This window comes from Gemmatimonadaceae bacterium (assembly GCA_036496605.1).
Taxonomy (GTDB): domain Bacteria; phylum Gemmatimonadota; class Gemmatimonadetes; order Gemmatimonadales; family Gemmatimonadaceae; genus AG2.
Window position 1 is genome coordinate 115,343 of record DASXKV010000067.1, and the last position, 57,671, is coordinate 173,013.

Consider the following 57,671-nt stretch of genomic DNA (forward strand, 5'->3'; position numbering starts at 1 on the left):
CTCGCCTCATACGGCGCGGCTTTAGAGAAAGAGAGACAGCCCGCGCGCCGATAGCGCGGCGGAGACGTCTGATGGTGCCGTCGAGTCGCACGCAGTTCCAGATGGTCGTGGCAGTTGCAGTACTCGCGTGGTTGCCATTGGTGCCACGCACGAGCGAAGCGCAGCGGCGCGGGGGTGGTGGTGGACGCAGTGTCGGTGGTGGTGCGGGCTCCGTAGGACGCACGGGCGCTCGTACGAGTAGCGGAGGGGGGAACCGCCTATCCGGCGGAAATGGAGGGGCTGCTCGTACGAGCGTCAACCGAGACTTCGGCAACACCAGCGTCGATCGCGCGAACGTCAATCGCAACGTCAACTCCGCCAACGTCAACAACGTCAATGTCAACCGCAACTGGGACATGGACGTGGACGTTGACAACGGATGGAATGGTCGTCCCGTCGCGAGGGGAGCGGCATTCGCTGCGGGTGCCGCGTTGACGTCAGCCGCAATTGGGTCGGTGGTGTACAGTCTCCCAGCGTCGTGCTCCGTCGTTGCCGTCAACGGCATCTCGTACCAGCATTGCGGTTCGGCATGGTACGAGCCGCAGTTTGCCGGGACGTCGGTCAACTACGTTGTCGTCGAGGCACCGCAATAGCGCCGGCCAGCACCTCGCCTATGGCGTCGGTGTCCGTTTTCCCTTCACGAAGTGCACAATGAAGGCGATGACCGCGAGGGCGACGATAATATGGATGGCGCCCGCCGTGATCTTGAAAATGAGAAGGCAGAGAACCCAAATCACGAAGAGAACCAGCGCTATCGTGAGGAACATGAATGCCTCCGAGCCGGGTAGGGGGAGCTGCCGTGCAGAAAGTGCTGCAAGCAGGGGCTCGGGGCTAGGGCTGAGGAGGTCCAGGGGACAGGGGCAAGGTTAGAACCCTTTCCGGAGAAACGGCGTGAGCTTATGCATCGTTATCAGGCCTCCCTGGTGGTGTTGGATATCGATTCGAGGTACTCGGCGAGCTTGTCATAGCTCTCCGCCGCGCCGTGCTCCATTCCGGAGGAGATGACGGCGTCGCGCACCTGCTTCGATTCGTATTGCACGACAATCGTGACCGTCGTCTTCCCGCGATCCTCGACAAAGGTCGTCGTCACGAGCGATTCACCTGGGTAGTCGTCGAATGACTCGGCGTGGACGACCCGCTCGGGACGGACGACCTCTCGCACGGCGCCGCGCATACCCATTCGCTCGCCGTTGGGGCCGCCGAGCACGAACTGATACGACCCACCAGGCCGGAAGTCGCTCTGGCATTCCAGGAGTAACCAACCGCGTGGACCGAACCACCGTTTCAGGAATTCACATTTTGTAAACGCATCGAAGACCATCCTGCGCGGTGCGTCGAAGACCCGGACCATCATGACCTCGCGGTCGGTCGGCGTCGTGACGCGGAGTGTGCCGGTGTTGAGCATGGAAGGGCAGCTAGAGGTTATCAAGCGGTTGCCGAAGAGCCCGACGCGAAAACAGCACATAGCGAAAAGAGTGCGCTCGAGAGTGGAGGCGTCGATCAACGTCCGGCGATGTCGGGCTTCGCAGGAAGCTCGTTAGGTACAGAGAAGGCGGGCAACGTGGGCAACGTCGAACGCACCGTGGCGATCGATCGGGCGAATTTCCGCGCTCGGCAGTTGCCCGTCGTTACCGCGCTGCCTTTGGAGAACGCGACCGCGGACGCCACCGAGCTTGGCGCCTTCGTCCGCGGCCGCGTGGCCCAGCTTCAAACCTGCTATGAGCGAACCGGCGCGACGGATCTGGCGGGCGTGCTCGCGCTACGCCTTACGATCGGAGCTTCCGGGGCGGTCCGCGGCGCCGAAATCGTTAGGCGAACCTGGTCGGGCCCAGGCGCGGCTGACGCCGAAGCATGCCTGATCCGATTGGCGCGCGGCTGGCGCGTGCCATCCGGACAAGAGGGAGCGACGGTCACGCTGCCGATCAGCTTCACGCGCGGCGGCTAAGTCGCGCCGTCCATCAATCGCAACTTTCAGCCGTCGCGCCCCCTGCAGTTGCGCCTTTCCCCTCTTCTCTTGACTTCTAGAGAACTCGGTCCAATACTCTTCTCGACTTCAAGAGAAGAGGCACATGGCGGCGCGCCATCCCTCGGAATCCGATCCGCTCCGTGGTAGTCTCGACCTTCTGATCCTCAAGGCACTCTCCCTCGCACCCATGCACGGGTGGGGAGTCGGTCTCCGCATTCAGCAGATCTCTCGGGGCCGGCTCGAGGTCAATCAAGGTTCCCTCTATCCCGCGCTGCAGCGCCTCGAGCACCGCGGCGATATCGAGAGCGATTGGCAGTCCACCGAGAACAATCGGCGCGCTCGCTACTACACGATCACGCGCCAGGGTCGCAAAGCACTCGGTGAGGAAGTCGACAAGTGGAAGCGCTTCGCCGATACGATCGCCGTCATTCTGGAGAGCTGATATGAGCTTGCTCAAGGGATTGGTCGCGCGCACGCGCTCGGTCTTCGCGGCACACGCTTCGGAAGCGCGAATGGAGGAGGAATTCTGCTTCCATCTCAATATGGAGACCGAGCGGCTCGTCTCCGCTGGCATGGCCCCTGACGAGGCGCGACGGAGGGCGCTCGTCGCCTTCGGCGGCCTCGATCAGCATCGCGAAGCAATGCGGGATGGACGGGGCGCGCGCCTGTTGGCGGATTTCACGAGCGATATTCGGTACGCGCTGCGCGCCATACGCCGCAGTCCGGGTTTCGCCATCGCCGTCGCCATGACGCTCGGCGTCGGCATCGGCGTCAACGGCATCGTCTTCGGCTACGTCAACACGATGCTCTTCCGTCCGATGCCAGTGAATAACGCGAAGGAGCTCGTGGGCGTCTTCACGCTCGATACACGCTCAGGAAGCCCGGGCCTGCTCGCGTACCAGGATTACCTGGATTTTCGCGATCGCAGCGGCGCCTTCGCCGGCTTGGCTGGGGAAACCGGCGTACCGCTCAATCTCGTCGCGGCTGCAATCGGCTCCGCGGCCACGGCCGACATGATCTGGGGAGACATGGTGACGGAGAATTTCTTCTCCGTGCTCGGGATGCGCCCCGCCATCGGCCGATTCTTCACTGCGGCCGACGCGCCTCGAGGAGGCAATCCCTTCGCCGTGCTGAGCTACGATTGCTGGCGGCAGCGCTTTCATGGCGACTCGTCCATTGTGGGCCGAGTGGTGCGCATCAACGGCTCGGAGTTCACGATCACTGGCGTTGCACCCTCCGGATTCAAGGGCCTCCGAACGTTCGGTTTCTGGCCCGAGATGTTCGTCCCGGTCGGCATGCATAATGTGGTGATGCCGGGGTCGAAGCAGCTGCTCGAGGGACGCGGGGCGGGATGGATCTACGTCGTCGGCCGGATGCATCCGCGCTGGACGATGCAGCGCACGGAGCGGGCAGCGAGCGTTTTCGCCGCGCAGCTCGCGAGCACATATCCGGGTAGCAACGAGAACTTCGGCGTGACACTGCTCCCGGGCGGAAGCGGCTTCGACCATCCCGGATTCGTCAAGCCGCGTGTCCTCGTCCTCGCGTCGGCAATGGGCCTCTTCGCGTCCATTGTCACTCTGCTCATCATCTGCGCGAACCTCGCCAACATGCAGCTCGCGCGCGCCGCCGCACGGACGCACGAGATCGCGATTCGGCTCTCGTTAGGATGCTCCCGAACGCGCCTGGCCCGTCAACTCCTCGCCGAGGCGCTCGTCCTTGCAATCCCCGGGACTGTCCTGGCAATGATGCTCGTTAGGCTCTCGCCGTGGCTGGAGCAATTCCTGGTGCCGCACCTGCAGTTCCGCGTCGGCCTCGGGCCCACCTCCGACTATCGGGTGGCACTCTTCACGGCAGCCGTTGCGCTACTCGCCGTTTTGCTCTTCGCTCTGATGCCGGCGTTGCGCGTGACGCGACCCAGTCTCGCGCCCACGCCGGCGAGCGTGATCGGCGCGCGCGGTCGCGGTGCACGACCCCGCAGCGGGATACGTGGCATGCTCGTCGTGACGCAGCTCGCGATGTCAGTTGTGTTGCTCGTCGGCGGCACGCTGTTCGTGCGCAGCTTGTTCGTGGCGCGCGCCATTGATCTGGGGTTTGATGCATCCAACCGGCTCTTGCTGTCCGTGAATATTGGTCTACAGAGCTACGACGGTGCGCGCGGTCGTCGATTCTACGATGACGTCCTGACGCGAACCCGGGCGCTGCCGGACGTCGTGTCGGCGGCATGGGCCTTCCCGGTCCCGTTCGACACGTACGGCCGCGGCGTTGGTCTCTACGTGGCCAGCGCGCGCACCAACTCAAAAAATGGCACATTCTCGTCCAACAGCAGCGTCGTGAGCGACGACTTCGTCAAGGCGTTAGGCTTGCGCCTCGAGGCGGGTCGGGAGCTCGCTGCCGGCGACACGAGCGGCGTGCCACGCGTGATGATCGTGAGCCGATCACTCGCGACGCGGCTCTGGCCGGGCCGAGATCCGATCGGCCAACGCGCCCGACAAGGAAGTGCTTCTGGTCCGGAAGTGATGGTCGTTGGCGTCGTGAGCGACGCGAGCTTCCTGTCGTTAGGTGACCAAACTCCCGATCGCGCGTACCTGCCCATTCGCCAGAACTATCGTGAGTGGCAAACTCTGGTGATTCACACTCGTGGCGAGCCGATGACCGCGTTGCCTCGCATCCGCGCCATCGTCGCCAGCATCGATCCATCGCTGCCACCGTTCGGCGTCATGACGATGAAGCAGAGCGTCGAGAGCGGTTTCTCGACTTCGCGCATGGCGGCGAGCGTCGCCGGATTCTTCGCGGCACTGGCGCTGCTCATCGCAGCCGTCGGGCTCTACGCGGTCGTCGCCGGCAGCGTAACCGAGCGCACGCGTGAGATCGGCGTCCGCCTCGCCCTCGGCTCGACTCCATCGGGAGTTCTGCGATTCATCATGAGCGGCGGCGCTCGTCTGGGTGCCTGGGGCCTCGCCATCGGACTGATCTTCAGTATCGCAGTCGCGAAGCTCATGGGCGGTCTCTTGTATGGACTCTCACCCAGCGATCCAGTGACCTTTATCGTGGCGCCCGCGGTGCTCGCGATCGTCGTCCTCATCGCGACCTACCTTCCGGCACGCCGAGCCGTGAAGCTCGATCCAATCGCGGCATTGCGCAGCGAGTGACGCGAACCGGCTACGCGTTGAACGCGCGTCGGAGGCCATCCGAGGCGTTAGGCGCGCTCGGACGCCAGGCGCTCACGCCCTTGAGCTTCGCGTTCGAGATTCGCAGCGACCGCGCGAGCGTGTCACCTAACGAGCCGCCGAGTTTGGCGACCCATGGGGGGAGCAGTTTTGGTGGGCGCACGGACAGAATGCTGGCGATCGTGGCGCCGATGGCCGCATGCGTCATCGGTTGATCGTCGACGACGTTGAATATCCCGCTCGGAAGATCGACTGCCGCGACCACGGCGGCGGCCGCGTCGTCGTGCATCAGCATCGGGAAGTATGCCTCACGACGCCCGAGCAACGGCAGCCAACCCATCCGGACGAGACCACCGAGCTGCCGGGTAAAGGCATCGTTCGGCCCATAGAAGTAGGCGAACCGGAGCACGATGCCGGCGCGCCCTCCCTCCGCAAACCATGTCGCGGAGGCCTCGGCATCGAGCGCCGAGCGACAGTAGCGACCGGGGCGGGGAAGTACTGCTTCGGTCACCCATCGATCGCCGTTGTCAGGATAGATCGGCGCGAAGGACTCCTGTATCAATCGCTGAACGCCGGCCGCTGCCGCGGCCTGCGCAACGATGCGTGAGCCTTCCCGCCGGATGCGCGCCATTTCGCCCCATGCACCGGGGAGGAAGGCCAGACTGTTCGGTGGTACATGCGTTGCCAGATTGATGACCACGTCATGGCCTTTGGCCGCTTGCCTAACTGCAGTCGCGTCGAACAGATCGAGCGGCAGCGCCTTGACTCCATGCGTGGCGACCGACTGTAATCCGGCCGCCGATCGACCAGCTGCCGTGACCTGATGACCTCGTGCGCGGAGCGCCGGAACGACGCGGCGTCCGATTACCCCCGTTGCTCCGGTCACCAGAATCCGCACGATCTCGTGCCCTCCGGCCAAGGTGAATGGTTCCAAAATTAAACCCTTCGATCCATGCTCTCGGGGCGACCAATCGGCTTCAGCCGCGGCGTGGAACTCCTCGGCACGAGAAACGCTTTATCTCGGTAGTGTGGCTGCTCCGATGATGAAACGTAGACTCCTCGCTTTCGCCGCATTGACAAGCGCCGCGTCCGTCGGCGGAATGCGGCTCGCGCGCGCCAGCGCTGAGCCGTCCACGGCAGGCCTACCCCGGCGCATCTCGCCGGACACGACGCCGATCATCAACGGCTCGCCAGGTCCGACGCGAGTAATCATGCGCAACGTCGACTTCCATCAAGCCGAAGACGTCCTCTTGCACATTCGCATGCTGAATGGCGAGATGCGCAGCGTGAAGCACGGCGTCGTCGATTTCGATGACAAGATGAGCTATGTCCTCACCGTGGACACCGGCCACGTCACGCTCGGGCCCGGCGATCTCACGCATCTGATGAATCAGTATGTGTTTGCTTATCCCGGGGCACCGCTCAGGAATCTGACGGTCAGTGTACGCGGTACTTCGCTGGGGCTCACCGGCACGCTGCACAAAGGCGTCGACATACCATTCGACATAACGAGTAACGTGTCGATGACCCCAGACCAGAAGATGCGCCTCCATCCGACAAAGATCAAAATCTTCGGCGTCAATGGCGAGGCATTGATGCGTGCCCTCGGCATCAATCTTCAGAAGATGCTCGATCTGTCGAAGGCGAAGGGTGTCTACGTGCAAGGAAACGATCTGTTTCTCAGCCCACTCGTTGTGCTGCCGCCGCCGCAAATCCAGGGGCGGATCGTTGCCGTGAGAGTCGGGCCGGAAGGACTCGAGCAAGTGTTCGCGCCCGCGCCGGGAGCGACCCGCAGCGCCGAGGTCCCCCTTCCCGATTCGATGGCACACAACTACATGCTCTACCGCGGCGGGACGCTGCATTTCGGCAAGCTGTTCATGACCGATGCCGAACTGCTCGTCGTCGATCTGAACGAGCAGACGCCATTCGACTTCGACAACGATCGCTACCAGCGCCAGCTCGTGGCGGGGCATTCGCGCACGCTGCCCAGTCTCGGGCTGGAGGTCTACATGCCCGACGCGAGCGCCCTCCAATCGCAACGTGTTCTGTCGTCCAGACGCTGAGACTTCTGCAGCCCCACGTTAGGCGCGATCGAATGCCTTCTCCATCTCGGCGGATGGAACGGCCTTTGAGAGCTCGACGAAGGTGCCATGCTCGGCGATTTCTTTCGCGGCGCGCAGAAACCCTGCCCAGGCCGAGCGGGCGAGCGCTCCGCCGACGCTGATCCGGCGCACGCCCACGTCGGTGAGTGCCGCCAGCGTCGTGAAGTCACTGCTGACGAGCACGTTCACCGGCTTGGGCGCAACGGCCCGCACGATTGCGGTGATGTCTTGTATGTTCCGAAGTCCAGGCGCAAAGAGACAGTCGGCGCCAGCTTCCGCATATGCCGTTAGGCGACGTATCGTCTCGCGCAGATCCGGACGACCGGCGATGAATCCCTCCGATCGCGCGGTGAGAAAAACGCCGCTCCCTTCGTCGTCCAGCGCGCGTCGCGCCGCGCGAATTCGCTCGACCGCCAGCTCGAGCTCGAACAGTGGTTGCGCTGGGTCGTCGGTCGAGTCCTCGATCGAGAGTCCCGCAATCCCCGTCGACGCGGCGAGGGTGACATTGGCCGCCACGGCATCGGGCTCCGTCGCGAATCCGTCCTCGAAATCCGCGCTCACCGGCACATCGACGCTCGCGCTCATCGCTCGCAGATGACCCAACGAGTCATCGATCGTGATATGATTGTCGCGCCGTCCGATTGACCAGGCGAAACCGGAGCTCGTGGTCGCGAGGGCCTTGAATCCGAGTTGGACGAGCAGAATCGCACTCCCCACGTTCCAGGGATTTGGGGACACGAAGCAGCCGGACTCATGGAGCGCGCGGAAGCGACGAGAGGATGCGGAACGGGACATGGCGGAAAGTCGAGAAGGGCGCGTCGAGAAGGCCGCGTCGAGAAGGCCGCGTCGAATACTACGCGCCTTTCCAGGCGGCCAGGAAACGCTCCTTCCTCCCTGTGTGACCATACCCCCGGGCTCGGCCGTCTTGTTAGCATGTCCAGCCCCTCTGATCGCGAGCTGATCGCCGCGGCGGCGCAGGGACAGGTCGCCGCCTTCGCGACCCTCCTTGGCCGCTACCGCGATGTTCGCACGCGCTTTGCCTTGCGCATGCTCGGCAACTACGATAGCGCCGACGAAGCGCTCCAGGCCGCGTTCGTCCGCGCGTTCCAGTCGATCGCCCGGTGTCGGAATCCGGAGCAGTTCGGGGATTGGCTATTTCGCATCGTCATCAATGAATGTCGCGCCCGGGCGCTGCGCCGTACCGTCCGCGCGCGGAACACCGGCGAGTTCGACGCCATTGCCGATTGGCGCGCGGCCGTCGAGGGATCGGAACACGGTGCCGACATCCAGCGCGCGCTGGACCAGATCGATCCGATCAATCGCGAAGCGTTCATCCTACAGTACGTCGAGGAGTTGCCGTATCCCCAGATCGCCTCGCTCACCGGCGCCAGCGTGATTACGCTCGAGCGACAGGTCGACCGCGCGTGCTCGCGGCTTCGCGAACTGCTTCCGGACCGGCAGAACGAGCCGCCGAAATCGGCGCCAAGCCTGAGCGCAGCAATCGACCCGGTCGGTCCCTCATTCGCCGTTCGCATCGCAGTGCCCCTCCGCCGCGCCGAAGTCCTCAACGACAGCTTCGAGGATCGCCTTATGGCAAAGCTGCTTCGCCCAGGCGAGGCGCAGGAATCCGCGGCCAGTCCTGCAGCGACGGCGCCGAGCGAGCCAGGCGCGGCACCGGTTGCAGTCGGCGCGCCGCCCCCGTCGCCGGCGACCCTGCCCGATCCACCATTCTTTGGTGGACGGATTGCGCTGCTTCCGCGCCAGTGGATCTACCCAGCGATCGCCATCGGCTTGACGCTCGTCGCCTTCGGCGCTGGGTACGCCGTACGGGGTCACTCCACCGCGCGGACTCGGGCCGTGGTTGCCGACAAAACAAGTCCTGGATCCTCGAAGCTCGTTCGGCGCACCGACACGGTGCGGGTCGTCAAGAGCGATACGATGTTGGTCGCCCGCTTCGTCTTCAGCGAGTCAAATGCCAAGTCGGTCGACCTCGCCGGCGACTTCAATCGGTGGGACCCGAGTGCAACGTCGCTCACACGCATGCCCAATGGCTCGTGGTCCCGCAGCCTGCGTCTCGCGCCCGGCCGCTACGAGTACGCTTTCCTCGTCGACGGAAAGCGGTGGGCGGCCGATCGTTTCGCCCGGTCGTCGCACGATGCGTTCGACATCGAGAGCTCGGTGATCGACCTGACTGCCTCGTCGCCGGTGACGCGCGATGACGCGTCGGCGGCTTCGCGGCTCAAGAAGCTTCTCCCGCGCGTGACCGCCGAGCGCGTGCTCGATACGATTGCCGTGGCGCGTGCGCATGGCCTGCCGTCAACGGCGTTGGAGAATCGCGCGCTCAAGTACGCCGTGCGTCATGTCGCTCCACACGAGATCGAGGACGCGATCGCCGCGGACGCCGACGCGATGACCAAGTCGTCGGTGCTGCTCGCGGCTGCAACGCAACGCGATCCAAGTGGCGCCGAGATCGACGCTGCCGCGCAGTTGATCGGCGAAGGCGTGGACAGCACCAGTATCGCCGCGCTCGCGAAGGCAGCGGCGCCGCATCGATCGTTGGAGGTTCCACTCCGCGTGAGCGGGGAGCTTGTCGCGACGAGTATCGGAGCGACGGATGCACTGTCTCGCGTCGCGGCCCGCCTTCGCGATGGCGCGACTGACTCGCAGCTCTCGCATCTCCTCGACGATGCGTCGGCGACGCTAGCAGGGAAGGGAAAGAAGCCGCCCGTGGTCGCCAAGTCGTCCACGTCGAACGCGACCGTGCGTCAGGCCGGCTCGCCCGCGAAGGCGCATCCCGCGACCAAACCGCGGCACAAGACGAACGACAAGTAGCGGCACCTCAGGTGCTGGTGTCGTGACGACACGACGCGCGCCCGCCGTATAAACAATTTCTGTACGTCCGCCACTACTTACCGCGCCGGCGCACGGTGGTAATATCCATCGTTCGTTGGGCGCTGCGGGACGCCGTGGGGCGTTTGGCCGGCGCCGCCACAAGAATCATTCATATGACGAAGCCCTCTTCCTTTGTCGGCGCCTGGACGCCGGTGCTTGCCGTCATTGCTCTGGGCGCTGTCGCCGGCACTGCCGGCGCGCAGGTCTCGGCTCAATCGATGAGTGCGCGGGCGCAAAGCGATCTGGCCGCCATTGCCAAGGCGCGGCAGGACAGCGCGCGCCGACCCTATACTGCCGCCGACGTCCACTTCATGTCCGGTATGATCGGTCACCATGCGCAGGCTCTCGTCATGGCCGGCTGGGCGCCGACCCACGGAGCGAGCCAGTCGATTCGGACGCTCTGTGAGCGAATCATCAACGCGCAGACTGACGAGATCACGCTCATGCAGCAGTGGCTTCGCGACCGTCAGCAGCCTGTTCCCGAGGCGTCGCCAAAGGGAATGAAGATGGTGATGGACGGCGTCGAGCACGTGATGCGGATGCCGGGCATGCTCACGGACGAGCAGATGCAGCAGCTGGACTCCGCTCGCGGAAAGGACTTCGACACCTTGTTCCTCACCTTCATGATTCAACATCACAAGGGCGCCGTGCAGATGGTGCATGACCTGTTCGACTCGTATGGCGCAGCGCAGGACGATCTCGTTTTCAAGTTCGCGTCTGACGTGCAGGTCGATCAGACCACGGAGATCGCGCGAATGCAACGGATGCTCGTTGCCATCAATTTCGGAATCGCACAGCACTAACCACTCTCCCACGCAGAGGTCTCGCATGCGCTTAGCACGTACGACTCACAATTTGCAGACAGGTGTGCTCGCCCTGGCAATTTGTTCGGCGGGCGCATGTGCCCGCTCGACAGCAACCACCGCGACGAGCATCGGTCCAACGCCGATGGGCAGCATGATGTCCGTGGCTGCCCCGAGCCCCGACCCGCGCGTCGGCCTCAAGGCGGGTTTGTTCGACGCCGGTCAAGCGACGTGGAACATGCGTCTGATGTCGAACACGCCGCCGTCGGAGCAGTTCAAGAACACGAACTCCGATCTCGCGTTCCTCGGCAAGTACGCGATCCAGGGCAACTACAACGGCTACCAGGTCTGGGACATCTCCAATCCGAGTCACCCAACCTTGGCCGTCGGCAATTACTGCCCCGCGTCGCAGAGCGACGTTTCGGTTTACAAGAACTTGCTCTTCGTTTCCGCCGAGGGTCAGTCGGGCCGTATCGATTGCGGCGGCGAAGGTGTCAAAGACCCGGTGAGCAAGGCGCGCATGCGTGGTGTTCGCGTGTTCGATATCACCGATATCGCGCATCCGAAGAACGTCGCCGATGTACAGACGTGCCGCGGTTCGCACACGCACACCTTGCTCGTCGATCCAAAGGATCCCGAGAACGTCTATGTGTACGTGTCGGGCTCGTCGAGTGTGCGCTCGTCTAACGAGCTGTCTGGCTGTGTGAGCGCCGATCCGGAGAAGGACCCGAATTCGGCGCTCTTCCGCATCGAGGTCATCAAGGTTCCGCTTGCACATCCGGAAGAGGCGGCGATCGTCAGCTCCCCGCGCATCTTCAACGATCTCGTCGCGCCTCCGCGCCATGGTGAAGCGCAAGCCGACAAGGAGGAGATCGCTGCGGCACGCGCCAAGGGCGCCTTCGTCGCCGACATCATGGGTGAGCAGATGGTCCTTCCACCGTACTTCACGAAACCGATGCTCGATAGCATCATCGCGAAGCGAGGCGGGGCCGGCGCGCCGACAGCAGCCGACAGCGCGGCGCTGCGCGCGGAGATTCCAGCAATGGTCGCAAAGATGATTGGCACTCAGGGCCCGCCGCGCGGTCCGACGCAGTGCCACGACATCACCGTCTATCCAGCGATCGGCTTCGCGGGTGGCGCCTGCGCTGGCTACGGCTTCCTCCTCGACATTCACGATCCGGCGCACCCGGTGCGTATCGCCGCCGTATCCGATTCGAACTTCTCGTATTGGCACTCGGCGACGTTCAACAACGATGGCACGAAGCTGCTCTTCTCGGATGAATGGGGCGGCGGTGGCGGCCCGAAGTGCCGTGCAACGGACCCGAAGGAGTGGGGCGCGGATGCGATCTTCACGATCGTCGGCAACGAGCTGAAGTTCCAGAGCTACTACAAGATGTCTGCACCGCAGACGCCGCAGGAAAACTGCGTCGCGCATAACGGGTCGCTCATCCCGATTCCAGGGCGCGACGTCATGGTGCAGTCGTGGTATCAGGGCGGCATTTCGGTATTCGACTTCACCGACGCCGCGCATCCGAAGGAGATCGCGTTCTTCGATCGCGGGCCCGTCGATTCGACGCGGATGGCGAGCGGCGGCACGTGGTCGGCGTACTGGTACAACGGCGTCATCGTGAGCTCGGAGATTTCGCGCGGCCTCGACGTTCTCGAGCTGACGCCGAGCGCTGTCCTCTCGCAGAACGAGATCGACGCGGCGAAGACGGTCCACATGGATTACATGAATACACAGGGGCAGCCGAAATTCGTCTGGCCGGCGAGCTTCGCGTTGTCGCGTGCGTACGTCGATCAGCTCGAGCGGTCGGGCGGATTGTCGGCGGCGCGCGTACAGGCCGTTAGGCAGTCGCTCTCATCGGCCGAGTCGAGCAGTGGCTCGTCGCGCGGTAGTGCGCTTTCGCAGCTCGCCTCACAGATCGACAGCGATGCCGGCAGCTCGAGCGATGCGGCGAAGGTTCGCACGTTGGCCGCGAGTGTGCGCCAGCTGGCAATGTAGTTCTCACGGTCATCCTGAACGACGTGACGGATCTGCTTTCAATACACGAAGGCAGATCCTTCGTCGTTTCTAGGACGCCGATCTCGATAGTCGGCATGTCTGACCGTGGGCGCTCTGTCCGTCCGCGATAGACGGCCGTCAGTGGCCGGCGTCAACAGGTTCGGGCGATACCTTGACATTCGACAACACGAGACTGTATTGTCGAACGACATAGCATCGCGCCTGCGATGCAGGCTCAGCGCCGTTAGCCACGAGGACGAAGATGCTGTCGATTCGCCGCGTCGCCCGCAGACTGATACAGTGGGCGCACCGAGATCGTGTCGAAGCCGCGATGGACGTGGAGATCCGCGATCACCTCGATCGCGAGATCGCGGAACACATGGCCCACGGAGTGCCGCGTGAAGAGGCGACGCGGCTCGCGCGGCGCGATTTCGGTGGAGTAGAGCGACATAAGGAGGCGGCGCGCGACGTCCTCGGCGTGCGGATCCTGGATGATGCGGGTCGCGACTTCCAATACGCCCTCCGCCTGCTGCGACGCAATCCAGGATTCACCCTCGGCGTCGTCCTCACCTTTGCCTTGGGTATCGGATGCACGTCGGCCATCTTCACGCTCGTCGACGGCATTCTCCTCCGTCCGCTACCATACCAGCGTCCTAACGAGCTCGTCGCGCTCTGGGAGCGCAACGTGCCAAGAGCGCTCGACCGGAACGTCGTCTCGGTTTCGCTGTTCGAGGCGTGGCGCGAACACGCGCACTCCTTTGCGGGCATCGCGGCGATGACCCCGGCGCCGCGCACCCTCCAGGGAACACCGGCGGAGCGCATCTCCGCCGCGCAGGTGTCGCCGTCGTACTTCCAGATTCTTGGTGTGCGCCCCGCCCTCGGACGGGACTTCACAAACGCTGATGAACTCGACGAGGGCGCCGCGGTCACGATTCTCAGCGACGCTTTCTGGCGCACCCGATTCGGCGGCGACCCGTCGGTGATCGGCCGATCGATCGTGATGGATGGCACCTCGTACAGAATCGTTGGTGTCATGCCGCAAGAGTTCGAGCCGCCGCGGTTCGGCTGGATGACCGAGCATCCGCTCTGGATCCCCTTCGCCCCGACCGCCGGCAACCGCAATTGGGGTCGCTTTCTGCACGTCATCGGCCGCCTTCGCCCGAACGCTTCCCTCGATCAGGCGCGGGCCGAACTCGCGGCCTTGAGCGAGCGTCGATCGCGGGAAGAAAAGGGAGACACCGGATGGTCGGCGACGATTGTGCCGTTAGGCGAACAGATCACGGGCGACGTGCGCCGGCCGCTGCTGACGTTGTTTGGCGCCGTCGGCTTTCTGCTCGCGATGGCGATCGTGAACGTCGTCAGCCTCGTGACGACGTTCACGCGCCGTCGGCAGCACGAGCTGGCACTGCGGCGCGCGATCGGTGCGACGCGAGCGCGCCTGCTCCGCCAACAGCTCGCGTTAGGTGGATCGCTTGGTATCGCGGCAACGATCGTTGGCCTGGGCGTCGCGTTCGCGGCGGCGCGTGGCCTCGTGGCCATGATGCCGCCCGATGTACCGCGCGTGGCGGATGCGCGCATCGACAGCGGTGTGCTCGCCTTCACGATCGTCGTTGCGAGCCTAACGACGATCGTGATCGGTGTCGTGTCGGCGGCACTCGGTATGCCGCGGCAAGCGGACTCACTCGACCTGGCAACGACGCGGGTCACGACGCGATTGCGTGGGGCACGCCTCATCACCGCCGAGATTGCGATCGGACTCGTGCTGAGCGTCCTCGCGACGCTCATGATTCGAAGTTTCGTGAATCTCGACTCGGTGGATCTCGGTTTCCAGCCGGAGCACGTCGCCGTGGGGCGCGTGCCGCTGCCATCCGCCAAGTATCGAACCGAGGCGCAATGGCGACAATTCTTCGATCTGCTGCGATCGCGGACCGAGGCAATCCCGGGTGTGACGTCGGTCAGCATCGCGACCACGAGCCCGTTCGCCTGCTGCGTGCCATCCACCAACGTCGGAGACGCGTCGCGCGTGAACGATCAGCGAGCCCCCGCACCCGTAACCGACGTTCGGTTCGTGGATGGGGCGTACTTCCCGACACTCCGCATTCGACTTCTCGAAGGCAGTGTATTTCCACCGAACGAGCCAGCCGACGGCGCACCGCGCGTGATCGTCTCTCAGTCGCTCGCGCGCACATTGTGGGGGCACGATGACCCGATCGGTCGGAAGCTGTCGATGAGCCTCTTTGGCACGACTACAGCCGAAGTGATTGGGGTCGTGGCGGACGTTCATCGGGGCGATGCGCGCACGCCGCCGCGTGCCGCCGCATATCTGGCGGCGAATCGCTATCCGAACAGTGAACGCGACGTGATCGTCCGAGGGACCGGTGACGCGAATGCCATCGTCTCGGCGCTTCGCGATGTACTGCGCTCGATCGACGCGACGGTTCCGCTCTACAGAGCGACGAGCCTGGAGACCACGGTGAGCGAGACGTTGGGCGAAGATCGGCTCGTGACGACGCTGCTCAGCGCCTTTGCGCTACTTGCGCTCGCATTGGCCGCGGTGGGCGTGCATGGTGTTCTCTCGGCCGACGTGACACGCCGGCGCAAAGAGATCGGAATCCGGCTCGCGTTAGGCGCCGGCAAGCGCTCGGTCTACGCGTTCGTGATGCGCCAGGCAATTCCGGCCGCGCTTCGTGGAATTCTCATCGGCGTCGGGGTTGCGTTGCTCGCCTCGCGCGCGATGTCGGCGCTCGTGTTCGGCATCGGCACGTCGGATCCGTTGTCCTTCGGGATCGTCGTTGGGGTTCTGGCGATCGTCGCCATCGGGGCGACGTGGCTCCCGGCGTTCTTTGCGTCGCGCGTCTCGCCGCTCGAGGCGATTAGAGGAGAGTGACCAACTCATTTGTCATCCTGTGTGAAGCGACCCCCTCCTGCCCGCGAAGGATGACAGGACGGGGTCGCTGCGCTCGGGACGAGCTTCAGTTGCTGGCGAGCTTAGTCACCACTTCGCCAAGCTTCGTCTCGCGTTGTTGATCGACGCCATTCGCCGCGCCCGTCGGGAGCTGCGAGGCGAGTTGCGTCAGAATCGTTCGCCGCTCATTACCACTCGACGACTCCGCGCGGCTCAATTCAGCGTTGATGCGCGTCGCCTGATCGAGCGAGACCGTCCGGCTCCGTGATAACTGATCGACGTACGCGCGTGCCACGGCGAAGTTCGCCGGCCAGGTGATCATCGGCTGATCCTGCACGTTCAGATAGTCGAAGTGCACCGACCTCGCCGCGTCGATCTCGTTCTTCGAGAGCAGTCCGCTCGGCTGGAGCTCGAACAAGTCGAGGCCGCGCGAGATCTCCGAGCCAACGATGTAGCCGTTGTACCAGTACGCCGACCAATACCCACCGTCGACGAGCTTCGTCGCGTCCATCGGGCCACGATCGAAATAGGCGATCTCGGTGGGGTGGGACGGATCCGTCCAGTCGAAGACGCTGATCCCGCCCTGATACCACGCTTGCACCATTACATCGCGGCCCGGAATCGGGATGAGCGAGCCGTTATGCGCGACGCAATTCTCCTCCGGGGTCTGCGGCGCGGACATCTTGTAATAACTCTTGAATGTCATCTGGTCGCCGTTGATCGTGAAGATCGCATCGGCGCCCCACTCGTGCTTGTCCGTCACGCGGCAGCGGGGCTGCGAGCCGCCGCCCCATTCGTCGGAGAAGAGCACCTTCGAGCCGTCGTTGCTGAAGGTGGCCGAGTGCCAGAAGGAGAAGTTGGAATCGGCCACGGCGCCAATGCGGCGCGGATGCGCGACGTCATGAATGTCGAGCAAGAGTCCGTAGCCGGCGCACGCGCCACCCGCGAGTCCGATCGCCGGGTAAACCGTGATGTCGTGGCACTGCGTCGGTCCGCGCTGAGCGAGTGCGGGGTTGAACGGGCGACCACCGCGACCGGCCGCGGCATTCGGGTTGTTCCTCGCGGCCGCGGCGCGTGCGGAATCGCGCGCGGCGATGTCAGCGGGCATCTCGGCGTGCTTCGCGGGCGCGGCGAGATTATCGAAGATGCGCGGAGAGCTCACGATGTGCGCCTGTTCCGGGTGAGCGAGCGGCACCTGAATCACCTCGATGCGGAACAGCGCGCTGTTCGTATCCGCCTCGGGGAGCGCGCCGGAGCAGCCGGCGAGCTCGCTCGGTGAGCGTACCCCAGCCGAACCCGAGACGTAGATGTAGACGTTCTCGGCGTCCCGCGGATCGGTGACGACCGTGTGCGTGTGGGAACCGCGGCAGGTCTGCACGGTCGCGACGTATTTCGGATGCTTCGGATCAGCCATATCGATCACGCGAATGCCGCGCGCCCGCTCGCTGCTCACCGTGTCCGGAATGCCCTGCATCCCGCAGTCGACGCGTCCGTTCGTCGCCTCGGCGGAGACGAAGAGCAGGTTCCGGTACGCAGAGACGTCGCTCTGCGAACCAGGGCAGACGTACGCTGTCTCGAGTGTGGGGTGCGCGGGATTCGAGATGTCCCACATCTGCCAGCCGCTGTAGTTCCCCTGGAAGACGTAATGGCCCATGAATGCGAGGTCGGAATTGACCAGACGCCGATCACCGGGCGTGCTCTCGTTGATGAAGTCCTTGGACGGCCGAGTCATCGAGACCGCGCGGAGGTTCCAGATCGCCTGGCCCGCGTCGAACCAGCCCGCCCTGAGACCGATGCGCGAATCAGGCGAGGGTGGGGTCGGAGACATGTCCGGTGCGCCGGAGAGCGAGACACCATTCATGGAGGAAGACCGGGCGCACGCGCTGACGGCGAGGAGGACCAACGCGACGGAGGTGAGCAGCTTATTCGATGTCATTGTCGACCTGGGAAGAATCGTAAGGCGTTATCGAGTATTAGCGCCCAACATCAGGCGCATGCGATCGATTTCTGTCGTCTGATCAGCATTCACGTCCGACGCGAAGCGGAACACGTACAGCTCCTGGCCCGCGCCGGGGCTGGCGAAGAGTTGATCGACCATCGTGATCGCTCCCTGATGGTGCTGGATCATGTAGGTGAGAAAGAGTCGATCGAATTCGGGGCCTCGCGCTGCGTCGAGTTGTTTCATCTGCTCCGGCGTGAGCATGCCAGGCATCATCTCCATCTTCATGTCACCCATGTCGTGGCCCATCTCGTAATGCGCGAGCGGGTCTGGTACCTCCTGGTGGCGCTCGCGGAGCCAGCGCTGCATGAAGGCCATCTCATCGCGCTGGCCGACGTCGATGCGCTGCGCGAGGTTCTTGACGTCAGACCGCGCATTGTGCGTCTGGGCCCAGCCGGCCATAACGACGGCCTGTGCATGGTGATGAATCATGCCTTGCATGAAGTGCACGTCGGCGGCGGTGAAAGGCATTCGTCCGCTGTCCGCACGCGCCTGCTCGGCCGGTGTCGTCGCACGTGCGGGCGCGCTACTCTGCACGCTGGCGTGCGCCGATTGAACCGCGCTGCTGCAGGCAGTTCCGGCGGCAGCTGCGACCAGGCTCGCGACGCCGGCCAACCGAGGCAGGATGCTCATGGTGGGACCTCTCATTCATCGGGGTTGATCTCGAGTTGAGAACGTACGCCGCGGCGCAGTCGTTGGAAGGGGACCGAGGCTAGGGCTGGGGGCTAGGGGGGTAGGGGTTAGCCTCACTCGACACTCGCCAGTCACGTCTCCGGAATTTTCCTGAGCGACGTCTCCGTAACCCCTAATCGGGTAAATCGTCCGGGATATGGCGAAGCGGCCGCGACTTCCAGCTTCGGACAAGCTTCAAAGGCAGCAACATGCGCTTTCGCCCGTTAACTCGGCACGACGCCTGGCGCTCGATACCGCAGACGCTCTGCATGCGGGGCCTTGGCATCGTCATTCTTGCGGTGTGCGGTCTCCTCTGGCCCGATCTCGCGCTCACCGTAACCCTCGTCGACATCGGCATTATCTGTCTGCTCTTCGCTCTCGCCGATCTATTCGTGGCGGCGGCGATTCGGCGGGAGTCGACATGTAGCGCGCGAAAGTTTGGCGCGCTTGGAGTACTCGGCTTGAGCTTTGGCGCCCTCGCTTTGTCGATGGTCGTAATGCCGCCGCGATGGACCGGACTCGCGGCGCTCGTTTGGCTCGTCACGAGTGGAATGGTGATCGCCCTTCTTGGCGCATCCTTTCCAAGCCGCCGTCGCTCGGGCGGTATCATCACCCAGTGTGGCGCGGTGCAACTCGTGCTGGCGTTCCTGTTCGTGATGGCGCATTTGTCGCAGGCCGACATGGTGCTTCACGCAAGTGCCACGTACGCCGCGTCGCTCGGCGGAGCGCAAGTCGCTCTCGGATTGTCCTTGCGACGAGCGAAGGGCGTTCGGCCGCCATGGAAGCCACAGCTCGTCGACGCTCGGAAGGCGCTCTGACCGGCTGAATCCCTCCGCGCCTCCGGCGGCGGTACGAGTAGGTCGTTGCTGGCTGGTGTTGTCTTCGCCAACCACCAACGACCAGTCACCAACTATCACTCGAGCTTGTCGAGCGCGCGGAGCGTTGCCGACGTCCAGACGCCGTCAGTGCGAGTGGACCGTGCCTGGAACTTGTACTTTCCGTCGCGCGACTGACCGTTAGGCGCCGTCCAGGCGAGAAAGAACGTGAACTCCTGCGTCGCTTCGGTATCGCCGACTTTCGCGCGGTTGCCCTGCGCCGGTCGCGTGAGGTGAAAATTCGCCTCACTCGACCGGACCTTGTCGAGCAGCCACGCGAGATTGTTCTTATCGTCGGCCGACTCTCCGGCGATGAAGCCCGACAGCTGACGGGCATCGTGGTTGGTAATCGCCGCGGCGAAACGCGCCGCTGCGTTCATGAGTGCGGAGGGAGCATCGCCGAAGGTCACAGCCTTCGCGCTCACCGTAACCGCGACGCGCGCCGTTTGCTGTTCGCTCGTCGCGACGATTTCCGTCGTTCCCGCGGCATGCGCCGTGACAACACCGAAATTGTCGACCGATGCGATTTCAGGGTGCGTCGACTGCCACGTCACCTTGTGATCGAGCAGCGACTGGCCCTTGGCGTCGAGCGGGGCGGCGGTGACTCTGATCGTGTCGCCCGGGTGCAGCGCGGACTTCACTTCCGTCATCAAGATCTGCGCAACGGCAGCCTTTCCCGGGACCACGGCATTGCCAGCCTGGATAACGCGGAGCTGAGTCGTACCGGTCGCCCCGTTTGCCCTACCGGTGATGGTCGCCGAGCCTTCTTTGAGCGCGATGATTCGTCCGGTGCGCTGATCAACCCGAGCAATGCGCGGCGCGCTGGAGCTCCACACGATAGCGCTGACCGGTGCCTTCGGATCGCCAGCCACTTTTGCGCGCAGCAGGGCAGTGTCGCCAACGCGTAGCGGCTTGAGCGGCGTGATCGTGAGCTTCGTGCTGATCGACGTCGATGAATCCGCCGCCGCCGGGACAGTGTGCTGTGTGTCGACAGCCGCGGGTGCCGTGTCCGGCTTCTGTTGCGGCATGGTGTCCGCGATCGCCCCCTGCGATGCGGCAACCAGTTGCTGCTGTTCGGGCGCGCTCTTGCCTGACGAGAGCCGCCAGGTAATCAACGCCAACACGAGCACGGCCGCACCCGCGGCAGCAAGCCGCTTTGTGCCGATGCGCTCGATGAACGCAAAGCGATTGTTACTCGCTCCGGCGAGATCCATGTACGTCGGACCGCTGACCGATTGCCAGGGTTCGGTCGCAACCGGCGCTACGCTCTCCTCGGTGGCTTCCGCGTCGATGGTGGACTCTGTCGGCGCGACGACTTCGGCGCTCGGCTCCTCGACGCCCGCATCGTTGTCCGAGAGATGTGGAACCGGTACCGCGAGCGCCTCCTCGTCCGTAGGCTCCGGAATCGCGCGAAGACTCGCGATCGACGCGCGCGGATCGCTCTGGGCGAGCAATCGGCGCGCCTCCTCCAGCTCGAACACCTGGGTCGCGGAGACGTCGCCGAACGGTAGTGCCAGCTCCGGCGGCGGATTCACGTGAAGACGGACCGACGCTTCGATGCCGTCGGCGGTTGCGGTGATCGTCGCCCGGCCCTCGCGGAGCGGGAGCACGACGCCCTTGGCGTCGACCGATGCGACATTGGGCGGCTCGGCTTTCCAGTGGAGCGGGCGATCGATGCGGACTCCGCGCGCGCTGACGACTTCGGCGTGAAGCGTCACTGGCAGACCGAGGTCGACGTGCGGTGGCGGCGGCTCGATGAGTATCTTCGCAACGACGGGCAGGACGATTGCGACGGCTGCCGTCGCAAGCTTGCCCTCGGAATTGCACGTCAGCCGCGCGACGCCCGCACTGCGCGCCCGCACGACGCGATCGCCGATGATCTCGGCGATCGATGAATCGCTCGAGCTCCATCGCACAGGTCGCCCGTCCAGCACCTCGCCACTCGCGTCGAACATCTTGGCCGAGAGCTCGGCGGACTCGCCGACTTCGAGGACGGAGGGGACGACCGGCTGTACGCTCACGACTGGCGCCGGTGAGACCTCGATGCGCGCCATAGCGCGAACGCCTTGCGACTCGGCCCAGACGAGCACCTCGCCTGGCGACTTGGCCGAAACCACTCCTTCCTGGGAAACGATGGCGATGGCTTCGTCGGCGCTCGCCCAGTGCACTGCGGTCTGGACGGCTTCGTGTCGCTTGTCCTCCGGCGTCGCGACGAGCTGGACGCGGTCGCCCGCGTGCAGCGCACCCGGCGGGAGAGAAACGCTGATCGTCGCGACGCGCTTCGGCACGACGGTCAACCGTACCTCGTTATGCACGCCGCCGACGCTCGCGGTGATCTGCACTTCGCCAGCGCTGATGGCCTGCACCGTGCCGCGCGCGTCGTCGACCGTCGCCACGGCGTCGTCACTGGACATCCAGCGGAGCCGGACGCCAGGCACTGTGTCGCCCGACGGATTTCGCGGCGACCCGGAGAGCGTGAAGGTGTCGCCAACCTCGACGATGCTCGGCGGTGCGAAAATCTCGACCGCGGCGACGTATGGCTTCACGTCGCCTGGCGACTTCACTCCCGACGCGGGCTCCGGGGTCGCGCTCGCGCCCGGGCGGAGCACCTCATCCGAGCGGCGGAAGGGCGCGGGCATCGACAGCTGAGCCAGTGCAAGGCGGTCAGGATCGCCGTCGCCTAACGGCGAGGCACCCAAGGCGGCGAGCGCGTGCTGCACCGAGGGCCAGCGCTGCAGCGGGTCCTTGGCCAGCATGCGCTGAATCGCGGCGTCGAGCTCGGGGTCGCAATCGGGCCGCTGCTCGCAGATCGGCGGCGCGGGCCGCTCCGTGTGCGCATGCATAACGACGAACGGCGACCCACTGAAGGGCGGCCGTCCCGTGATCAGCTCGTAGGCGACGAGGCCAAGGGAGTACTGATCGGACGCGGCAGATACCGGCCTCGCCAGGCACTGCTCAGGGCTCATGTACGTCGGCGTTCCGACAATGACGCCCGTTTGCGTCTCTCCGCCACGAGACGCGCGCGGAATGCTGGTATTCTCGCGCACCACGAGCTTCGCGATGCCGAAGTCGGTCACGACCCCGTTTCCGTCTTCGTCGATGAGGATGTTGGCCGGCTTCACGTCGCGGTGAACGACGCCGCGACGATGCGCGTACGCAAGCGCGTTTCCGACCATCCAGAGCAATCCGCGTACGGTGCGAATGGGCAGTGCGCCCGCGGAACGGATCACGTGCTCGAGCGAGCGTCCCTCGACGAACTTCATCACGAAGAAGTGCAAGTCGTCGATCTGCCGGACGGCGTGAATGGTGATGATGTGCGGGTGGCTCATGTTGGCCACCGTAACTGCCTCCTGCCGGAAGCGACGCACCATTCCTTCGCCCGTGAGGAGGGCAGGGGACATCACCTTGATCGCGACCTTGCGATTGAGCGCGACCTCGTGCGCCAGATACACGGCCGCCATGCCGCCACGGCCAAGCTCGCGGAGGATCTCGAATTCGCCCGATGTCGCGGCGCGTAGTCGCGCGGCGACTTGGCTCCAGGGATTTGCCTCATCGCCCGCCGCCTGGTTCGGGGAGACGATTCCGCTTTCGGTACCGGTGCGAGTACCGGTGCCGCAGCGGGGGCAGAAGCGGTCGGCTGCGCCGAGTGGGGCGCCGCAGCGTTCACAACCCGCGACGGGAGCGGCCGTTCCGCAGAGAGCGCAGAAGCGGTCGCCGGCCCTGAGTGGCTCGCCGCATCGGCTGCATTTGATTCCGGACGACTCCACGGGACGACCTGTCATGCGGCAGCAACCGAGATATGGGAAATCGATAAGCGGCAAGGCCGAATGACACTTACGCCATCGCCGCGCGGGACCGCGGCCGAAGTTGCTAGTCAGCGCCGAGGCGCGCAAGACTGGCGAAATGCGATGGTGCGTCTTGCGAACGCGCCCAGACTTTCCTTATACTGCTCATTCGTCCGTAAACCAACTGAGTTCCCGAACCGGACCATGATACAGCTCTTCACACTCACCTCCTCAATCCGCCGCATCGCGCCGCTCGCGTGGATGCTCCTGGGCGTTGTGCGCCCTGGGACGCGGATTTCCGGCGTCTACGACGCCGACGCTCGAGGTCGAGCACCTTAGAAGAGCAGGATTCGATGTCGTGATCCGGCCTTTCGGGTGCTTCGGCAGACCCGAAAGGCCGTTTTGCTGACCACCAGCACCCTTCAGTGGATCACGACAATGAATCACGAAATAATCAGCCGCTATATCCGCCAGCCTACCCAGCTCCCGAACGAGCTGCGCGCGCGCATCGAGCTGGCGTGGGACGCAGAGCCAGTCCGCCTGTACGCACTCGCCGACCTGGATCAGGGGCTCACGCTGGGCGAGACCTGGATGACGTTAGGCAACCGGCACGTGGCGATTGCGCGGACGGCACCGAGCGGCGTCTGGGAGGTGCAATCCATCGAGCGCACGCGGATCCGCGCCGTACAGCTGTCACCGGGGCTCAGCGCGAACGTGCTGCTGCTCCTCGGTGAGCCCAACGATGCCCCGCTGGCGATGGTACGCTACACGCAGCGACAGCGCGGTGCCTTCGAGAACATCCGGTTCGTGCTCGAGGAGTCGATCGCCGGCCGGATCGTCACTCCGATGCCGGAAGAGGCCGACCGCGTTTATGCGGACGCGGTCGCGCGGCCCGTGCGCGATGCACAAGCGCTGGTCGCTGGGCGCGAGTCGGCGGTGATCCTTCGCTTGCTCGGGTACCTCGCGCCCTACGGTCGCCAAGTCACGATCGGTTTGATCGCCGCGGCCATTGTGACGTTGGCCAGCCTCGTGCCGCCGTACCTTGCGGGATTTCTGCTCGACAAAGTCGTTAGGCCTGCGCAAGCGGGCACGCTCGCGCATGCACAGGCGGTGCGGCTGGCGTGGCTTGCCGTCGGCGCGATGGCGCTGCTCTATGTCGTGCGCCAGGGCGCCGCGCACATGCGTCTTCGCTTGATGTCAGTCCTGGGGGAGTGGGTCGCGCGCGATCTGCGCTCCGAGCTGTACTCGCACATTCAGCGCCTCAGTCTCTCCTTCTTCTCTCGCAAGAAGACGGGAAGCCTGATCACGCGCGTCACGGCGGACACCGATCGCCTGTGGGAATTCATCGCCTTCGGCGTCGTCGACGTGTCACTGTCGGCAGTGATGTTGCTCGGCCTGGGCGTCGTGCTGCTCACGCTCGACTGGAGGCTCGGTCTCGTGATGACCTTACCCGTGCCGCTGTTCTGTTGGCTGATCTACTGGCACGGCGAATCGCTCAACGGGCGATTCATTCGGGCCTGGCGAAAGTGGTCGCGGCTGACGGATGTGCTCGGCGACACCATCCCGGGCATTCGCGTGGTGAAGGCGTTCAATCAGGAAACGCGCGAGATCGGCCGCTTCGTCGATCGCAATGACGCGGTCACGGACGAGTTCAACCAGATCCACCGGATGTGGACCACCTTCTGGCCGCTGCTGATGTTCGCGGTGCACACGACGACGGTGGTCGTGTGGGTGTTCGCGGTGCCGCGCTTGTTAGGCATCGGCCAGCCATTGTCCGCCGGCGTGTTTGTTTCCTTTTTACTCTACACCACGATGTTCGTGGCGCCGATCGAAGTCATCGGCCAGATGGTGCGGACAGTAAATCGGGCAACTTCATCCGCGCACCGAGTCTTCGAAGTACTCGACAGCGAGCCGGAAGTGCGCGACATCCCGGATCCGGTGCGGCTCTCGCCAGTGCGCGGGCGCGTCGAGTTCGAGAATGTGACGTTCGCCTACGACGGCGTGCGTCAGATTCTTCGCGGCGTGAGCTTCATCGTGGAGCCGGGCGAGTTGATCGGACTCGTCGGACAGTCGGGCGGCGGCAAGTCGACGGTCGTGAGCCTGGTCGCGCGTTTCTACGATGCGACGGGCGGCGCCGTACGCGTCGACGGCGTCGATCTGCGCACGATCGACACGGGCCACTACCGGGAGCAGATCGGCATCGTGTTGCAGGATCCGTATCTGTTCCACGGTACGGTGCTCGAGAATATTCGGTACGGCTTGCCGAGCGCGTCGTTAGGTGCGGTGATCGCGGCGGCCAAGGCGGCGAACGCGCATGACTTCATCTGTAAGCTCGGGCAGGGCTACGATACGATCGTTGGCGAGCGTGGGCACACGCTCTCGGGCGGCGAGCGCCAGCGCATCTCGATTGCGCGGGCGATTCTGCACAATCCGCGCATTCTCATTCTCGACGAAGCCACGAGCAGCGTCGACACCGAGACCGAGCGACAGATCCAGGAGGCGTTGGAGCGACTGATCAAAGGGCGAACCGTGTTTGCGATTGCTCACCGGCTGTCGACGCTCCGTCGTGCATCGCGGCTGTTCGTGATCGAGAAAGGCCGCCTGGCCGAAGCAGGAACGCATCGCGAATTGCTCGGGAAGCCTAACGGTATTTACAAGCGACTGTATGAGATGCAGTTGCAACTGCAATGAGGGAGGATCACATGACTGCTCTGGAAATCGAACGTGAGGAAGAGAGCGAATCAATCCGGTTGCGCAGTTCACCGGACGGCCGGCTGATCGCCTTCACCGAACGAGGCCCCGTAACGGTGCGGGTACGGCAATGCTTTCCGTGGTCCGAGCCGCAGCGGCATCTGTCGTTGCGCGACATGGAAGAGCGCGAGGTCGCGCTCGTCGAGGATCCGGCGATGCTCGATCCGGCATCGCGCGAAGCCTTGGAGCGCGCGCTGGCCGAGGCGGGCTTCGTGCTCGAGGTGACGCGCGTCGTCTCGATCGAGGAGGAAGTGGAGATCCGCCAGTGGGAGGTCGAGACGCGTCACGGCGTGCGGTCGTTTCAGACGCATCTAGACGACTGGCCGCGATCGCTGCCGGGCGGCGGGCTGCTCATCCGCGACGTCGCGGGTGACTTGTACCGCCTAACGGTGACGGAGATGGACAAGCACAGCAGAGATTTGCTCTGGGCGTTCGTCGACTAGAAAAGGGGCTAGGGTCTAGGGGCTAGGGTCTAAGGGGAGCAAGACCCTAGCCCTAGCCCCTCGTCCCCTAGCGCCTCGTCCCCTAGCCCCTTTTACAGTCGATTCAAGCCCGCCAGCGCCGCCACCTTGTACGCTTCCGCCAACGTCGGATAGTTGAACACCGTGTCCCGGAAGTATTCGATCGTTCCGCCGAACGCGAGCACCGCCTGCGCAATGTGAATCAGCTCGGCGGCGCCGTCGCCGATCGCGTGTACGCCTAACAAGAGGAGCGTCTCGGGATCGAAGAGCATCTTGAGCAGCCCCGTCTCGTCGCCGAGGATCTGGCCCTTCGCGAGCTCCTCATACTTCGCGATCCCGACTTCGTAAGGGATGCGTGCAGCTGTGAGCTGTTGCTCGGTCCGTCCGATCATCGACATCTCCGGCACCGTGTAAATCCCGTACGGAAGAAGCTCCGCCGCGGCGCGGCGATGATTGCCACCGAACATATGATTGCTCGCGAGCCGGCCCTGCTCGCTCGACGACGAGGCGAGCGAGGGGAAGCCGATGACGTCGCCCGCGGCGTAGACGTGCGGCACCGACGTTCGAAAGTTCTCATCGACGGTAATTCGGCCGCGAGGGTCTGCCTCGAGACCGGCAGCCGCGAGGTCGAGGAGGTCGGTATTTGGCTGGCGGCCGACGGTGTAGAGCAACGCGCCCCCGTGCACGCGTTTCCCACTCTCGAGATGCGCGACGACACGACCCTGCGGCTCGCGTTCGACGCGCGTCACCGTCTCACCAAGACGGAACGTCGCTCCTCGGCGACGCATGTGATAGCTCAAGGCCTCGATCATCTCGCGGTCGACGAAATCGAGCAACGCTGGACGTTGATCGATGATCGTGACCTTGATGTCGAGCGCCGTGAGCATCGACGCGTATTCGAGTCCGATGACGCCCGCGCCGACGACAATGAGCTCACGCGGCAGATCGGGCACGTCGGGCAGTTGATCGGAGTCGAAGACGAAGCGCCCGTCGAGTGGAATCTCTGGCGTACACGCGGACCGCGTACCACACGCGATGAGAATATGCGCACCGCTGACCCGAATGACGGGCGCGTTCTCGGGGACCACCTCGATCGTGTGGGGATCGATGAAGCGGGCGGTGCCGATCAGCGAGGTGACGCCGTTCCGCCGCAACTGATTCCGAACGACCTCGACCTCACGCTCGACCACGCGCTGAACCCGATGAGCGAGGTCGCGCGCGGAGATATGATCGCTGACGACGTAGTCCTTTCCGTAGAACGTCCGCTGCCGGAATCCCGAAAGGTAGAGAATTGCCTCGCGGAGCGTTTTGCTCGGAATAGTGCCGGTGTGAACGCACACGCCGCCCGTCATCTCGCGTCGGTCGACGACGGCGACTCGCTTGCCTAGCTTCGCCGCCGCGATCGCGCCCTTCTGTCCCGCGGGACCGCTCCCGATGACGACGAGGTCGTATTCGTATTCCATGTGCGTAGAGCGTAGAGCATAGAGCGCGGAGCGTCAAAGGGTGGGCGCTCCGCGCTCAGCGCAGCGCTCAGCGCACGCTCACTCGCCGGCGCCCCCCCCGCCGCCCCCGGATGCCGCCTGCTTCCGACGCTGCCACCAGGCCTGGGGCGATACCGCAGGCGCCGAGCGGCGCTCGAGCAACGCGGCGTGCCACGCAACGATCCGCTTTGCGACGGCGTCCCGTGACTCCCCGGCGACAACCTCGAAGGGGGCGTAGCGCTGCGCGTCGCCAGAGACTCTGAACCACCACCACATCTCTTTCTGGCCACCAGCTCGGGCCTCGGGAGTGCACAGGTAGTTTCGGCCGCCGTGCTCGAACTCAAAAGCTTCGATCGTGCGTCGCATGATCCTCCGTGGTTCCGCAAACAGCGCAGCGCCACGCACTTGTGGCATCGCCGCATGGGCCGGGTGTCCCGTTCGCGTCGCCTACGCGGGGCAGACGCAGTGACTACCTACGCTCGCACTCCCGCAAGGAGAGCGATCTTCTCCAGGCTCCGGCTGACAATTTGTTTGACCCTCCGCCGCAGGACGTCGCGGGTTCGAACGTCCTCGTGCAGCGGCGAAAGATCGGGGGCGGAGCGATGACTATTCGCTCGACTTCGAGCAATATAGCACGGTTGCGTGGGACGCGGGGCCCGCTGATGCCTGGGCGCTCGTTGCTGGCGGCTCATCGACTTCATCCAACCACCGACCACCAACCACCAACAATGAGTCGCTAGCGCGCAGGAACCTCCGCTCCTTCCCCGCGAACGCCAAGGAGCCGCGAATGGAGTCGCTCGCGATAAGTCCGCGACAGGCGCAGCTTTGCGCCACCTTTGAGGAGCACAATACTGTCGCCGCCGAACCACGGCTGGACCTCGACCACCCGATCGATATTGACGATGTACCGCCGATGAATCCGGAGGAACTGCTTCGGGTCGAGTTGGGTCTCGATGCTCGTCGCGGTCGCCCGGATCAGATGGTTCGCCGGTCCGACATGCAGCCGCACGTAGTTCCCGTCCGTCTCCCACCAGTCCACGTCGGTGGTCCGCACGATCCGGAGCACGCCGTCGACCTTCACCGCCACTCGGTCCAGGTAGTCCCGAGCGGCGTTCGCCCGCACGTCGTCGGAGAGATAGTCTCGAAGCAGCGATCGAAGCCGGCCGTCCTCGTCCGAGCGGACACACGTTTCGATCCGCTCCTTGGCGCGCGCAAAGGCTTCGCGGAAGCGGGACGTGTCGTACGGCTTGAGCAGATAATCAACGGCGTGCACGTCGAAGGCGCGAACCGCGTACTGGTCGAACGCGGTAACGAACACGATCGCCGGCAAGGGACTGCCGTCGAGCGCTTGCAGCACGCCGAAGCCGTCGAGGTCGGGCATCTGCACGTCGAGAAAAACCATCTCCGGTTCGAGCGTCGCAATCCGGCCGACGGCGTCGCGGCCGCCCGCGCACTCCGCGACGACCTTGGCTTCACCGGTCTCTTCGATGAGACGGGCAAGGCGACGTCGCGCGATGTTCTCGTCGTCTACGACGATGACGCTGATCATAAGCGTGTGAGAGTGGAGGGGGAGGAGGGAACTGACCCAGGGATGGGCGGTCCTGCGAGGCGCTCGAGGTGCGCGAGACTTCGCGCAAGCGACTGCTCGCGCTCGGCGGTCACATCTCCCTCGTCGCTGCACTCGATCGCGACGCGGAGATAGTCGCCAAGGCGCGTCGTCAACTGCTCCGTGCGGCGCGGCGACGGCTCGGCGTTCACCGCGTCGATCACGCGATCGAGTGCCCGTAGCACGACGGGCGGAATCGCCTGCATCCGCGTGGCCCGCTGTCGTGCCGTACGCAATTCAGCCGAGAGCGCGGCGGCTGCCCGCTCGCGCTCCCGCATCCATTCGATCAATTGCCGGCGATGGCCGATGCACTCGAGAACGGCAACGATGAGAACATTCAAAACGAACGTATTCGCGTTCGCCGACGACCAGAGTGCGAGCTTCGGCGTGAATACCCGGATCAGGACCGCGGCGTGGACGATCGCAATCGCCGCTGTGCCGAGGAGATAGAGCGGCAAACGTAAGGCAAGACGCGCACGCGTCAGTGGGAAGCGGGCGGTCGCGGCGAACGCGATCGGCGCGATGCCCGCCCAGAGGAGCGCCGCCGACACGTCGTGCACAGTGAGCCCGAACAATGTGTAATCGCCGAGGCGGTTGCGAATGCGCAGATAGGCGTAGCTCTGGATCGTCCAGAGCAGACCACATGTAATCCAGATACCCGTGAGGCTGGCGGCGCGACGGAGCCGGTCGTACGGCACAACGGGATGGAGGCTATCGCCTGTGTCCTTGCCGTCAGGCGACTCGGTGAGATCGTCGGGCAGCGGAACGACATTTGGCGTTGCTGGTGCATCGACGCTCCGTCGCGCGGGCAGCGCAACTTCGGCGACCGCGCCGCCGCCCTCGGCGTCGACGAGCCGGAGCTGGTCGCCAGGTCCGTAGAGTGTCGTTAGTCGATCGCGCACGTTGGTGAGGCCGATGCCATACCCCGAGCGCGACCCGACCTGTCGCAGCCCAACGCCATTGTCGGCGACCCGCAACACGAGCCGGCCGTCGACGAGCTTCGAGGAGATCTCGATGCACCCTGCGGCGATCCGGCCGGTGAGCCCGTGACGGATCGCATTCTCCACGAGGGGCTGAAGCACGAAGCGTGGGACGAGACAGTCGAGCGTATCACCGCCGACGTCGTAGTCGATGCGCAGCCAGTCCGGGAAGCGCAGTCGCTGAATATCGAGATAGGGCTCGATGGCGACGAGCTCCTCGCCCAACGTGACCTCACCCGACCGAGCGTTGAGCGCCGTCCGAAAGATGAGGGCGAGCTGGCGCAGAACGCGGAGCGCAGCCGCCGGTGCTTCGTAGGCAAGCTCCGAGACCGCGCCGAGGGCGTTGAAGAGGAAGTGCGGCTGCAGCTGCGCCTCGAGGTATTCGAGCCTTGCCCGACCGAGAAGCGCCTCGAGACGCGCGGTGCGTCGCTCACCGGCCAGCGCGGCGTCGCGCGCGATCAGGCCATCGACCACGACGATGACGCCGAGGTAGCACAGCGTGTCGAAGTCGGCGAAGAAGGTGAGCGTCGCGATGAACGGCGCGGCGGGCGTGACCCCGGCGAAATAGTGCAGACTCGAGCGCGTGACCATCGTGTCTCCGATTGTCGCGAGCACCAGCAGCGGAAAGTGCAGAACGAGCATGCCGCCCACACCCCGACCCGACGCACGGACACGCCGGTGCCAGGCAGCAATGGGGACGGTGATCGCGCTCCAGTAGACCGCCATCGTTAGGTCGACGAGGATCTCGCGGCTCCAAACCGTCGCCGCGTCGTGATCGAGCGCGGCGCTCACGATCAACTCGACGGCGGCGAAAGCGAGCCATGCCAACAGCACGAATAGGGCGGCACGGGCCCGCTGCATGAGCGACCCCCGGCCGACGGCCGCCATCGGCGAGGCGTCGAGGCTCATGGACATACGGTGCGTTGGCGGCTCCCTCGCCGCGCCGGTGACGTGACGAGTCGCGCCGCCCCGGGGTGAAACGCGCCTCCGTGGGGATGAAGGTGAGCGACACGGCTCGGCACGCCGCAGCACCACTTGGTGGCGCCGCCATGCACCTCGTCCCGAGCGACGCGCGAATCCGTGGAGCGGCTGCCTACACTCGTCGGGCGCACCGCACAGGTGATGGCATCATTCGCTTCCAGGAGTAGCCGATGATCATGACGCGACGACACGTGATATGTACCCTCAGCTCCCTCGCGACGGTCGGATGCATGGCGCAGCGCGCGGTGGTGCCCATGGCGCCGACGGGTCCTGGCCTCCACGTGTTGTTCGTGGGCAACAGTCTGACGTATGTGAACAACCTGCCAGGGATTCTCGAGGCCATGGCGGATTCCGGTGGCGAGCCGTTGCTGGAGACGCGCATGGTCGCGAAGCCTGATTACAGCTTGGAGGACCAGTGGAACGATGGAGACGCGCGCACCGCGATCGCGAACGGCGGTTGGAACGTCGTCGTGCTGCAGCAGGGGCCCTCCTCGTTGGAGACGAGTCGTGCGGTCCTCATCGAATACGGGCGTCGCTTCGCCGATGCGATTCGACAGGTCGGTGCGCGACCAGCGCTCTATCAGGTGTGGCCAACCTCCGATCGCGCCACAGACTTTGCGCGCGCGAACGAATCGTACCGGCTCGCCGCCGACACCGTGCACGGGGTCCTGTTTCCAGTCGGCGAAGCGTGGCTCGCCGCCCAACGTATCGATCCGTCGATTCCCCTCTATGCGTTCGACGGGCTCCATCCGAGCGCCGAAGGCAGCTACCTCGCGGCGCTCGTGATCTACGCAACGTTGTACGCTCGAACGCCGATCGGCTTGCCGGCAACGCTGCGCTTGCGCAACGGGACCACGGTCGGAGTCGGGGGGGAAGCGGCGGCGACGCTGCAGGCGGCGGCCAATGAGGTCACCGCCGCCTCGCGCCTTCAGCGCTGCGTGCCTAACGTCGGCGGACTCCAGAAGCCCGAGGCACCGTGCGCCTGCGCCGCCACGTCGCCGCCAAAGAGCGCCGCATTGAAGACGACCCGGAACGTCCCTGTCGACTGCCCGCGCCACTCCGGTTGGAAGGCAACGAGGATGACGTGACCCCGATCGTGCTTCACGTCGAGCGCCGCGGCCAGTCCCTGCATGTACTTCTGGCCGACGAGATACCCGGAACGGAGGATCGGGCCATCGTTAGGGTACTTCGCGAGCACGGACCCGTCGAAACCGTCGAGCGTCGTGAACACAGGGCTATTGAACACGAACACATCGGCGTGGGCCGGCATACCCGACATCACCGGATGGGTCGTGTCGACCACGACCTGCATGATCGAGCCGCCGGTGAAGTACTCCCGACGCGGAATGCCGGCGACAACGTTGCGCACGGGGAGGTGGAGCGCCGTCGCCGCTGCTGTTGCTCCCTGATTCCAGGCGACGAGCGTCCCGCCGGAGCGGACGAAGTCGTCGAACGCATGCACACGCACGGTGTCTTCAGCGCGCTGACTCGCCGTGTCCGCTGGAGCGCCACCGCCGCCGCCGCCCCGACCGCCCCGACCGCCACTCGTTAGGCCCTGCGACGCGACGATGACGACGTCGAAGCGACTGGCAAGATTGCCCGCGTGCAGATCGGCGGGTGAAATGAGCGTGTAGTGAAAGTCGTGTGTGTCGAGCAACCACTCGGTCCACCCCTCATCCATGTTGCCCGGCGCACCCTTGTACAGCGCAATGCGCTTTGGTGCCGGCACCGCGTTCGGCTTTTCGTCGTTGCCCGCCCAGGTGGCCCGAACGAAGAGATCCGATGCCAACTGCTGCGCGGCAGTCGAATCGAGCCCGCCGACAACCCACCGCGCGCTGCGCATCGCGCTTGCGGGCAGGAAGCTCGCCGTCCCGCCCGACGTCAGGGCACGATTGAGAAAGCGGAAGGAATTATTCTGCGCCGGATCGAGGACGATTGCATTTCCACTGCCGGTGATCTGTCCGGGCAACGGCACGATGCCCGCCGCTTCGGCGTTCGTGGTGAAGGGTGCGTCTGGGGCCGTATGCCAATCGACGGTCTTGCCCTGAACGCTCTGGAGCGCGGCGCGGAAATCTGCCGTGAGCGGTGCACGCCCCTCGACGACGCTCACGTTCATCTGATATGGAAGGGTCCAACCGGCTGCGTCGTAGGGAGTGTCGTCCTTGATCTCCGGATATTTTTGCGGCTCGAAGAGCTCGCGCACGAGCTGCGCGTACTCCTGATCCATGGGAATGACCCATGTGCCCTTGGGATAGGACGTGCCGTCGTACGTGACATCGCGATCGAGCTGCTTCACGTGGACTCCCATGAACGCGATGCGCTTGAGCAACTCCGCCGGCGCAACTGGATCGTACTGCGCCTGTGGAATGAGGTAGGCGTAGGGCGCGCTCGTGCGGTATTGCTGAATCGTGTTGCGTCCGGCCTGATAGCGATTGTAGAGAATTTCCTCACGGAATTTCGCGGCATAGTTCAGCGTCGCGAGCGACGCGGTCACCATGTAGTTCACGGCGTCGCGCAGGCCCCACTTCCCCTGCGCCCAGGGGCTCAGATACATCGTGGTCGGACGCAGATCCCGATAGTCGGACGGCAGACTGTCGACGGTCGTCGTGCGCGGCGTGGCGCAGTTGCCGCCCTGCGTCTCGGTCCACCAGGAGGGGATGTTCTGGTACATCGGCATGTAGTCGATGTAGCCGGGATACCACGCATCGTACGTCGCCAGTTGATGAACGGCGCCCGGCTGTCCGTTCGCGTCGAGCTCCTCGGCGATGCGCGTACCGATCGCGTTCACTTCGCGCGCCATGATCGGCGGAACGCGCAGGCCGACCGGATCGGCAAAAGGCGGGATCCAGATTCGCGTCGGGAAGGGCGACGACTGGTGATGCACATAAATGATATCGGGCTCCCAGTCGCGCCAAGTGCGCTGAATGACCCGTGATTCAACGACGTTAAGCATATAAGAATCACGGTTGTTGTCGTGTCCCACGTACTTCTCGTAGAGCTCCATCGGGGCCGTCGGCTTTTTCTCGTCGCGCGCCTTGCACCAGTTGACGACGATGTCCTGGCCGTCGGGATTGATGGATGGCCAAAGAAAGAGCACGACATTGTCGAGGATGGCTTTGTTCCGAGGGTCGTCAGGATGCGCGAGGAGCTCGTAGGCGACCAGCGGCGTGTGCTGGGAGCCGGCGATCTCCGAAGCGTGCAGCCCGCCGCTGATGTCGACGATCGCCTTCGCGTCACGGGCAAGGCGGTGCGCTTCGGCATCGGTCAGCCCCTCGGGATGCGCGAAGCGCAGATTCGTGCGGCGAATCTGATCGAGCCGCGCGAGGTTTTCGGGAGACGAGATGAGAGCGACGGTAATCGTCCTGCCGAAGGCGGTCTTGCCGACGTCGATGAGCTTGATGCGGTTGCTCGCGGCCGCGAGGCGGCGGAAGTACGTGATCGACTGCTCGTAATCGAACAGCTTGTAGTCCGCGCCGACGGGGAAGCCAAATGACGACTCGGGCGTGGGGATCGGCTTCTGCGCGTCGGTCGGGCGCGGGATGGCGATGCCCAACAACAGCGTGACGAGCGTAGCACGCACGGCCAGGTATCGAACGGATTGAGACATCGGCGGATTCGGATCGGCGAGTTGAGGCGGCGTGAGGCGACGGCGGGAAGTCGGCCCCGTGCGTGACCAACACCGCCAGTGGTGTGGTTGACGTGCATATAGAATGCGCGCGCTGGTTGACGCAAGTACGACCGGCGCTTACCCTCACGCCGGTGCCAACCGGCCCGATTCGCTCACGCAAGTCTCGTCGCGGGCGCTGAGCCTTCCGCGGCGTTCACGTGCTGGTCCGGACAGGTGGTCCCACAGCGGGTCCGTGTTGAGCATTTGTGAAAGTCCTGCCCACCCCTCACTTTCCGGTCGGAGGTAAGCAACCGATGAATGTTCGTCGCTCGGCGTTCATCGCGGCGGCCATGGCCGCTGTTGGATTCGCCAGTCCAGTCGTGCGCAGCGCTGCCGCGCAGGGCTCGATCAGGGGTCGTGTGACGGCCGTCGAGAGCGGCCGCCCCCTCTCTGGCGCTCACGTGCTGCTCGTTGGGTCGACTTCGGTCGCGACGACGGGCGACGACGGTTCGTTCACCTTGAGAGGTGTCGCGGCCGGGACCTGGCAGCTGCAGGCCCTCCACGTCGGCTATGAATCACAAAAGAAGCCGGTAACCGTGACGAGTGGCGATTCGGCGCGAGTCGAGTTCGCGCTCACGGCGGCGGTGGTGCAGCTGCAAGAGGTGGTGACGACCGCGACGGGACAACAACGACGCGCTGAGCTGGGCAATGCTGTCTCGGTGCTCGACATCTCGAAAAAGGTCGAGGAGAGTCCGAACAACAACCTTACGTCGATGATGATCGCGAAGTCGCCGAGCGTCACGATCTTGCCCGGCACGGAGTTGGGCGGCGCGCCGACGGTGCGCATTCGCGGCGTCTCGTCGATCAGTCTTTCCAACGCGCCAATCTGGTATGTGGACGGCGTGCGCTACTCGGCGTCCGGCTTGTCGTCGGGCACGGACGTCGGCTTCTCGCTTCTCAATTCGCTCAACCCGGACGAGATCGAAGACATCGAGATCGTGAAGGGTCCATCGGCGGCAACGCTGTACGGGACGAACGCCGCGAACGGCGTCGTGCTCATCACAACAAAGAAAGGCCGCGCGGGACCAGCCCGATGGGCGTGGACCGCTGAGAATCGCACCATCGACGATCGCGTGCCGTACCAGGACATGTACGCCAACTTCGGTCACGACCCGGTAACGGGCGACGTCCTTCGTTGCCAGCTGGCGACGATGGTGACGAGCGCGAATTCGACTGGTTCGTGCGTTTCCGACAGCCTCACGCACTACAACTGGATGAAGGATCCGCAAAACACCTTCGTGCATCTCGGGCGCGGCAGTCTCTATGGCATGAACGTGAACGGAGGCACCGACGTCCTCCACTACTTCGCCAGCGGCGACATCGATAACGAGATTGGGCCGATTCAGATGCCCTCGTACGAGGTCAATCGATTCAATTCCCAGAACATCCCTGTGCGCAACGAGTGGTTCCATCCGGAAGCCCAGCAGCGTTCTTCGTGGCGTGGCAATCTTTCGGCAGCGCTCTCGCCGACGGTGGACCTCAACCTCAACACGGGGTTCGCGAAGCTCGACAATCGCATCCCGCCGGAGAGCGATCTGATCATCGCGCTTTATTACGTCGGGATGCAGAACTACGGATACAAAGGATGTCCGGGCGGAGTGGCGCCTTGTGGTCTCGACAAGGATCCGAACCAGGCCAATGGTACGCCCCTACATGATGCGCTCCAGTGGGCACCGGGCGACATCATGCAGGTGACGCAAAATTCGGACGTGCAGCGTTTCACGGGAAGCGCGAACACGAGTTGGCGGCCCTTCTCGTGGATGCATAATGATGGCACGCTCGGTCTCGACCTTGCGGCCGTCGACTTCTTCCAGCTGTGCCGCTTGAACGAGTGTCCGCCGCAGACCTCGACGGCGCGTCTCGGAAGCGTTACGGACAATCAGACGAAGTTCCGCAACCTGTCGGCGAAGATCTCGAGCACGTCGACGTACAATTACCGCTCGTGGATCAATTTCCAAACGAGCGTCGGAGGCGACTACACGAACGTCGAAGTCGACTCCGTTCGCACCAGTGGAACAACGCTCCCGCCGGGTGGCTCGACCGTCGGCGCTGCCGCGACGCGGAGTGCCTCCAACGGGCAACCGATGGCAGTGAAGACGCTTGGCATCTACGCGCAGGAGCAGGCTGGCTTCAACGACCGGCTCTTCCTTACAGCGGCCGTTCGCACGGATCAGAACAGCGCGTTCGGCACGAACTTCCAGCGGGTTGTCTATCCGAAGGCGAGTGCGTCGTGGGTGGTTTCGGATGAAAGTTTCTTCCCGCATTACTCCTGGCTGGATCAGCTCCGACTTCGCACCGCGTATGGTGCGAGCGGCGTTCAGCCGGGCGCGACCTCAGCCCTGATTCTGTATACGCCGGCGAGTGTGAGCATTCCGACGAAGTCATCGACGGCGACGGGTGGCACGGACACGCCGAGCCTAACGTTGAATCAACCCGGCAATGTGGACCTCAAGCCGGAAACGTCGACGGAATTCGAGGGCGGCTTCGATTCACAGTTCCTGAGTAATCGCCTGCACTTCGAGTACACGTTCTGGAGGAAGAAGACGAAGAATGCGCTCATCAATGTCAACCTCGCGCCCTCGTCAGGCGCCGCGCTGCTCAGCCCTCTGCTCAATATCGGATCGACCGAAGGATGGGGACACGAAGCGCAGGTGACGGCGCAGCTCTGGCAGTCACGCCGCTTTGGCTGGGACGTGTTGCTCACCGGGTCGCACTTCAGCAACAAGATTCTCGATCTCGGCATCGATCCGAGCACGGGACAAGGGCGCGTGCTGATCGCGAACAGCGGCAGCACGAGCGGCCAGGTCCGGCAGATGGTCGGTTATCCGATCAACGCGCAGTGGTACCGTCCGTACACGTACTCCGATGCCAACCACGATGGCATCGTGCAAGTGAGCGAGGTGCACGTCGACTCGTCCTTCCAGTATTTCGGCTACCGTGTACCGCGCGACCTCATGTCGATCCAGAACGGTTTCGATTTCCTCGGCGGCATGGTTCGCATCACGATGATGTTCGATTACAAGGGCGGAGCAAGCACGCTCGACGGCGCGAACAACTTCCAGTGCAACACGGGACCGTTCGCATGCCGAGACACGCAGGATCCAACGGTCTCGCTCGACCGTCAGGCGGCGGCGATCGCCAAGACGTACGGCACGACGCTCAACGGAACGAACTACAAGACCTCGCTCGGCTACTTCCGCAACAACCAGTTCTGGAAGTTCCGCGAGCTATCGGCGGTCCTGCAGCTGCCTAACGCGGTACGATCGCGGATTCGTGCACAGCAGGGATCCTCGATCGTGTTCGGCGCGCGCAATCTGCACACGTGGAGCTCATGGACGGGCATCGACCCCGAAGCGAACTACGGTTTGACGCAGACGGAAGCGCAGAACGAGTTCCAGACGACGGGTCTCCCGACGTATTTCACCGTTCGACTCAATCTCAAGTACTGACAGCGAGGACGATACTCATGCGGAATCAGACGAATCGCGCCTGGTCGGTTGGCGCGGCCGCGATCGTGCTCGCGGCGGGTGTGTTCACGCTCGGCGGCTGTGATCGTATCAAAAACGAGCTGCTCGAGCCGCAGAATCCGGGACTGGTGGACCAAAGCGCCGTCAATTCGGCAGCTGCGGCGGCAGCGCTTAAGATTGGAGCGATCGGACGGCTGAAGGTTCTCTCCAACGACCCGAGCGCCACAGGCTTCGCTTATTCGTCGCTCTGGGTGGCTTCCGGACTCTTCAGCGACGAGTTCTCGAATTCGGACTTTCAGAATTCGCAGAACGACGTGGATGCGCGCACGATCAGCCCGGATAATGTTGTGAGTGATTATTCACGCGTTACCCAGTCGCGAGGTTTCATTCGTGACGCGATTACCGCGGAGCGGCAGTGGGAGCCTCAGAAGACCACCGACATCGCGGAATTGTACCTCGGCCTCGGCTTCCTCGAGATGAGTCTCGGCGAGGACTTTTGCAATGGTATCCCGTTAGGCAGCAACAAGGCGGGCGTCGCCGACTATAGCAGCCCCGACTTCAAGCCCTTGACGAATCAGCAGGTCTACGTGATTGCGTTGGCGCACGTTGACACTGCCATCTCCACGATCGGGACGGCGACAGACGCCGCGTCGACCTTTGTGATGCAGGCAGCGCTCATTACGCGAGCGCGCATAATGATCGATCAAAATCGGAACCAAGCTGGCGCTGCCGCCGCGCTCGTGCCGACGACGGTCGTACCCTCCACCTATCAGTATCTGTGGACTTCCTCGACCGCATCCAACGGCGACGACATCGGTATATGGCGGTTCAACAACTCCGTCGGGCGCACCACCGTAGGCGACAGCACGATCAACTTCCAGGGAAAGATCTACACGACCCTGAACGCGATTCCCTTTGCGTCGGCGAAGGATCCGCGCGTGCCGGTGCTGGATGGCAAAGGTGCAGGGCTGTCTTCCGAAGATGGCCTCACGCCCTTCTTTCTGCAGCAGATCTGGAAGAATCGCGACGACCCGGTTCCGATGGTTTCCGGTATCGATGCGCGCCTCATCGAGGCGGAAGCGGCGCTCAACGCCAGTACGCCCGATATCACGACGATGATGACGATCCTGAACGCGCTTCGTGCCACGCCGCCAAAGATCGGTACGTATCAGCCGGCGGCGATGGCGCCGCTCGCGACGCCCGCCACGACCGACGATGCGACGACGCTGTTCTTCCGAGAGAAGGCGTTCTGGACCTTCGGCCGCGGACAGCGCATGGGTGATCTGCGGCGCCTCGTCCGCCAGTATGGGCGGACGCAGGACAAGGTGTTCCCGTCTGGCCAGCAGTATAAGGGCGTGAACTACGGCGCCGACGTGAATTTCCCGGTGCCCGATGGTGAGCGCGTGAACCCGCAATTCCAGGGGTGCATCGATCGGAGCGCGTAGCGACACATAACGAGTGAGGGATTCGGTCAGCTCGAGCAAAGCGAGGGATCTGAGCTTGTGATAAGTTGATCGCTGTACCCAGCCAGTTCGTTCGCATTCACGGAGCTTTTATGATCTCCACGATTCGCACCGCGACGCTCGCAATGCTCGTCGGAGCGACCTCGCTCGTCGCGCAGCAGCCACAAGGCGCGCCGTCGGCTGCGTCCGCTGCCAGGCCCGTTCTCACCGAAGCCGACTTTGCGCGCATCGAGGCGCTTGGCGCGGTCGCATTGTCACCGGATGGAAAATGGGTGGCATATGACTTTCGGCGTGGCGTGGCCGGTCCCACCGAGCTGCGATATCGGCCGGTAGCTGGAGGCAGCGAAGCGAGTGCTGCGTTAGGCAACGTGCCCGTCTTCAGCTCGAACAGCCGCTGGCTGCTCTTCACCGTGAGTCCGGACACGATCGGTGGCCGCGGCGCGGGCCGCGCTGGACGCGGCGCCGGCGGGCGCGGTTCGGTCACGGGCGCGGGCGCCACGTCGGAGGCCGCGCGCAACAAGGTTGGCATCGTCGATCTGAGATCCGGGACGACGACCATCCTCGCCGACGTGGCGTCGTTCGCGTTGAGCAAAGACGGATCGCACGTTGCACTGCGTCGCTATGCGCCGCCTGAAACGAAGAGTCGCGGCGCGGACCTGGTCATCCGTGACCTGGATCAGGGAAGCGACATCACCTTCGGCAACGTGGCTGATTTCGCCTGGAGTGACGATGGTGCACTGCTCGCGATGGCCGTCGACGTCGATGGCCATACGGGCGATGGCGTACAGATCCTCAACGTCACCACCGGTGTCATCCGCGAGCTCGACAGCGGCGATCACTTCTATAGCGCCGTCGCGTGGCGCAGGCACGCCGATGATCTCGCCGTTTTGCGAAGCCGATCGGACAGCGCGTTCGCGGACACGAGCTATGCGGTGATCGCGTGGCGCGGCCTCGCTGGCCCGCGTCCGACGAAGAGCGTCTATGATTTCGGGGTCGACGCGAGCTTCCCGAACGGAATGCGCGTCACCAGCTACCGTCCGCCACTCTGGTCCGAAGACGGTAGCGCCGTGTTCGTCGGGTTGGCGGCACGCGAGCCGAAGGAATCACGTCAATGGAACGCGTCGCAACCCGCGCGCGTCGAAGTCTGGCACTGGAAGGACCGGCGCGAGTACCACCAGCAGGATCGTCAGGCCGCGCAAGACCGCCAGAAGACCGAGCTTGCGGCGTGGCGGCTCGCCGACAATCGGCTCGTTAGGTTGGCGGACGATTCCTCGGATGTGGTGCAACTGTCCGAGAATCAGCGCGTCGCGCTGGTGAACGACGAGCAGCCGTATTTTTCGGAGATCATCTCGGGGCGGCAGTACCGCGACGTCTATTCCATCGACCTGGCGACTGGTCGGCGTGATCGCGTCGTCACGAAGAGCGTCTATCCGGCATCGGCAAGCCCGACGGGCCGCTACGTGCTGTATCCACAGGGCGGCCACTGGTGGACGTACGATCTCACGACCAAAGCGCGCGCGAATCTCACGGCCAAGATCTCGAGCGCGTTCGTCAACATGGAAGACGATCACCCGATCCACGAGCGTCGTCCCTATGGTGTCGGCGGCTGGACGACCGGCGACCGCTCCGTGATTCTGTACGATCGCTCCGATCTGTGGCAAGTGGCCTCGGACGGCTCGAATCCCGTTAGGCTCACGCGTGGTCGCGAGGACAGCACCGTGTATCGGATCGAGGTGCTCGACCCGGACGCGCGCGCAATCGATCCCGCGAAGCCGATCATTCTCTCGGCCGTGGGCGACTGGAACAAGAAGAGCGGATTCGCTCGCCTGACCATCGGTCAACCGGCGCAGCGCCTCGTGTGGCTGGACAAGAGTGTCGGTCGGCTGCTGCAGGCCAAGAACGCAGCGAACACATTTGCCTTCGTGGAGCAGAGCGCCGACGAGCCGCCTAACGTCTTCGTCACGGCGGCCGGCTTCGATGCGGCGCAGCAGGTATCGCACACCAATGCGTTCCTCGCCGATCACGCGTGGGGAAAACAGGTGCTGATGCCGTACACCAACTCCCGCGGCGATAAGTTGCAGATGATGCTGACGTACCCGGCGGATTATCAGCCGGGCAGACAATACCCGATGGTCGTGTACTACTACGAGAAGCTGTCGCAGGGATTTCACCAGTGGGTGGCGCCCACCGATCGATCGACGTACAACACCAGCGTCTTTAGCCAGAATGGCTACTTCGTCCTGCGTCCCGACGTCGTTTTCCGGTATCGAGAGCCCGGGTACTCAGGGCTGGATTGCGTGACGTCGGCGGTGAAGGCGGCACTCGCGACGGGCATGATCGACCCCAAGCGCGTCGGCAACATGGGACACTCGTGGGGCGGCTATCAGTCGGCGTTCTACGCGGTGCACGGCCACGGCATGTTCGCCGCGACGATTGCCGGAGCGCCGCTCACGGACTTGATCAGCATGTACGGTTATACGTCTTTTAACAGCGGTTTGCCCGAGACGGGACACTACGAAACCGGGCAGGAGCGGATGCAGGTCCCGCTCTGGGAAGATCCGCAAGCGTACGTCCGCAACTCGACCGTCTTCGCCGTGGACTCGCTGCAGACACCCCTGCTTCTCGAGGAGGGAGACGCCGACGGCAACGTCAACTACTGGCAGAGCATGGAGCTCTATAACTTCGGCCGCCGCCTGGGCAAGGAAGTCGTCTTTCTGATCTATAACGACGAGAATCACGGCGTCGCGCGGCCGGAGAGCCAGATCGATTATCATCGGCGACAACTCGAGTGGTTCGCGCACTACCTCAAGGGCGAGCCGGCGGCGGATTGGATCACGCACGGTGAAACGTATCTGGCGCGTCAGAAGATGCTCAACGCGTACAATGCGTCGAAGGACGTGTCACCCACGCCGGCGATTCAGGCCGGTGCGACAAGCAATAGCGGGGGGAGGACGCGGCGTCCGTGACAGAATTATCATCCTGACCGACGCGAAGGATCTGCTTTTGGACCTCTCAGACCATCGCTGGCTCCGTCGCGGCCGCGTTCAACCCAGTAAATGATTGCTGCCGAGACGAAGCCAGCGATCCTTTGAGAGATCCAAAAAGCAAAGAGCAGATCGTCGCACGCCGCATTGGCGTATCGCTGCTCGATGTCGTAGCATGGGGGATGACGGACACCGCTGAATTCACAGCCCGTTCGCGCGCGCTCGCGCCCGACTTCACGCTCGAGCGCGAGATCGGACGCGGCGGGATGGGCATCGTCTACCTCGGTGTCGACGTACAGCTCGATCGGGCGGTCGCCATCAAGGTACTCCCCGAGCTGCTCTCGGGTGTGCCCGAAGTGCGTGAGCGCTTCCTGCGCGAGGCGCGCACGGCCGCGAAGCTCTCGCATCCGAGCATCGTGCCGATCTACCGCGCTGACGAGACGGACGGCGTCGTCTACATCGTGATGGCCTACGTTGATGGTGCATCGCTCGCCGATCGGCTCGCGACGCAGCCAGTGCCGGCAATTCGCGACACCTGTCTCATTCTCCGCGACGTCGCGCTAGCGCTCGACTACGCGCATGCGCACGGCGTGGTGCATCGCGACATCAAGCCCGAGAACATTCTCGTCGAGCGGGCGAGAGGCCGCGCCTGGGTTACGGACTTCGGGATCGCGAGATTGGCCGAAGCGAAGCCGCTGACGGCGACTGGGCAGGTCCTCGGCACGGTACACTACATGAGCCCCGAGCAGATCAGCGGGGAAGCCGTGGACGGCCGCAGCGATCTCTATTCGTTAGGCGTCGTCGCCTTTCGCGCGCTCACCGGCCGCTTGCCCTTCGACAGCGAGACGGCGTCGGCGGTGCTCGTCGCGCACGTCGTGAAGCAGCCACCCAAAGTCCGTGACGTCGCGCCGCACATTCCCGTGGCACTCGCCGCCCTGATCGATCGCTGCCTCGCCAAGGACGTCGCGGTGCGCTGCGCATCGGGCGGGGACTTCGCCGATGCACTCGACCGCGTGCTGCAGGAGCTCGATGCGAATGCGCCAACGCCGACGGCCGACGCGATCATCTCCGAGCGCGAAGCACGCGCGCTCTGGTCGCGCGCTGCCGAGCTGCAGGCGTTCACGGGTACCTTGACGCGTCCACCCGCGCCGGAGCGAGCCGCAGCAGTCGCCAAGGAAAGCGATCGGCGGACCATGACGAGCGGGTATCGTCTCGATGACGCGCGCTCGGCCGCGCTCGAGGCAGGGATTCCGGAGCGGTATGTCGAGCGTGCGGCGGCCGAGCTGGGGCTGGCGCGCGCGATGCCTAACGCGGACGCACCGCCGGTCGTGCACAATGGGACGCCGAGTGGATCGCGCTGGGCGGGCTCGCCGACGTCGATTCTCTACGAGGTCGAGGTCGTGGGCGAGGTTCCCGAGTCGGAGATGTATATCCTGATCGACACGATTCGGCGTCGCATCGGCGAGGCGGGACACGCGGGCGCGATCGGTCGCAGCGTGTCGTGGAGCTCGGCGTCCAAAAATCGGAACCTGCTGGTGACGATCATCGCGCGCCACGGGAAGACGTCGATTCGCGTCGACGAGCGTTTGACGCCGCTTGCGGGAGGGATCTTCGGCGGCGTGATGGGCGGCGTTGGGGGCGGTTCCGGGGGATTGGCGTTCGGGATCGGTATGGGCGCGATGCATTCAGCCGCGATGGCTTTCGGCATCTGGGGCGCGATTATCGCCAGCAGCTATGCGCTCGCGCGAACCATCTACGGAGCGCAGGTGCGCAAGCGGCTCACAGCGTTAGGCGAGCTGACGGATGAGTTGGCGGCGCAGGCTCGTGATGCGATCAAGCTGTTACCGCGAGGATCCTGACCCGTTTCCGCGAAGCCCTTGACACCACCGCAAGAGGGCTGTCATGATAGCGCCGTAAGGTTTGGCATACCAAAATTGTGTACCACGCGGACGGACGGTCGTCCGTGCGGCGACGTGGCCCCAGTCTCTCGCTCCGGGAGAATTCCCATGCGACTTGCCGCTCTGGTGTCCCTCCTCCTCACGACAATCCCCACACTCAGTGCGGCGCCGCAAGCGACGGGCGTCGTCAGCGGTGTCGTCCTCGCCCATCAGTCGCTGCGCCCACTCGCGGGCGCGCAAGTCGGCGTGGTCGGCACGCGCCTCGGTGCGCTGAGCGACGCCAACGGCCGCTTCCGCCTCGCGGGAGTAGAGGGCGACAGCGTCTCGCTCGACGTCCGTCTCATCGGATTCCAGCCTGCCAAACTCGTCGCGCGTGTGGGCGACGCCAATGTGCGCGTCCTGCTCAGCGAGGTCGCCGTCTCACTCGACCAGGTGGTCGTCACGGGGACCGCTGGGGTCACCGAACAGCGTGCGATGGGCAATCTGCTCGAGAAGGTGCAGACGGAAGACGTCGTGCGCACCGCGCCAGTTGTGACGCCGCAGCAGCTGCTCGAGGGACGCGTTGCGGGGCTCGTCGTGTTGCCGGGATCGGGAAATATCGGTACCGGCAGCACGATGCACATCCGTGGCGTTGCGAGTCTGTCCCTCACGAATCAGCCGCTCATCTACGTCGACGGCGTGCGTGTCGACAATTCGGCATCGGGTGGCCCTTCGATTCGAGACGGCGCGCAAGTCGCGCGCATCAACGACATCAACCCCGAGGACATCGAGTCGATGGAGGTCATCAAGGGGCCGGCGGCGGCAACGCTCTACGGCACCGAGGCCTCGAGCGGCGTGATCCAGATCATTACGAAGCGCGGACATGCGGGCGTGGAGACGTACGATTTCGCGATGCAGCAGGGCACGAGCTGGCTCGCCGATCTCGGGCAGAAGGTGCCGACGCTCTGGGGAGTCGACAGCACCGGCGCCCTAACGAGCGTCAACCTCTATGAAAAAGAGAAGGCCGCGGGCCGCGATCCATTCCAGACCGGCACGATCCAGGGATATACGGCGCGCATGAACGGCGGCACGGACGCCGCCCGCTACTACGTGTCCGGCGCGTACGATCGGTCGACGGGAATCGAGTCCTACAACTGGCAAGACAAATACTCCGGCCGCACCAACCTGAATCTGATGCGGAGCGAGAAGGTGCAGGTGTCGGCCGATCTCGGGTACACGCACACGTTGACGCGGCTCGGCCAATCGGCAACGGGATGGGATCTTTGGAGCAACATCGTGTGGGGCTCGCCGGCGCGCCTCAACACCGCGACGCGTGGTTTCCTGCGCGCCCCGCCCGAGGCCTCGTCGCAGATCGAGTCGATGGAGGACATCCAGCGCGTCACGGGCAGCCTGCAGCTGCTGAACAAGCCGACGCGATGGTTCAGCCATCGCCTAACGATCGGGACCGACGCCGCCAACTCCATCAGCTCCGTGCTCTTTCCACGCGATCCGGCGGGCGCGGCGTACTTCTTCGGAACGCTGAGTCTCGGACAGAAGACGGAAGATCGCCTAACGACGACCTTCAACACCATCGATTACTCGGCGACGGCCACCGCCAGCCTCCCCTTCGCGCTCGCCTCGGCGAGCTCGTTCGGATTCCAGGACTACTCGAAGCGATACGCCAGTGCCGAAGCCGTGGGCAAGTCGTTTCCGTCTCCATCCGTGACGTCCATCGGCGGCGCGGCGATCACGACCTCCACTGAAGATCTCATCGAGAACAAGACGGTCGGATTCTACGTCCAGGAGCAGGTGAGCCGAGCGAACCGACTGTTCCTCACCGCGGCGCTGCGGGGCGACAACAACAGCGCATTCGGCGCAAACTTCAAGCACGCGCTCTATCCGAAATTCAGCGGCAGCTGGGTCGCGAACGAGGAGCCTTTCTGGCACTGGACCAGTGTGAATGCGCTGCGTATTCGCGCCGCATATGGCAAAGCGGGAAAGCAGCCCGACGTCTTCGCCGCGCAGCGATTGTATCAGCCCGCCACGGGTCCGGGCGATGCCGCTGTGATCACGCCGCTCGCGATCGGCAATCCGGATTTGCGTCCCGAAGTCAGCAGTGAAGTCGAGCTCGGATTTGACCTCGGTGCGTTCGACGATCGGATCGGCGTCAATTTCACCTACTACGACCAGATGGCGCGCGATGCCATCGTCCAGCGTCAGGTCGAGCCATCGCTCGGTTTTCCTGGATTCCAATATGTGAATGGTGGACGCGTCGCCAATCACGGGACGGAGCTCTCTCTCGATACGCACCCCATACGTCGCCGCCGTCTGGACTGGGCGATCGGCGGGCAGATCGCGACCAATAACAACCGCGTCGTGACGTTAGGCGGTCTTCCACCGATCTCGCTCGGCAGCAGCCAGTTCGACCGGGTTGGCTACCCCGTCGCCGGCTTCTTCGCGAAGCGCGTGATCTCGGCGCAGCTCGATCAGACGGGCAAGCCGTCCAACCTCATTTGCGCGGGAGACGCCAGCACGAACAACCAATCGGTGCCGTGTGCATCGGCCCCTTTGGTGTACTGGGGCACACCGACCGCGCGATGGACCGGCAACGTCAGTAGTAGCGTGACACTCTGGCGCAGTCTGCGGCTGTACGGGCTCGTCGACTTCCGCGGCGGCCAAACGATCAATGACGGCGACGTCTCCGCAGCACATACGGCGTTCCGCAACAGCAAGGCGATCAACGAGAAGACCGATCCGATTCTGATGGCGTACGACCAGCTCGGCACCATCGACCAGCTCGGATTCTTCAAGGCCGGTTTCGCGAAGCTCCGTGAGCTGTCCGCGACGTACACGCTCAGCGGGCGCCCCCTTCAGCGCCTGGGCGCATCGGGCGCATCGATCAGCATTGCCGGCCGCAACCTCGCGACGCTCTGGCGCGCACAGAAAGACATCTTCGGGGAGATCATCGCCGATCCGGAGATCGGCATCCCGAGCAGTGAGCTATCCAACTACGTCCAATCCGTCGTCCCGCCGCTAGCGCAATTCGTGGCGACGTTCCGGCTCACCTTCTAGCGGCATCGAGGCTACCATGCGTCTTCCGACACTTGCGATGTCTCTGCTTCGCGGTCGCGCGCGCGACACGGTCCTCGCCGCGCTGACGCTGAGCAGTCTTGGCGTGGCGGCGTGCAAGGGAATTCTCAGCGTCGATCTGCCAACACGCGTCTCCGCCGGAGTCCTCGATGATCCGTCGTTCGCGCCGACGATGGTGCAGGGCGCCATCGCGGATTTCGAGTGCGCGTATACCAACTATGCGGCCGCGACCGGCCTCTTGACCGACGAGCTGATCGAGTCCACCGGCTTCATTGCCTGGTTCAGTTGGGACCTGCGACGCATTCCGTCCAGCAACTCGAGTCTTGGCGGCAACACCTGTACCGGTGCTGGTTATGGCGTCTACACGCCGCTGCAGACGGCGCGGTTCTCCGCATCGGATTCGTACAAGCGCGTTCAGGGGTTCGCGGACGCGTCCGTGCCTAACAAGACCTCGCTTCTCGCGACCGCCGCGGCCTACGAAGGTTTTTCGCTGACGCTCCTTGGCGAGGGTTTCTGCCAGATGGCGGTCGATGGCGGGCCGTTGATGACTCCAGCGCAAACGCTCGCGCTCGCGGAGGCGCGATTCACCGACGCGATGCAGCTTGCGACGACGGCGAGCAACGCCTCCATTCTCGACTTCGCCACGCTCGGGCGGGCGCGCGCCAGGCTGGACGAAGGCAACAAAGCGGGAGCGGACGCCGACGCGAAGCTGGTGCCGCAAGGCTTCGTGCTGAACGCGACATACGACGCCGCCGCGGAGCGACATCGCAATCGCGTCTACGTCGACAACTTCGTCAATCTGTATACCTCGGTCGATCCACGCTTCCGCAGCCTGACCTTCGGCGGCGTCGCCGATCCGCGCGTCCCGACGAAGAACGCCGGCCGCCTCGGTAACGATGGCGTGACGCAACTCTGGCAGGAGCTCCGCTACACCGGAGAAACGTCCCCGATGCCCATCGCTACGTGGAACGAAGCGCAGCTCATCATCGCCGAGGCGGAAGGCGGACAGGCAGCCGTGGACGCGATCAATCGCCTGCACACGGCAGCGGGTCTGCCGGCGTTCAGCAGCACCGACGACGCAACGACCATGGCGCAAGTGTACGAGGAGCGGCGGCGCGAGCTGTTCCTCACCGGGCACCGGATCAACGATATGCTGCGCCTGAGCATTCCATTTGATACCGGAAACGACGCGAAGGGTCAGCCCTTCGGGACGACGACGTGCCTGCCGCTTCCCGATGTAGAAACACTAAACAACCCCAACATCACGCATCCATGACAGCGCGCAGCGTAGCGACTCTCTTCGCTCTGCTCTCGCTCGGAGCGAGCTCGGCCCGAGCACAGGACACGTCGGTCATCAAGTATCCGATGCTCGTGCGATACAACGTCCGAGTCCCGATGCGGGACGGCGTTCATCTCTCCATCAACGTGTTCCAACCACGGACGAGGACGAAGCATGCCACGGTGATGATCCTGACGCCGTACGGTAAGGACCTCGGCAATCCGTTCGAGGAAGCGTGGTCTTTCGTGAAGCATGGCTACGCGTTCGTGTCCATCGACGCGCGCGGCCGTTATGACTCGGACGGCGATTTCACGCCCAATCGGGGAGATGGCCCGGATGGCAGTGACGTGATGAACTGGATCGCGCGGCAACCGTGGTCCGACGGACGGATCGCAACCTACGGCGGTTCGTACCTGGGCAAGGTGCAGTGGGAAATGGCGAAGCAGAACAATCCGCACCATGTCGCCATCATGTCCTACGTGTCTCCCGCCGACGACTGGAACGACGAATCCCGCTACAACGGCGTGCCCAAGCTCGACCTCATGTACACCTGGATGATGGGTATGTACGGGCGCGTCGGGCATCCAGCCGCCGGCTTCGATTGGGGCAAGTTGATGCGAGGTCTGCCGCTCACATCGCTCGACACCGCCGCCGGACGCGACATGCCGTTCTGGCGACAGCTCATGCTCCATGATCGGCTGGATGCGTTCTGGATGCCGTCGCAGATGACCGGCTCGTACGGCAAGTTCGACATTGCGAGCTTCAATGTGACGGGCTGGTACGAGGGTCAGCTCAAGGGCGCGGTGCAGAACTTCACGAACGCGGTGAAGTACTCCAAGACGCCTGGCGCGCACATGTTGGTCGTCGGCCCCTGGCTCCATGGCGTGAATCGCAATCGCGTCATCGGCGACCGCGATGCAGGCCCGCATGCGATCATCAATCTCGACAGCATTCGGGACGCCTGGCTCGACAGCCGATTGCTCGGCGCACCGAATCCGGATCTGCCGCACGTCTTGTATTTCCTGCCGGTCAAGAACGAGTGGCACAGCGCAGCGTCCTGGCCGGTTCCCGGAACGACATTCACGTCTTTTTATCTCGCGAGCAATGGCAACGCGAACACTCTGCACGGCGACGGGTTGTTAGGCAGCGATGCCGCCGCGCAGCGCGTGCCGTCCGACACGTTCACGTATGATCCCGCGAACCCCACGCCGTCGCTGAGCAGCCGTACCGCGGGCGCGCGCGGCGGTCTGCCGCAAGGTTCCGTCGACAGCCGGAAGAACGAGGAGCGAGGCGACGTACTCGTCTACACTGGAGAGCCGCTGGCCCAAGGCATGGAGGTCACCGGTCCGGTGCGCGCGACGATCTACCTCTCGACGAACGTTGTCGACACGGACATCGCGCTGAAGCTGCTCGACGTGTACCCGGACGGTCGAGCGCACAACCTCACCGAAGGGATCGCGCGCGCGAAATATCGCACCTCGCCCAGCTCACCGGAGCTGATGCGACCCGGGCAAGTCTACAAGATCGACGTGGAGCTCTTCCCGACGAGCAACTGGTTCGAGGCTGGTCACCGGATCCGGCTCGAGGTCGCGAGCAGTGACTTCCCGAACTTCGCTCGCAATCTCAACACGGCCAACTCCGATTCGGGGACAGAGATCAAAGTGGCACACACCACGATCCTGCATTCGCGTCAATACCCGTCGGCGATCGTGTTGCCGGTTGTGGGTGCGGGCCAGACCGTAACGCTGGTGCCGTGACGACGCGTCGACCCCTGAGGATTGGAGCTGCGTTCGCCGCCGCGCTCGTACTCACTGCGGCGGTCGAGCGAGAGACGCATCACGAGTCGGATATCGTGCGTAGGTCGGTGCCGGTCGCGCCGACCTACGACCTCGTGATCGCGAACGCGCGCGTCATCGATCCCGAGACCAAACTCGACGCGACACGAAACGTGGGGATTGCGAAAGGAAAGATCGCGGTGATGTCCAGCGCGCCGCTCGCTGGCCGCACGAGCATCGATGCGCGAGGCCTCGTCCTCGCGCCCGGTTTCATCGATGTGCACGCCCACGGACAGGACGCGGAGAACTATCGCTACTACGCAATGGACGGCGTGACCTCGGCCATGGAGCTCGAGCTCGGGACCGACGACGTCGATGCATGGTATGCCGAGCGGGCGGGGAAGGCGCTCGTGAACTATGGCGTTTCGATCGGGCACATGCGCGTCCGCATGCGCGTGATGAAAGACTCGAGCCGCACGTATGCGAGCGGCGATGCGGCGCACCGGGCGGCGAGCGATTCGGAAATTGCGTTGATACGCGCGCGAATCGTGGATGGTTTGGAGCGTGGTGCGATCGGCGTCGGCTTCGGGCTCTCGTACACTCCCGCGGCATCTCGATGGGAAGTTCTCGAGGGATTTCGCGCAGCCGCTGCCGTGGACGCGCCGGTGTTCGTGCACATGCGGTACATCGGCGAGCAGGAGCCGGCGAGCAGCGTTGACGCGCTCGAGGAAGTACTTGCTGCGGCGGCGGTCTCCGGAGCTTCGCTGCACGTGATGCACGTTCATAGCAGCGGGCTGCGCGCCACGCCACGGCTGCTGCAGATGATTCGTGAGGCACGCGCGCGAGGACTCGATGTCACGACCGAGGCCTACCCATATACGGCCGGGAGCTCGGGAATCGAGTCGGCGCTTTTCGACCCCGGCTGGCAGCAGGCGCTCGGGATCGACTACCACGATATCGAGTGGGCGGCGACGGGCGAGCGCCTAACGGCGAGCACCTTCGCGATCTACCGCAAGCAACATGGCATCGTGATTGTCCATATGATCCCCGAGGACGTCGTCGCCACGGCGATTGCGAGTCCACTCACATTCGTTGCAAGCGATGCCCGGATGCAGAACGGGCATGGCCACCCGCGGAGTGCCGGCACCTTTGCGCGTGTACTCGGCCACGATGTTCGCGACACGCATACGCTGTCCCTCATGGACGCGCTGACGAAGATGACGTTGATGCCGGCGCGCCGTCTCGAGCATCGACTGCCGGCGATGCGGCACAAGGGGCGCGTTCAGATCGGAGCCGATGCCGACCTGGTGGTATTCGATCCAGCAAGCGTGATCGATCGTGCGACCTACGCGCAGCCGGCGCAGTACTCAGAAGGCTTCGAGTATGTGCTGGTGGGTGGCGTGCCGGTCGTCTGGCACGGGAAGTTGAGAGAAGACTCGTTACCGGGCCGGCCCCTGCGCGCGCCGCCGGCGCCGCAACGGCCGATCGGGGCCGCAGCGTTAGGCGACTCTGACCGCGGGCGTCCGACGGGTTCCGATCGGACGCAGCGGAACGGCTTCCATCGGCAAGTCGGCGTTGGCGGCCGCGACGCGACGCGCGGTGCGCCGGCGCAGCCGAAACAAGCGACGGACCGCTTCGCTCATCCCGAGGGCGACGATGCTGTGCCTAACGGTCTCCTCGCAGTATCCGATGCGCGCGGCGACTTCCTTGAGCGAGATAGTTCCCTGACGCCGGACCTCGCGCAGGATCGCCAGCACGTCGATGTGCTTCGTCGCGCGATGCCTCCCGAGTCCCGCCTCCATGACACACTGCCGCACCGACGTGCGGCCGCTGCCAAGGACGAAAGCGATCTCTTCGACCGTCGCGCCGCCCAGGTAGAGCGCCATCACCCACGCGTCCCGCTGCTCGCGGTTCAGTCGCGGTGTGCGCGGAATGTCGGTGCGGGCGGGAGCGTCGGCGCTCGTGATGACAGTCCGTGCGGTGAAGGTGCGCATCCGAAATACCTGGGTGTGAGGGAACGCATGCGTCGCATCGTCGCGAGTGCCAACGACTACATCAGAGGAGGGAAGCGCCTGCGCAATGGAGACGCCGTGACTGGAAGCGCGGTAACAGTGTCCCTTGCGCCGCCACTCGGGTGTCGAACCGGTCGGCCCTTCCGGGTAGGGCAGCGTGTCCGAGCCGTTGAGTGCACTCGTGAGCGCGACTAGCTTCTCGCCTTCCCCGAGAACGAGCACGCCTCCGTCGCGCATGTCAGCTTCCGACGTCGATATCCGTCCGCTCCGCACGCAGAAGGAGCTCCACGCCTGCGTCGCGCTCCAGCACGAAACATGGGGCGACGAGTTCACGGACGTGGTGCCCGCGAGCATTCTCAAGGTCTCACAGCGCGTCGGCGGTGTCGCCGCCGGTGCCTTCGACGCGCACGATCGGCTGCTCGGCTTCGTCTACGGGCTCACCGGCGTCGAGCATGGCCGGATCGTCCACTGGTCCGACATGCTCGCGGTTCGTCCCGAAGCGCGGAACCTTGGCCTGGGCCGCCGGCTGAAGGAATATCAGCGCAGAGTCGTGCAGCAGCTCGGCGGCGTCGTCATCTATTGGACCTACGATCCACTCGTTGCGCGCAACGCTCATCTCAACTTCAACGTGTTCGGCGTGCGGATCGCCGAGTACGTGGAAGACATGTACGGCGAGACGGAGAGTCCCTTACATCAGGGCATTGGCACGGATCGTTTCGTGGTCGCGTGGCCAGTGCCTGACGCGGACGTGAAGCGGCGGCTGGCGGAGACGCACGCCGCGGCGGTCGACCGCCAGCTTCTCGAATCGCCGGTCCTGAATCCCGGCAACAGTGCTGCCGCAGCGGACGGCGCAATCCCTGATCGCGCGCGCATCGAGGTGCCGACCGACATCAATGACCTGCAACATTCGGATCGCAACCGCGCGATCGCCTGGCGTCACTCGACACGGGCCGCGTTCGCCCGTGCACTCGCGGCGAAGCTCACCGTTCAGGGTTTTGTAATCGATGAGTGCGCGCACCGCGGCCATTACCTGTTGGCGAGAGGCGATGGGCGAGGGGCCCGCATCTAGGGAACGGCAGGCCCAGCCTAACGCGTGACCGTTCCTCGCCCCTCGTCCTGAATCCCTAGCCCCTATTCTCTAGCCCCTAGCCCCTCCTTCCATGCTCCGTCTCGACCGCCTCGTCCTGCGCGAGATCCGTCTCGCGCTCAAGGAGCCCTTCCGGATTTCGTCTGGCGTTTGCACCGAACGCCGCATTCTTCTCCTCGAGCTGTATGACGCCGACGGCGCCGCGACGTGGGCCGAATGTGTCGCCGGCGAGCAACCGAATTACACTCCGGAAACAATCGACACGGCATGGTTCGCGATTCGCGAGTGGCTCGCGCCGCGCCTGCTCGGCCGGAGCTTCGACGGCCCCGAGGTAATTCACAGCGTGCTCGAGCAGAATGTGCGCGGCCATAACATGGCGAAAGCGTCGCTCGAGATGGGGATGTGGGCGCTCGCGGCGACGAAGGAGGGTGTCTCGCTGTCGCATCGCCTCGGCGGCACGCGCGAGCGCATTCCCACCGGAATCTCGCTCGGCATCCAGGCCACGCCCGACGCACTCGTCCAGCGCGCGAAGGCCGCGTTCGCTCAAGGGTATCGCAAAATCAAGCTCAAGATTCAGCCGGGACAGGATGTCGAGTACGTGCGCGCGGTCCGTAACGCGCTCGGGCCGGCGGTGCACCTCATGGCCGACGCCAACTCCGCCTACACGTTGTCCGACGCCGACCATCTCGCGCAGCTCGATGCGTTCGATCTGATCATGATCGAGCAGCCACTCGGCCGCGACGATATCGTTAGGCATGCCAAGCTCCAGAAGCGTCTCAAGACCCGCTTGTGTCTCGACGAGTCGATCACCGACGCCGACCGCGCCGAGGACATGATCGAGCTGGGCTCGGGGAAGATCATCAACATCAAGCCCGGCCGCGTTGGCGGGTTCACGGTCTCGAAAACGATTCACGACATCTGTGAGCGCAACAAGATCCCGGTGTGGTGCGGCGGCATGCTCGAGAGCGGCGTCGGTCGCGCGCATAACGTGGCGCTCGCATCGCTACCGAATTTCAGCCTGCCGGGCGATCTCAGCCCGAGCGCGCGCTACTGGGAACGCGACGTGGTGACGCCCGAATGGACGATGGACGCCGACGGAATGGTCCTCGTCCCACGCAGCCAGCCTGGGATCGGGATCACTGTCGATACCGGCCGAGTCGAGGATTTGACGGTGAAGCGCGAGGCGCTCGAGAGCCGCTCGATGGCCACACGATGACGGTCGCGCCGGCAGCATCGGACCTCCCGGCGGCTGTTGAGAATCTTTTTACTGGGGCGCTCCGGCAATCGCTGATCGAGCTGCGTCGCGCGATCCACTCCGATCCCGAGCTGTCGTTTCAGGAGGAGCGTACGGCACAGAAGCTCGAGCGTGCGCTCGCGTCGATCACTGGCGCGACCGTACGCCGCGTCGCGAAGACCGGCGTCGTCGCTCGGATTCGCGGCCGGAATAGTGCCGCGCCGCTCGTCGCTGTTCGGGGCGACATCGATGCGCTGCCGGTACGCGAAGAAACCGGTCTGGCCTTCGCATCGCATAACGATGGCGTCATGCATGCGTGTGGACACGATGTGCACGCAACGTGGGCAGTTGGTGCTGCGGCGCTTCTCGCCGAACATCCGGCCGCCGGTGACGTGCTGATAGTGCTCCAGCCCGCCGAGGAGACCGGCCGCGGCGCGCCGGCGATCATCGAGACCGGCGCGCTCGACGACGTCCGCGCGATCTTCGGCGGCCACGTCGACCGCCGCTTCCCCGTCGGCCAGGTCGTTGCCGACGAAGGGCCGCTCGCGGCGTCCGCCGACATGTTCGTGATCGAGTTGCTCGGGCAGGGTGCACACGCGGCGCGCCCGCACGAGTCGGCGGATCCCATCGTCGGACTTGGCGCGCTCATTGGCGCGATCCAGACTATCGTGTCGCGACGTTTGAATCCGGCCAATCCCGGTGTCGTCACGATCGGCACGGTGCGCGCGGGCACCGCGTCGAATGTGATTCCCGATCGCGCGACGCTCACCGGCACGGTACGAGCCGTAGACGCCCCCTCGCGACGCCTGATGCTCGACGAGGTGCGTCGCATCGCCGAGAGCATCGCTGCTGCCTATCGACTCACCGCGAACGTCGAGCTCGAGCTGGGCACACCGCCGATCGTCAATCCGCCTAACGCGACGGCATGGGCGCGCCGTGCGGCGACATCGCTTCTCGGGGAGTCGAGCGTGGTCCCACTCGGCTTTCTCAACCTGGCGGGTGAGGACTTCGCCCATTATATGGAGCGTATTCCGGGTTGCTTCCTTCGTATTGGCGCCCGCGAGCCCGGTGGTGTCGCCATTCCCGCGCACGCGCCGAAGTTCTACGCAGCCGAGGAGAGCATCTTCGTGGGCGCTGCGGTGCTCGCCGAGGCGGCGCGAGTCGCGTCGGCCGCACTGAGTCCCGAACGGTGAGGGCTGAGGGCAGAGGGCAGTGGGTGGTTCTGACTGGCGGCGGCCTGCTCCGCGATTAACTTCGCTGCGGTCTCGACTGCCCTCCAACGCGCTACGCTCTGCGCACAGCGCTCTATCGCTCTACCAAGAAAAATGGCCTCCCTCAATCGCACGCTCACGCTTCGCGATCTGATCCTCATCGTCATCGGCACAGTCATCGGCTCGGGGATCTTCCTCGTGCCCGGCGTGGTGCTGAAGCAGAGTGGCGGATCGATTGGTGTTTCGTTGCTCGTCTGGCTGGCGGCCGGCGTGCTCTCGCTCCTCGGTGCGTTCACCTATGGCGAGATGGGGGCGTCGAAGCCGGACGCCGGCGGTCTCTACGTCTATCTTCGCGACGCGTTAGGCCCGCTTCCGGCTTTTCTCTACGGCTGGACGATGTTCTTCGTCATCGCTGCGGGATCCTGCGCGACGCTCGCGGTCGCCTTCACGAACTACCTCGGGCAGTTCGTTGCGCTCTCGCCGATTGCCGGAAAGATCGTTGCCGTCCTCATGATCGTTGTCGTGATGGTGATCAACGTGCGCGGTACGCGACAGGGTGCGAATGTCCAGGGCATCGCCACGGGGATCAAGGTCGCCGCGATTCTCATCATGAGCGTGCTCCTGATCGCGGTCGGCCACGGCTTCTCGCAAACGCCGCAGATCTGGCCGGCGGCGTGGAATGGATCGCTCTTCGCGGGCGTCGGTGTGGCGATGATCGGCGTGCTCTGGGCGTACGAGGGTTGGCAGTACGTGACGTTCTCCGCCGGCGAGACGAAGGATCCACAACGCGTTTTCCCGTTAGGCATCGCCATCGGCACGGCGGCGATCATCGTCATCTACGTCCTAGCCAACGTTGGCTACTTCGCCGCGCTCGGCGCTGACGGTGCGATGAAGAGCGAGCGGATTGCCGCGGAGTCGATGGCGCTGGCGTTCGGTCCGGCAGCGGGGAAGCTCATTGCCGCGACGATTCTCGTCTCGATGTTCAGTGCGGCGAACGGCATCACGCTCACGGCGCCGCGACTCTATTACTCCATGTCGCGCGATGGCGTCTTCTT

At 64.4% G+C, this 57,671-nt stretch carries 37 protein-coding genes (2 of these 37 running past the window's edge); 25 read left to right on the forward strand and 12 right to left on the reverse strand.

Annotated elements, in window-relative coordinates; all coding sequences use genetic code 11:
* Together VGH98_25115 and VGH98_25120 are read left to right on the forward strand one after the other, a co-directional pair.
* Positions 1–54, forward strand: partial view of a DUF2092 domain-containing protein gene (locus tag VGH98_25115; protein HEY2379287.1) — the 3' end only. Its footprint begins 765 nt before the window's first position; only the last 54 of its 819 coding nucleotides appear in the window; the start codon falls outside the window, past its left edge; its stop codon occupies positions 52–54.
* Positions 55–71: 17 nt separating this feature from the next.
* Positions 72–632, forward strand: coding sequence for a hypothetical protein (locus tag VGH98_25120; GenBank protein HEY2379288.1), 561 nt, complete (start codon positions 72–74; stop codon positions 630–632).
* A gap of 18 nt (positions 633–650) precedes the next feature.
* On the opposite strand, the gene VGH98_25125 is transcribed toward VGH98_25120, so the two are convergent.
* On the reverse strand, positions 651–806 hold the full coding sequence (locus VGH98_25125; protein ID HEY2379289.1) for a DUF5670 family protein: 156 nt from the start codon (positions 804–806) through the stop codon (positions 651–653).
* Between the two features lie 143 nt (positions 807–949).
* Entirely contained in the window at positions 950–1,444 is a 495-nt protein-coding gene (locus tag VGH98_25130; protein ID HEY2379290.1) for an SRPBCC family protein, read from the reverse strand.
* Between the two features lie 108 nt (positions 1,445–1,552).
* On the opposite strand from VGH98_25130, the gene VGH98_25135 reads away from it, so the two are divergent.
* The 3 genes from VGH98_25135 to VGH98_25145 all read left to right on the forward strand — a co-directional run bounded on the left by VGH98_25135 (position 1,553) and on the right by VGH98_25145 (position 5,154).
* The gene (locus VGH98_25135) at positions 1,553–1,984 is read left to right on the forward strand and encodes an AgmX/PglI C-terminal domain-containing protein (protein HEY2379291.1); all 432 of its coding nucleotides are present in this window, start codon (positions 1,553–1,555) and stop codon (positions 1,982–1,984) included.
* 124 nt (positions 1,985–2,108) lie between these two features.
* Positions 2,109–2,447 carry a PadR family transcriptional regulator gene (locus tag VGH98_25140; GenBank protein HEY2379292.1) on the forward strand — a complete coding sequence of 113 codons (339 nt, stop codon included), beginning with the start codon at positions 2,109–2,111 and terminating at the stop codon, positions 2,445–2,447.
* A gap of 1 nt (position 2,448) precedes the next feature.
* Positions 2,449–5,154, forward strand: a complete 2,706-nt coding sequence (locus VGH98_25145) for an ABC transporter permease (GenBank protein HEY2379293.1) — start codon at positions 2,449–2,451, stop codon at positions 5,152–5,154.
* Between the two features lie 10 nt (positions 5,155–5,164).
* On the opposite strand, the gene VGH98_25150 is transcribed toward VGH98_25145, so the two are convergent.
* Complete coding sequence (locus VGH98_25150; GenBank protein ID HEY2379294.1) at positions 5,165–6,070, reverse strand: NAD(P)-dependent oxidoreductase; 906 nt, start codon at positions 6,068–6,070, stop codon at positions 5,165–5,167.
* Positions 6,071–6,212: 142 nt separating this feature from the next.
* Here VGH98_25150 and VGH98_25155 point away from each other — a divergent pair, with 142 nt between their 5' ends.
* Positions 6,213–7,235 (forward strand): hypothetical protein, encoded by a 1,023-nt coding sequence (locus VGH98_25155; GenBank protein ID HEY2379295.1) that lies wholly within the window; start codon positions 6,213–6,215, stop codon positions 7,233–7,235.
* Between the two features lie 18 nt (positions 7,236–7,253).
* Here VGH98_25155 and VGH98_25160 read toward each other — a convergent pair whose 3' ends face one another.
* Complete coding sequence (locus VGH98_25160; GenBank protein ID HEY2379296.1) at positions 7,254–8,069, reverse strand: isocitrate lyase/phosphoenolpyruvate mutase family protein; 816 nt, start codon at positions 8,067–8,069, stop codon at positions 7,254–7,256.
* Between the two features lie 138 nt (positions 8,070–8,207).
* Here VGH98_25160 and VGH98_25165 point away from each other — a divergent pair, with 138 nt between their 5' ends.
* The 4 genes from VGH98_25165 (at position 8,208) to VGH98_25180 (ending at position 15,861) form a co-directional block, all read left to right on the forward strand.
* On the forward strand, positions 8,208–10,106 hold the full coding sequence (locus tag VGH98_25165) for a sigma-70 family RNA polymerase sigma factor (protein ID HEY2379297.1): 1,899 nt from the start codon (positions 8,208–8,210) through the stop codon (positions 10,104–10,106).
* A 173-nt stretch (positions 10,107–10,279) separates the two neighbouring features.
* A complete protein-coding gene (locus tag VGH98_25170) occupies positions 10,280–10,969 on the forward strand; it encodes a DUF305 domain-containing protein (GenBank protein HEY2379298.1) in 690 nt (229 codons plus the stop codon).
* 25 nt (positions 10,970–10,994) lie between these two features.
* A complete protein-coding gene (locus VGH98_25175) occupies positions 10,995–12,974 on the forward strand; it encodes a hypothetical protein (GenBank protein HEY2379299.1) in 1,980 nt (659 codons plus the stop codon).
* A gap of 262 nt (positions 12,975–13,236) precedes the next feature.
* Positions 13,237–15,861, forward strand: coding sequence for an ABC transporter permease (locus tag VGH98_25180; GenBank protein ID HEY2379300.1), 2,625 nt, complete (start codon positions 13,237–13,239; stop codon positions 15,859–15,861).
* 85 nt (positions 15,862–15,946) lie between these two features.
* Here the strand turns inward: VGH98_25180 and VGH98_25185 are convergent, their stop codons facing one another.
* Together VGH98_25185 and VGH98_25190 are read right to left on the reverse strand one after the other, a co-directional pair.
* Positions 15,947–17,815 carry a hypothetical protein gene (locus VGH98_25185; GenBank protein HEY2379301.1) on the reverse strand — a complete coding sequence of 623 codons (1,869 nt, stop codon included), beginning with the start codon at positions 17,813–17,815 and terminating at the stop codon, positions 15,947–15,949.
* A gap of 27 nt (positions 17,816–17,842) precedes the next feature.
* Positions 17,843–18,511 carry a DUF305 domain-containing protein gene (locus VGH98_25190; protein HEY2379302.1) on the reverse strand — a complete coding sequence of 223 codons (669 nt, stop codon included), beginning with the start codon at positions 18,509–18,511 and terminating at the stop codon, positions 17,843–17,845.
* Positions 18,512–18,759: 248 nt separating this feature from the next.
* On the opposite strand from VGH98_25190, the gene VGH98_25195 reads away from it, so the two are divergent.
* Positions 18,760–19,368, forward strand: coding sequence for a hypothetical protein (locus VGH98_25195; GenBank protein HEY2379303.1), 609 nt, complete (start codon positions 18,760–18,762; stop codon positions 19,366–19,368).
* A gap of 95 nt (positions 19,369–19,463) precedes the next feature.
* Here the strand turns inward: VGH98_25195 and VGH98_25200 are convergent, their stop codons facing one another.
* A complete protein-coding gene (locus tag VGH98_25200; protein ID HEY2379304.1) occupies positions 19,464–23,207 on the reverse strand; it encodes an Ig-like domain-containing protein in 3,744 nt (1,247 codons plus the stop codon).
* A 441-nt stretch (positions 23,208–23,648) separates the two neighbouring features.
* Between VGH98_25200 and VGH98_25205 the strand changes: the two genes are divergently transcribed.
* Both VGH98_25205 and VGH98_25210 read left to right on the forward strand, forming a co-directional pair.
* Positions 23,649–25,901: an ABC transporter ATP-binding protein gene (locus VGH98_25205; protein ID HEY2379305.1), complete on the forward strand. Its 2,253-nt coding sequence runs from the start codon at positions 23,649–23,651 to the stop codon at positions 25,899–25,901.
* A gap of 11 nt (positions 25,902–25,912) precedes the next feature.
* On the forward strand, positions 25,913–26,404 hold the full coding sequence (locus VGH98_25210) for a DUF1854 domain-containing protein (protein HEY2379306.1): 492 nt from the start codon (positions 25,913–25,915) through the stop codon (positions 26,402–26,404).
* A gap of 92 nt (positions 26,405–26,496) precedes the next feature.
* On the opposite strand, the gene sthA is transcribed toward VGH98_25210, so the two are convergent.
* The 5 genes from sthA to VGH98_25235 all read right to left on the reverse strand — a co-directional run bounded on the left by sthA (position 26,497) and on the right by VGH98_25235 (position 35,077).
* Positions 26,497–27,885, reverse strand: a complete 1,389-nt coding sequence (sthA, locus tag VGH98_25215) for a Si-specific NAD(P)(+) transhydrogenase (GenBank protein ID HEY2379307.1) — start codon at positions 27,883–27,885, stop codon at positions 26,497–26,499.
* Positions 27,886–27,963: 78 nt separating this feature from the next.
* Positions 27,964–28,269, reverse strand: a complete 306-nt coding sequence (locus VGH98_25220; GenBank protein HEY2379308.1) for a hypothetical protein — start codon at positions 28,267–28,269, stop codon at positions 27,964–27,966.
* A gap of 370 nt (positions 28,270–28,639) precedes the next feature.
* Complete coding sequence (locus VGH98_25225) at positions 28,640–29,452, reverse strand: LytTR family DNA-binding domain-containing protein (GenBank protein HEY2379309.1); 813 nt, start codon at positions 29,450–29,452, stop codon at positions 28,640–28,642.
* Positions 29,449–31,398, reverse strand: a complete 1,950-nt coding sequence (locus tag VGH98_25230; protein HEY2379310.1) for a histidine kinase — start codon at positions 31,396–31,398, stop codon at positions 29,449–29,451. The genes VGH98_25225 and VGH98_25230 overlap by 4 nt, the downstream gene beginning before the upstream one ends.
* Before the next feature lie 1,000 nt (positions 31,399–32,398).
* The gene (locus VGH98_25235) at positions 32,399–35,077 is read right to left on the reverse strand and encodes a M14 metallopeptidase family protein (GenBank protein ID HEY2379311.1); all 2,679 of its coding nucleotides are present in this window, start codon (positions 35,075–35,077) and stop codon (positions 32,399–32,401) included.
* 314 nt (positions 35,078–35,391) lie between these two features.
* Here VGH98_25235 and VGH98_25240 point away from each other — a divergent pair, with 314 nt between their 5' ends.
* From VGH98_25240 to VGH98_25295, 12 genes are all read left to right on the forward strand, one after another.
* Complete coding sequence (locus VGH98_25240; protein HEY2379312.1) at positions 35,392–38,586, forward strand: SusC/RagA family TonB-linked outer membrane protein; 3,195 nt, start codon at positions 35,392–35,394, stop codon at positions 38,584–38,586.
* Positions 38,587–38,603: 17 nt separating this feature from the next.
* The gene (locus tag VGH98_25245; GenBank protein HEY2379313.1) at positions 38,604–40,049 is read left to right on the forward strand and encodes a hypothetical protein; all 1,446 of its coding nucleotides are present in this window, start codon (positions 38,604–38,606) and stop codon (positions 40,047–40,049) included.
* A gap of 110 nt (positions 40,050–40,159) precedes the next feature.
* Entirely contained in the window at positions 40,160–43,033 is a 2,874-nt protein-coding gene (locus tag VGH98_25250) for a prolyl oligopeptidase family serine peptidase (protein HEY2379314.1), read from the forward strand.
* A gap of 122 nt (positions 43,034–43,155) precedes the next feature.
* Positions 43,156–44,910, forward strand: coding sequence for a serine/threonine-protein kinase (locus VGH98_25255; protein HEY2379315.1), 1,755 nt, complete (start codon positions 43,156–43,158; stop codon positions 44,908–44,910).
* Positions 44,911–45,057: 147 nt separating this feature from the next.
* Entirely contained in the window at positions 45,058–48,000 is a 2,943-nt protein-coding gene (locus VGH98_25260; GenBank protein ID HEY2379316.1) for a SusC/RagA family TonB-linked outer membrane protein, read from the forward strand.
* A 16-nt stretch (positions 48,001–48,016) separates the two neighbouring features.
* Positions 48,017–49,294 carry a RagB/SusD family nutrient uptake outer membrane protein gene (locus tag VGH98_25265; GenBank protein HEY2379317.1) on the forward strand — a complete coding sequence of 426 codons (1,278 nt, stop codon included), beginning with the start codon at positions 48,017–48,019 and terminating at the stop codon, positions 49,292–49,294.
* Positions 49,291–51,054, forward strand: a complete 1,764-nt coding sequence (locus VGH98_25270; protein ID HEY2379318.1) for a CocE/NonD family hydrolase — start codon at positions 49,291–49,293, stop codon at positions 51,052–51,054. The genes VGH98_25265 and VGH98_25270 overlap by 4 nt, the downstream gene beginning before the upstream one ends.
* Positions 51,051–53,279 (forward strand): amidohydrolase family protein, encoded by a 2,229-nt coding sequence (locus VGH98_25275; protein HEY2379319.1) that lies wholly within the window; start codon positions 51,051–51,053, stop codon positions 53,277–53,279. Before VGH98_25270 ends, VGH98_25275 begins: the two co-directional genes overlap by 4 nt.
* Before the next feature lie 40 nt (positions 53,280–53,319).
* The gene (locus VGH98_25280) at positions 53,320–54,153 is read left to right on the forward strand and encodes a hypothetical protein (protein ID HEY2379320.1); all 834 of its coding nucleotides are present in this window, start codon (positions 53,320–53,322) and stop codon (positions 54,151–54,153) included.
* 91 nt (positions 54,154–54,244) lie between these two features.
* Complete coding sequence (gene menC, locus VGH98_25285; protein ID HEY2379321.1) at positions 54,245–55,387, forward strand: o-succinylbenzoate synthase; 1,143 nt, start codon at positions 54,245–54,247, stop codon at positions 55,385–55,387.
* Positions 55,384–56,598 (forward strand): M20 family metallopeptidase, encoded by a 1,215-nt coding sequence (locus tag VGH98_25290; protein HEY2379322.1) that lies wholly within the window; start codon positions 55,384–55,386, stop codon positions 56,596–56,598. The genes menC and VGH98_25290 overlap by 4 nt, the downstream gene beginning before the upstream one ends.
* Before the next feature lie 132 nt (positions 56,599–56,730).
* Positions 56,731–57,671, forward strand: partial view of an amino acid permease gene (locus tag VGH98_25295; protein HEY2379323.1) — the 5' portion only. The gene runs 424 nt beyond the window's last position; 941 of the gene's 1,365 nt are visible here — the first part of the coding sequence; it begins with the start codon at positions 56,731–56,733; the stop codon falls past the right edge of the window.

Coding starts and splice junctions, on each gene's coding strand:
- VGH98_25120 (HEY2379288.1), top strand. CDS start 72: ATGGTGCCGTCGAGTCGCACGCAGTTCCAGATGGTCGTGGCAGTTGCA.
- VGH98_25125 (HEY2379289.1), bottom strand. CDS start 806: ATGTTCCTCACGATAGCGCTGGTTCTCTTCGTGATTTGGGTTCTCTGC.
- VGH98_25130 (HEY2379290.1), bottom strand. CDS start 1,444: ATGCTCAACACCGGCACACTCCGCGTCACGACGCCGACCGACCGCGAG.
- VGH98_25135 (HEY2379291.1), top strand. CDS start 1,553: ATGTCGGGCTTCGCAGGAAGCTCGTTAGGTACAGAGAAGGCGGGCAAC.
- VGH98_25140 (HEY2379292.1), top strand. CDS start 2,109: ATGGCGGCGCGCCATCCCTCGGAATCCGATCCGCTCCGTGGTAGTCTC.
- VGH98_25145 (HEY2379293.1), top strand. CDS start 2,449: ATGAGCTTGCTCAAGGGATTGGTCGCGCGCACGCGCTCGGTCTTCGCG.
- VGH98_25155 (HEY2379295.1), top strand. CDS start 6,213: ATGATGAAACGTAGACTCCTCGCTTTCGCCGCATTGACAAGCGCCGCG.
- VGH98_25160 (HEY2379296.1), bottom strand. CDS start 8,069: ATGTCCCGTTCCGCATCCTCTCGTCGCTTCCGCGCGCTCCATGAGTCC.
- VGH98_25165 (HEY2379297.1), top strand. CDS start 8,208: ATGTCCAGCCCCTCTGATCGCGAGCTGATCGCCGCGGCGGCGCAGGGA.
- VGH98_25170 (HEY2379298.1), top strand. CDS start 10,280: ATGACGAAGCCCTCTTCCTTTGTCGGCGCCTGGACGCCGGTGCTTGCC.
- VGH98_25175 (HEY2379299.1), top strand. CDS start 10,995: ATGCGCTTAGCACGTACGACTCACAATTTGCAGACAGGTGTGCTCGCC.
- VGH98_25180 (HEY2379300.1), top strand. CDS start 13,237: ATGCTGTCGATTCGCCGCGTCGCCCGCAGACTGATACAGTGGGCGCAC.
- VGH98_25185 (HEY2379301.1), bottom strand. CDS start 17,815: ATGACATCGAATAAGCTGCTCACCTCCGTCGCGTTGGTCCTCCTCGCC.
- VGH98_25190 (HEY2379302.1), bottom strand. CDS start 18,511: ATGAGCATCCTGCCTCGGTTGGCCGGCGTCGCGAGCCTGGTCGCAGCT.
- VGH98_25195 (HEY2379303.1), top strand. CDS start 18,760: ATGCGCTTTCGCCCGTTAACTCGGCACGACGCCTGGCGCTCGATACCG.
- VGH98_25200 (HEY2379304.1), bottom strand. CDS start 23,207: ATGACAGGTCGTCCCGTGGAGTCGTCCGGAATCAAATGCAGCCGATGC.
- VGH98_25205 (HEY2379305.1), top strand. CDS start 23,649: ATGAATCACGAAATAATCAGCCGCTATATCCGCCAGCCTACCCAGCTC.
- VGH98_25210 (HEY2379306.1), top strand. CDS start 25,913: ATGACTGCTCTGGAAATCGAACGTGAGGAAGAGAGCGAATCAATCCGG.
- sthA (HEY2379307.1), bottom strand. CDS start 27,885: ATGGAATACGAATACGACCTCGTCGTCATCGGGAGCGGTCCCGCGGGA.
- VGH98_25220 (HEY2379308.1), bottom strand. CDS start 28,269: ATGCGACGCACGATCGAAGCTTTTGAGTTCGAGCACGGCGGCCGAAAC.
- VGH98_25225 (HEY2379309.1), bottom strand. CDS start 29,452: ATGATCAGCGTCATCGTCGTAGACGACGAGAACATCGCGCGACGTCGC.
- VGH98_25230 (HEY2379310.1), bottom strand. CDS start 31,398: ATGAGCCTCGACGCCTCGCCGATGGCGGCCGTCGGCCGGGGGTCGCTC.
- VGH98_25235 (HEY2379311.1), bottom strand. CDS start 35,077: ATGTCTCAATCCGTTCGATACCTGGCCGTGCGTGCTACGCTCGTCACG.
- VGH98_25240 (HEY2379312.1), top strand. CDS start 35,392: ATGAATGTTCGTCGCTCGGCGTTCATCGCGGCGGCCATGGCCGCTGTT.
- VGH98_25245 (HEY2379313.1), top strand. CDS start 38,604: ATGCGGAATCAGACGAATCGCGCCTGGTCGGTTGGCGCGGCCGCGATC.
- VGH98_25250 (HEY2379314.1), top strand. CDS start 40,160: ATGATCTCCACGATTCGCACCGCGACGCTCGCAATGCTCGTCGGAGCG.
- VGH98_25260 (HEY2379316.1), top strand. CDS start 45,058: ATGCGACTTGCCGCTCTGGTGTCCCTCCTCCTCACGACAATCCCCACA.
- VGH98_25265 (HEY2379317.1), top strand. CDS start 48,017: ATGCGTCTTCCGACACTTGCGATGTCTCTGCTTCGCGGTCGCGCGCGC.
- VGH98_25270 (HEY2379318.1), top strand. CDS start 49,291: ATGACAGCGCGCAGCGTAGCGACTCTCTTCGCTCTGCTCTCGCTCGGA.
- VGH98_25280 (HEY2379320.1), top strand. CDS start 53,320: ATGTCAGCTTCCGACGTCGATATCCGTCCGCTCCGCACGCAGAAGGAG.
- menC (HEY2379321.1), top strand. CDS start 54,245: ATGCTCCGTCTCGACCGCCTCGTCCTGCGCGAGATCCGTCTCGCGCTC.
- VGH98_25290 (HEY2379322.1), top strand. CDS start 55,384: ATGACGGTCGCGCCGGCAGCATCGGACCTCCCGGCGGCTGTTGAGAAT.